This is a genomic window from Pseudomonas sp. IT-P395, assembly GCF_949767675.1.
Taxonomy (GTDB): domain Bacteria; phylum Pseudomonadota; class Gammaproteobacteria; order Pseudomonadales; family Pseudomonadaceae; genus Aquipseudomonas.
In genome coordinates this window covers 57,672-107,076 of the sequence record NZ_CATKPW010000014.1, presented here as the reverse complement: position 1 = coordinate 107,076, position 49,405 = coordinate 57,672, and the positions used below count along the sequence as shown (strand labels likewise).

Here is a 49,405-nt window from a genome sequence, read left to right as displayed (position 1 = left end):
AGCGTCGGGTCAGTCGACATCGTCGTAACCTGATCCACCGCATTCGCGAGCAGGCTCGCTCCCACAGGGATTTGTGTGAAATCAGAAGCTGTAGGTGCCGGTCATCACGACGCTACGCGGCGCACCCGGTTGAATCTGATACTGGCTGGTTGCCGATGCGTAGTACTCACGATCGGTGATGTTGTTCAGCGCCGTGCGCAAATCCCAATCCTTGAAGCGGTAACCGACCAGTGCATCCCAGCGACCATAACCCGGCAGCACGGTGGTGTTGGCGTTATCGGCATAGCGTTGGCCAACCAGGGTCAGACCGGTTTCACCGTACCAGCCCATCTCCGGTTTCCAGGTCAGGAACAGGCTGCCGTTGTGCTTGGCGACGTTGTTGATGCGTTTGCCTTCCAGGCCGTTGTTGTCCTTCTCGATCTTCGCATCCTGCATACCGACACCACCGCGCATGTACCAGTTGCCGACGATGTTACCGGTGGCGGTCAACTCGATCCCGCGCGATCGTTGCAGACCGGACATGACGGTCAGGGTCGGGTCGTTTGGATCGGTGGTGCGGCGGTTGTAGAGTTCCAGGTCATAGATCGCCAGCGTGGTGCTGAGGCGATCGTCGAACCAGTCGCTCTTCACGCCGATTTCTTTCTGCTTGGTCAGCTCAGGACTGAGGTCGTTGGTGTTGCCGGCCGCACCCGGGGTGATGCCGATCAAGCCACCACCCACGGGCGAAAACGTCTTCGACCACGAAGCGTAGAACGAGTGGTTCTGCAACGGCGTCCAGACCAGGCCGACGCGCGGGCTGGTGCTGTGGCTGTCGCGGTCTTCGGAGATGTTACGCAGCTTGTTGGTCGACTCGATATCGAAGGTGTCGTAACGCAAACCGCCAAGCAGTTGCCACTGATCGTTCAGGCGCAGTTGATCCTGCACGTAGACCGCACGGCTTTCGACTTCGGTGTGGCTGCTGCTGGAAACCTGCATGGCTCCTGTGTGGCGCAGATCGCGGTTCGGGTTGTAGAGGTCGAGCGATGGCACGGGCTGCGCGCCCGGGGTTCTGCCAGTGGCGGCGTTGTACAGCGTCGGATCGCGGCGCTGACTGCCGATCTCGACGCCAGTGAGCAGACGATGTTCTAGGCCGAAGGTATCGAATCCGCCCTCGAGTTCAACGTTGTTATAGACGTTGCGGGTGGTCAGATCCTGCTGCCAGTGCTGGCGCGTGACCTTGTTGGTCGCCGGGGTGTAACCGGTGAGGTAGGTGTTGTCGAAATCACTGTCGAGCTTGAACACGCCGAGGGTCTGGCGCAGTTGCCAGTTGTCGTTGATCTCGTAGCTGAGTTTGGAGCGCAGCGATTGCGACTTGTCGTCAATGAAATCGTGATCGTTGCCGTAGGTGGTGTCACGACCGACATCGGCCGGGCGCCCGTTGACGCCGGGAATGCCGCGATCTGGCGTGCGGTTGTAGCGGCTGTATTCGTATTGCACCAACCAGTTCAGGTCCGGCGTCAGTTGCCAGCTCATCGACGGTGCGAACAACTGACGATTGCCGCTGACGCCATCACGGAAGCTGTTTTCATCCATGTTGCCCATGTTCAGGCGCAGGCTGATGTTTTCGCTCGGGTCGGTGCTGAGGTCGGCGTAAAGACTGCGCAAATCTTCGCTGCCACCCTGGGCTTCGATGGTCGAGCGACGGCCGAACTCGGGCATTTTGCTCACGCGGTTGACGATCCCGCCCTGACTGCCCCGACCGTACAGCACGGCGGCCGGGCCTTTGAGCACTTCGACGCGTTCGATGTTGTGCAGGTCGCGCTTGTATTGGCTGTCGTCGCGAATGCCGTCGAGATAGAAATCGTTGCTGGCATCGAAACCGCGAATGCGCAGGCTGTCGAAACGGGTGTCGGCGCTGCTGCTGACGTTGGGCATGCCGCTCAACGCGTCGCCGATATCATTGGTGCCGTAGTTGGCGACGTTCGCGGTCTTGATCGAATCGATCGCCTGCGGCACGTAGCGCACCGGGGTTGAGGTGCGGGTTGCGGTGTTGCTGAGCTTCACGCGCGGGTCATCGGCTTGCGCTTCGGCGCTGATCGCGGTGGCGGGTAACTCGGTCGCGGAGTAGGCAAAACCACTGGACAGAAAAACAGAAAGCCCAAGGGTGACGGGCGTAAGACGGAACGGGGCAGGCATTTAACAGCGCATCCGAAAGGGTGGAAGAATTCGATCGCGCGAATGGTAATGCTTTGCATTTACTTCCGTTAATTATTCCTTATAAGTTCCCTGATCTGATTGTTTCAATTTGTGTCGCATTCGACACAATCTGCTTGAACCGCAATTCGACCGATTCATGAAACAGACTGAAAGCCATTCTGGCGTTTTTCCGCAAGAGTGCGGGCACTAATCTGCCGCCATCGATTTCCCTCACTTTTTGCCGGAGTTTTCCCATGATCCTTCATTACGTCTACGACCCGTTATGCGGCTGGTGTTACGGCGCCAAGCCGCTGGTGGAAGCGGCGCAGGCAGTGCTGCCAGTGATCGCGCATGCCGGGGGAATGATGAGTGGCGCCAATCGCCAGCGCGTTTCGCCACAACTGCGCAATTACGTCATGCCCCACGACCGACGCATTGCCGAGTACACAGGCCAGCCTTTCGGCGAGGCCTATTTCGACGGTTTGCTGCGAGATCAATCGGCCGTGTTCGATTCGACGCCACCGATTGCTGCGGTGATGGCGGCCGAAGCCATCGACCGAGGCGGTCTGCGCATGTTGGGGCGGTTGCAGAGCGCGCACTATGTGGAAGGGCGACGCATTGCCGATTCAGCCGTGCTGTTGGAATTGGCGATGCAGATGGGCTATGCGCAGGACGATTTCCACATTGCGTTTGAGTCCGTTGATAGCGAGAGGCACGTAAAAGCCAGTCGCCAGTTTTTGGCGCAATTGGGCGGCCAGGGTTTTCCGACCATGGCTCTGGAGCAGGATGGCACATTCCAATTGATCGACATTAGTCCGTGGCTGGGCAAGCCGCAGGCATTTGCCGATTGGTTACAACAGGCAATCGTCCTCGATGAAAGCGGTAAATCTTCTGCATTCTGTTCTATTGATGGTTGCGCCTGATACGCACTGGATTCACTGGCTGTGTGCATTTCCCAGCAAGGAGTCAGCGCAAAATTTACGTTTCTTAGACGATTTTTACCTATTTAAAGACGATTCTTGAAATTGACACATTGTTCAGGGCGCGGCTACGATTCGGCCCAACGCCTGTGGCCAACCGCCATGACTCAAAATAAGGAGCAGGCCCGCCATCACGTTATCGTGGGCGGGCCTTTTTGTTTCGGGGTGAATAAAAGAGTGCAAAAGCGCCGTTTCCGCCGTTCGACACAGCGCGTTTCAACCCGTAATAAGGAAAACAAAATGTTGAACAAGCGAATCAGTCTGATCGCACTGGGGATGTTGAGCGCCACTCAGGCCATGGCTAACGACCAGGCCGAGTCCAAGGGTTTTGTTGAAGACAGCAGCCTCAAAGTGCTGCTGCGCAATGCCTACATCAATCGTGATTACAAAGACGGCAACAAAGACAAAGCCGAGTGGGGCCAAGCGGCCATCGGTACGTTCTCGTCCGGCTTCACCCAAGGCACCGTGGGTGTCGGTGTCGACGCTTTCGGTCTGTACGCACTGCGTCTGGACGGCGGCAAGGGCCGTAGCGGCGCCGGTGGTATCGATTTCTTCAAGCAGGAAAATGACGGTCGCGCGAACCATGACATAGCCAAGGGCGGTGCCGCGGTGAAGTTCCGCTTCTCCAACACCGTGTTGACCTACGGCGACCAGATGCCGGCCCTGCCAGTGCTGAGCTACGACAATGTGCGCCTGCTGCCGGAAAGCTACACCGGTACCCTGATCACTTCTAAAGAGATCAAAGGCCTGGAACTGAACGCCGGTCGTTTCACCGCCGAATCGCGCAAGAGCGACGAAGGCCGTGACAGCGGTGGTCTGAAGTCGATCAACGTGTTGGGCGGTAGCTACCAGTTCACTGAAAACTTCAAAGGCGCGCTCTACGCGTCCGACGTCGAAGACGTATTGAAGAAACAATACGTGAACGCCAACTACGTGTTGCCGTTCAACAAGGATCAGTCGCTAACCCTGGACTTCAACGGTTACCGCACCAAGCTGGACAACTCTTATGTCCGCGAAAACGGGGTAACTGGCGACGACAACAAGATCTGGAGCCTGGCCGCAACCTTCGCTACCGGTCCGCACTCGTTCACCGTGGCGCACCAGCGTTCCACCGGCGACAGCAACCTCGGTTACGCCTACGGCGGTTACCAGAAAGATCAAGGTCGTGTCGGTGACGGCGGTAACTCCATCTATCTGGCCAACTCCTACTGGTCCGACTTCAACGCTGAAGACGAACGCAGCTGGCAGCTGGGCTATGGCCTGGATTTCGGCGCATTCGGCGTACCGGGTCTGAGCTACAACTTCGCTTACGTGCGTGGCGACAACATCACCACCTCCACCAGCGAAGGTGGCACCGAGCGCGAGATCTTCAACCAGTTCAAATACGTCGTGCAGTCTGGCCCGGCCAAAGACCTGAGCGTGAAATTGCGCAGCTCGATCCTGCGTGTTTCGCAGAAATCCAGCGAGTACAACGTCAGCGGTAACGAACTGCGTGTATTCGTGGACTACCCGATCAACATCTTCTGATGCCTGATCAAGTGTAAGAAACATGAGAAAAACCCCGACTGGTTCGGGGTTTTTTTTCGACGGTTTTTCGATGAAAACCGGAAAAAACCTGTGTTTTTGTCATGTAAAAGTTGTTTTTAAGTGGCTGTAAACGCCGTTTCAAACAGGGCTTTAAATGCCTGAAATTCTTTCTCATGGACGCAATTTCTCCACCTAATAGATTAGGCCGCTCAACGCAGCGGAGAATTTGGTAATGATCGTTTTGAACAGAGAAGTGGGCGAATCGCTACGGCGCGACAAATATGTCAACGTCCAGGGTGGTGACTTCAATCTCTACGGTCATTTTGCCGACTTCGTCAGACTGACCAAAAGTTGGGAAAACATGGAGCCTGACAGTTACTACGGTCAGGCCGAAGCCGGCATGCGTTACCGTCGTTACAGCGACTTTGAGTACAACCCGAAAACCCGCGAGCTCAAGCAACTCGAACATCGCGCCTACGTGCAGTCGAAAGAGAACAACGCCTATGTCGGCGGCCTCGTGCGACACTTTCAGGACTTCTCCGACGAAGTGATTACTTCACCGGTGATGCGCAGCCTGATCGACACCGATTTCGAAGTGTACAAAAGCGTACTGCCGGAAGAGCTGCACGATGAAATCTGGCAGTGCCAGATCCATCAGATCCGCATCGAGATCAAACCCGGCAAACAACTGGAAATCACCCCTGAAGGCATTCACTGCGACGGCTATCCGTTCAGCGGTGTGCACTTCTGGGGCCGCAATAACGTCGAGGGTGCGGAGAGTCGTCTGTACGACATCCACGAGCATCAACTGGCGTCGACCACTTACCAGGAAATTCTCGACACCACCTACTTCCTCGATCGCGATATGCGCCACTACGTGACCCCGGCCCGCAACCCGCACACTCATGCGATGGCGTACCGGCAGATTCTGGCGATTTCCTTCTCGCGGCCCGGGACCGCTTTCGACATTGTTCGCTAATCAGATCACCCCAATCGATGGCGTCGAATGCTCGACGCCGGTGGTGCTGCGACGCGCCACGGCCAAGGATGCGCAGCGCATGGAGCGCTTCTTCCGCCAGTTCGACGAAGTGTCCTTCTGCGAATGGCAGGACGCCAAGTGCCTGCGCGGCGTGCTGATCCAGAAAACCACCACGGCCTATCTCGCCTTCGACATCGCCGGCGAAATCGTCGGCGCGGTGCTCGGCGGCATGCTCGGCAGTCGCGGCACCATCAATCATCTGGCCGTCAGCCCGCGCTATCGCAGCCAGGGCGTCGGTCAACGTCTGGTTGAAGCGGCGTCTTCCGACATGAAGCGTGTCGGTGTGTTGCGGATGTTTCTGTTCGTTGACGATGCTAACCTCGCGGGCAAGCGATTCTGGACTGCCCAGGGTTTTTGCGAGCCTCATGGCGAACGGACATTTGAGAGGGATCTATGAATGAAACGTCCGGCAGTGCGCCGCTGATGGCTGCCCATCAGCCATCGCGCACGTTTGCCGAAGCCAGCCCGGTCGTCGCCGGCTACTTCACGGTGTCATTCGTGTTCGGGCTGATGGCCGTCAACGCAGGCTTGCCGATGTGGCTGCCGGTGGCGATGTGTTTGTTCGTGTATGCCGGCGCTTCGCAATTCGCCGCATTGGCGCTGATCTCAAGTGGAGCGTCGCTGACCACCATCGTACTGACCACGTTCCTGATCAACGCGCGGCACATGCTGATGTCGGTGTACATGGCCAAGGCCCTGCGCGCACTCGGCTTGAGTCGCATGGAGCGTTGGGCTTACGCCGGTGGCCTGACGGACGAATCCTTCGCTTTCCACAGCGTTAAACTCGGCACGGGTGCGCCGGTCAATGTGCGTTATCTGATCGGCTTCAATCTGTTCTGCCACACCTCGTGGGTGCTCGGCGGTTTGCTTGGCGCGGTTTGCGCGCAGTACGCGGCGCACCTGATCAAATATCAGCTCGACTACGCACTGACGGCAATGATGCTCTACGTGCTGGTGTCGCTGTGCAACACGCGCAACAAACTCATCGCCGCCGCTGCTGCCGTGCTGTGCATGGGCGCGCTGAGCCTGGTCGGCAGTTCGCCGTTCAATGTGTTTATCGCCACGTTTGTGGGCTGCGGAGTGGGTGTATGCCTGACCAAACGTTCCTGATTCTGGTGGTCGCGCTGATGATGGCCGTGACTTTCCTGCCACGCGCCTTGCCCCTGCAAGTCAACACCGAGCACTGGCCGCCGTTTATTGCGCGGGCGCTGGAATACCTGCCGGTGGCGATCGTCGCTGCGATCAGCCTGACACCCTTATTGATCAAGGATCAGCACATACAGCTCGATCGCCCGGAATTCTATGCCGCGATTCCGACGTTGCTATGTGCGTATTTCAGCAAAAACCTCTTTCTCAGTGTGGCGGTTGGGACGGCTGCGTACATTGCGCTCGGCTCGTTCATGTAACGGCAGATCGACGACGTCGCTCAACGCCTGATTGGACAATTCAGGATTGTTCACTGCCAGGCGCACTTCGAGGAAATCCTCGAACCCGGGGAAAATCGTCAGGCCGTTCTTTTGCGCGGCCTCACGCGAAACCATGCCGACCGCGTCCATCTGCGTGATCAGCGACAGCGTCAGGGTCTCGCTGCACGAATAGACCATGCGCTGACCGTTCTCGTGATTGCCCAGCCCGGCGTCGAGAAAACGCAAAAAGCTGTGGGAATACGGACAATCTTCTGCAGGACGTACCTGGAACTTGTTGCCCAGCAAGGTCAGCGGATCATTCTCCTGACCGCAATGCGCACCGACCACCTGCACCTGCACATCCGGCAAGACAATGCTCGGCAAACCCGGCCGCTGCGGACCGATCAGCACCGCCAGGTCGAAGTCTTCATTCTTCAGCTTGCTGAGGTTTTCCATCGACTCGGCGTAGCTGAACTCCATCTGATAATCGGGAAACACCTCGATCAGGCGCCCGATCATTCGCCGGTTGAAGTCAGTTGATAAGGTGTTGTTCAACGCAACCTTCAACGTCCGCTGCCCCGGCACTTTCAGCGCCTCGACCTTTTCTTCCATCTGTCGTGTGGCAATCAGCACTTTGTCCATATAAGGCGTCAGCTCAGTGCCCTGCGGCGTCAGCGTCAGCCCTTTGTTGGAACGTCGAAACAAGCGGAAACCGAACTGCTCTTCGACCTTGTTCAACTGCGCGGCCAGCGCCTGCACGGTCAGGCACGAATGCTCGGCTGCGGCCGACAAAGAGCCGGTCTGCACGATGCGCATGAGGTTGCGTAAGGTTCTGCTATCCATGGGTAATGCCCTCTGAAGTGGGCTGGGTATTGTTGTTTACGAGACTGCCGGTCAGGCGCCATATGCTGGCTATATTCCTGTACCTGAGCATAGTTGTCGCGGGTTTAGTAGCGAATTGATGCCCCCGCCGATGGCTGGAGGCTGACACAGGATCGGGGTTTTTAGTGACGTGGGGGTGATGGGGGTCAAAAAAAGTGCTTGGTTTTGGTGCGTAGCGGCGATTTTTCACGGGGAAACGGCTGACAACGTTAGTGGTTTTGGCCTGCGAAATACGTGGATGCGTCTTAGGCGAACTTGCGACCGAGCTGATAGCGGCGACCCGTCAAAGCAGATGAAGTAGCAGTGGGGAGGCATCATGCCTATGTGGCTACAGATCTGTGTGAGGTAAGCGAAGTGATTGCATCAAAAGAAGCGGCCGATATGGAGTGCCAAGTTGGCAACAGGCTTCATCACGTTATTGAAATTCAAGAGCAACCGTCCATTGCACGAATTCCTACGGACAAGACTGCCCAAGCCATGTTGGAAGCACGAACTATTCGGCAGCGGTTCGATTCGGTCGACGAAATGCTCAAATCCGGTCATATCCGAATCCCAATCAATGGGGAATGTGGTAACCAGTAATACGCTTACGGAGCTTTTTTATCGATTTATTCGTATATGTACTAGTATCAAAGCAAGACAAATCTGGAGAGGCTCAATGACTACCTCATCCCCAGCCCTCACTCCACGCGAACAACTCGACGCCCCCGAAGCCGGCCGCGTTGCGCTGAAGTTCTTCTTCAACCTTATGGAGCGTTGGGGCTGCAGCGCAGAGCAGCAACGCACATTACTCGGCGGCGTTGGTAACACCACGTTCTACAAATACAAACACCTGCCGAACATACGTCTGCCTAACGACACCCTTGAGCGCATCTCCTACCTGATGGGCATTCACAAGGCGTTGAGCATCATCTTCAGCAATAACCGTGAGCGCGCCTATACGTGGGTTAGCAGTCCAAACACAGCGGCGCCGTTCAACGGGCAAACTGCATTGGATTACATGCTGGCGGGGAGAGTGATCGACATCGCCGATGTGCGTCGCTATCTCGATGGGGTACGCGGTTGAAGGCGCCCGATTTGGTTGATGTGGCGTGGACGCGAGCCTATCGGATCGTCAACAGCAGCTTCCCGCCGATTGCGTTGTTCGAAGACGTGCTCGATCCCGAAGATCTGGAAGTTGCTTACGCAATTGAAGCGCTGACCAATGATCGTCTGATCGAGCAGGCCGGGGTACTTGCCCGAGTGCGACCCGAAGACCGACTCTCTGGCCCCGGCTCGACTCCGGTGATGGCTGCGTTTACTCATATTGGCAAACGCAGTCGTTTCTGTGACGGCACCTTCGGCGTTTACTACGCTGCGAGCAGTCAGGCTGCGGCCATCGCCGAGACCTGTTATCACCAGGAGCGATTTCTTGCGGCGACTCGGGAAGCGGATCTCGAGTTGACCATGCGGACTTACGTCAATCGGGTGGTTAAACCGCTACACGATATTCGCCACGTTCACCCCGAGCTGCACAATCCGGATCCGGAGGCTTACGGGCCGTCTCAGCTATTCGCCCGTCAACTGCGCGAAACCGAGTCGTGGGGGCTTCTCTACAACAGCGTTCGCTTGCCGGGCCACGAATGTGTCGCCGCGTTTAGACCTCCAGCGGTATCCATTCCGAAGCAGGGCAAGCATTTGCGCTATGTGTGGAGTGCGAGTCAGCAGAAGATTTCGTTTGTGCTTGAGATCAGTCAGGTCTGAAACGCAAAAAGCCCTCGCATCGGCGAGGGCCTGAAACCGGCGTTTACATCAACGGCTTGTCCGGCGGCGCATCCATCACTTTCACCACATCATCGATCAGCGCTTTGCTCAATTCCTGCAAATACTGCGAGGCATAAGAGTGAAGATCAGGGTCGCGCGAGACTGTGGAATCTGCGGTCAGTAGCTTGGAAATGTGAAGTAAATGTGAGGCGTGCGAGAGAGCGGCGATCACTGGAACGCCACGATTGGTGCGGAACAGCGCTTGATTGGCCTGGAAGGAAAAGTGCGTGAGGCCTGGGGTTTTCAAATGGAGGTAGTCGGTCATTTCGCTTCACCTGCCGTAAGGAAGTGTCGTGAGGTGACCGTTTCTGCAGCTCTGTGAATTGCTGATGGATCAATGGCATTCATTTGTGAACTCCCTGTATCAAATGAGAGCCGCCATTTTCGTTCTCAGGCGAAAGGGTGGCAGCTATGCGCAGGCTGAGAAACCGGAGATACAGGAACCCGGCAGACCCGAAGGTCTCCCACGCACAGCCGCCATTACACGTGGATGCGGGCACAAAAAAGCGCCGGCAATCGTGATTTGGGGCGCTGGTGCGCCTGTATCTTACGCGGGTTCTCAGGCCCGGTCGCTGAATAGGCAGCGACGAACTGAACGGTAGCTTTGCGAGGGGCGAATGAGCAACGGTGGCTAGTAGTGGCTTGTCGTTACAACAGATTTCACAAGGCTTCGCGCCATGCATTTCGTCGATCTGTCCCTATAAACGTTTATGGTTTGTTTGTACGGCGTAGCCGTATAGTCAGGTTCATGTATACAATCATCGAAACGGAAATGTTCAAGCGCTATGCAGACGCCATATGGGTCGATGGTGAGCGCCATGAATTCATAAATTGGCTTGCTGCAAATCCTCTGGCTGGTGATGTCGTGCCTGGCAGTGGAGGTTTGCGCAAGGTGCGGTGGACTCGCACCGGCATAGGTAAGCGAGGCGGTACACGTGTCATTTATTACAACACGCTTTCTGAAGGCTCGATTTGGTTGCTCATTGCCTACACCAAGGCAAAGCTCGACAACTTGCCCGTAGCCTTCCTTAAGCAACTGAAGGAGGAAATCAGCGATGGTCGATGAACTGGAGCAATTCCAGCAGGACTTGCTGGAATCTGTACGTCAGATGAAGGCTGGAAAGGCTGCGCGCGTGACTCAAGTGCCGCTCTCTGCGGCAGCAGAAGCGCGTGCCAAAGTGGGCGTTTCTCAAAGTGCGTTTGCCAAACTGATCGGTGTGAGTCTGCGGACTTTGCAGGATTGGGAGCAGGGTCGCCGGCAGCCGACGGGGGCGGCGCAAACTCTCCTGAGGGTTGCCCGCCAGCATCCGGAAGTTTTGCGGGATCTGCATCCTGCTTGATACCACTTAAAACCTTTGGGCAGACTTCTGCTACAGAAAACAACAAAGCCCCTGCATTTCTGCAGAGGCTTCGTTTTGTATGGTGCCGGCACCAGGAGTCGAACCCGGGACCTACTGATTACAAGTCAGTTGCTCTACCAACTGAGCTATACCGGCGTGTGGGCGACGATTATAGCGACTGGATAATTTCTGTAAACCCCTGAATTCTGACTATTTTTGCATCTTTGCAAATCAAGCCCTGCGCAGCACATTTCGCAGCGTTTGCAGCGCCTTCAATGTGCGGCTGTTTTGCAGGGCCGCCAGTTGCGCTTCGGCCTGTTCGGCGCGTTGCAGAGCGTTGGCCAGTTGTTGGGCGGTGTCGACTTCGCTGGCGCTGATCGGGTGAGCGAAGGCGTGGCCTTTGCACAGTTGGAAGTTGTCGAGGTTGCACGGCGGGATGTCGAACGCGGGTTTGAGGTTGTGGTGTTCGTCGGCGAGGAACCAGGTGTTGAGGCCGTCGAACAGGATCGATTGATAGCCTGCGTCGGTGATCAGGTGTTCCCACTTGTGATCGCGCAGCCATGGGGTTTCGACGACGATGACCCAAGGGCGGAAGCGACTGAAGTCCATGCCACGCAGAACGGTTTCTTCGTGGCCTTCCACGTCGATTTTGAGGAAATGGATCGGGCGGTCGGCGGCGTATTGTTCGCAGATCGAGGTCAGCGTGCGAGCCTTGACCGTGAGGCTCTGCACGTTCATGCCGAGGTCTTTGCGTTGCTGGGCGACGGCGGGGTCGGCGGTGGAGAGGCCTGTGCCGGGAATGCCGTAGAAGGTCGTTTCGCCGGGTTGGTCGCTGGCGATGCATTGGACGGTGGCGTCGCGCGGGCGTTGTTGGCAGAGCGCGTCGTAGTAGTTTTGCATCGGCTCGACATTAACGCCGTGCCAGCCGTGGTCGTAGAAGGCTCTGGTGACAGAGTCGTGGCTGGGGTCGTTGGCGCCGACGTCGATGTAGAAACCGTGCTCGAACTGTTTAAGCGCGCGCCACAAGCGGACGTCTTCAAAATTTTGCGCATAAGAAATGAACGTCACGGGCGCTTCCTGTCGGTCTGATTGTTCTTGTTTGGAGACGCGCTGGCGGCACGCTGTGGACTTGTATAGCAAGGCTGGCGACACGCCGCAATTATTCGCTTCGGACCGGTGAATTTCGGCGGTTATGTCGTTTTGATTGACGGCTTATGCACAACGGGCTGGCACGAGACCATGCTTAGGCAGTTATTTGTGGACGCGTTCTCATTTTGTTCGCAAATCCCTGTTTTATTGGTTTTTTATCAATGTGAACAAAAAATGACCAGTGCTGTTAAGGGCTCGAAACAGGCATGGATATTGGATCCACGAAGAATTCATCAACAGAGTTATCCACAGGAAGTCGATGAATTATTCGCGTTCGGCCAACAGCAGCAGGTTACGTGGTGTGAGGGGGGCCTCGCAGAAAGTGCCGAGGCGTACGACGTATCCCTGTTCTGCGAGGAAAAGTGCCCGATCCAGATTCAGCCAAAGCTCAAGTGGCCGTCGGAACAATCCGCGAAGCAATTCCAGGTTGCGAACTTCGGCCAACCGCAGCCAACCGGCTGCTTCGAGTGCGGGCCAATCTGGCGAGCCGATTGTGGATAACTCTTTTAGCGCTGCGAGATCGCGACAGTATTCAGCGAACGGTCTGTCCAGCCAGGTGCTGGGCAGGGAGGGCGTTGGCAGGTATTCGTCGACGCCGCGCACTTGCCGTTGCAGCAGGTCGAAGGCCAGGCGACGGGCCATTGAGGTGTCACGCTGACGTCGGACGCGGGCTCCGGCGGTGACGGTTTCGCTCATTGGCAGCGCCAGATCTTCGACTGAGAGCTGTAGGAGCGATGCCAGTCCGGCGTGGGACAACGGCTGATATTCGCTGCAACTGATGCGGTTGTAGCAGCAGGGCGCGATCGCCATTTGCTGGCAACCTGCAGCACTGGCCAGTTGCATCAGCCGAACATGTAGATCGCCACACGCGTGGAGGGCGACGGGCGTGTGAGTCGCGCTCAACACGGCAGAGGCATTCGCCGCCAGTACATCCTGTTCCACGTGCAAGGCATGGAGGTGATGACGCTGACTCAACGCCTGTCCGCTGGCGACCAACAGAGGATCGTATTCAACGCAAGTCAGTTGCTGCCCCGATCCCAACAAGCGCCGCCCCAAATGCCCCTTGCCCGAGCACCAATCCAGCCAGTGCGTCGGCTGCGAAGCAAAGGACAATCGACTGGCAAACGCCTCGATCTGCTGCCACTTGCGCCCCGGCACATCGACATTCAGTCGATGGCCCGCAGCTTTCAGCGCATGTCCCGGCAACTCACCGACCGCGCTCAGCTCAGCCGACAACGCCGCCAATGAAGCAAACGGCTCCGGCGCATCGACAAGATCAGCGGGTTGGTTGTGAGCGTTTTCCGCGTCTTCCAGAGTGCGCCCGCGTAGCCACAAGGCTAACTCCGGGCAGGACGCTTCCCAGGCAAGAGAACGGTGAGTGAACGGCCGAGGTTTCCATAACGCCTGATGCGTTGTCAGAAAAGCATCCAGCGCCGTGAAGCGGGCGAGTAAGTCCTCGCCCGTCAGCACGTAGGAAGAATCAACGCCCTTGGCAGGCATCGACGCGCAGCCAGCGCTCCAGCAGCTTGAAGCCGCGTACCAGCACGTAAGCCATCAGCAGATAGAACACGCCCGCCGCGAAGAAGATCTCCACCGGCAGATAGGTGCGGGCAATGATCGTGCGCGCCATGCCGGTCAGTTCCAGTAAGGTCACGGTGCTGGCCAGCGCACTGGCCTTGAGCATCAGGATCACTTCGTTGCTGTAGGCCGGCAGGCCGATGCGCGCGGCACGCGGGAGGATGATGTAGAACATCGCTTTCGGCTTCGACATGCCCAGGGCTCGCGCCGCTTCGATCTCGCCCGGCGGAATTGCCTGAATCGCCCCGCGCAGGATCTCGGCGATGTACGCCGCCGTGTGCAGCGTCATGGTCACGGTCGCACACCAGAACGGATCGCGCAGGTACGGCCACAACGCGCTTTCACGCACCGCGTCGAACTGCGCCAGGCCGTAATAGACCAGAAACAGTTGAACCAGCAGCGGCGTGCCACGGAAAAAGAAGATGTAAGCGTAGGGCAGCGAACGCACGTACCACAGCTTAGAAGAGCGGGCGATGCCCAGCGGAATCGCCAGTAGCAGACCGGCAATCACGGCGATGGCCACCAGTTCCAGGGTCAAGGTTGCGCCCTGCGCCAGTTTCGGCAGCCACTTGATGATCACTTCCCAGTTCATTAAGCGCTCCTCGCAAAGCCGCGAGCGGCGCGTTTTTCCAGGAAGTGCATGCCGGTCATCGCCAGCACGGTCAGGCCCAAATACATGATCGCGGCGACCATATAGAAGGTGAACGGTTGTTTCGACACGGTCACGCCGATTTGTGCGTGGCGCATGATTTCTTCCAGGCCAATGACCGAGACCAGCGCGGTGTCTTTCATCAGGATCATGAACAAATTGCCCAGGCCGGGCAGGGCGATGCGCCACATCTGCGGCATGATCAACCGGGTGAAGATCCGCCATTTCGACAGGCCCAGGGCCTGGCCGGCCTCACGGTGGCCTTTGGGAATGGCGAGGATCGCGCCGCGAAACACTTCCGTGGCGTAGGCGCCGAAGCACAGGCCCAGGGCGATCACGCCAGCGGCGAAAGCGTTGAGTTGCAGGTCGGGGTTGCCGAAGAACTCACCGAGGGCGCGCATAAGGTTGACCGTACCGAAGTAGATCAACAGCACCCAGAGCAATTCCGGGACGCCACGCACGAGGGTCGAATAAGTGCCGCCAAGCCATTGCAGCGGCTTGTACGGGGAAGTCTTGGCCAAGGCGCCGAGCAGACCGAGCACCAGTCCCAGGCACAGGGCCGTGAGAGCCAGTTGGACGGTCATCAGCGCGCCGGCAGCGAGGGCCGGGCCGAATCCGTAGAGGTCGATAATCATGGAGTTCTGTTCAAATTGCGGCAGGCAAAGTCGGGAGCCGGCGCCGTGCAATCACGGCGCCGGTCCCACAGGTCAGGATCAGTAGATGCTGAACGGGAAGTACTTGTCGTTGATCTTTTTGTAGGTACCGTCGGCGACGATTTCCTTCAGCGCGGCGTTGAGCTTCTCACGCAGTGGATCGCCCTTACGCACAGCGATGCCGATCTTGTCGCTTTCTACGACCGGGTCGCCTTTGAACTCGTAGTTCTTGCCGGCGTCGCTTTTCAGCCAGTCATAGTTGGCGTACTTGTCAGCGAGGATCGCGTCGACACGACCGGAAGTCAGGTCGAGGTAGGCGTTTTCCTGGGTGTCGTAGAGGCTGACTTTGATGTCGTCGGCGTAGGTGTCTTCCAGCCAGGTACCGGCCAGGGTCGCACGCTGGGTACCGATGGTCTTGCCTTTCAGCGAGTCCTTGTCGGTTTTGAAGTCGACGTTTTTCGGTGCGATGAACTGCAGCTTGTTCGAGTAGTACGGGTTGGTGAAGTCGACCGCGCCTTTGCGCTCGTCGGTGATCGACAGCGAGGAGATCAGGAAGTCGAACTTCTTCGCGTTCAGGGCCGGGATGATGCCGTCCCAGTCGGAAGTGACTACGGTGCATTCGACTTTCATCTTCGCGCACAGTGCGTCGCCGATGTCTTTGTCGAAGCCGACCACGTTACCGCTGGCATCTTTATTGTTGAACGGCGGGTAAGCCGCTTCGATGCCCATCTTCAGGGTTTCAGCCATGGCACCGGCGCTGAACGCGAGGGTGACGGCGGCGGCCAGGAAGACCTTCTTGAAATTCTGCATGCATGTTGCTCCGTTAGCGGTTGCTGGACATGAATTGTTTGCAGCGCGCCGAAAGCGGGTTTTCGAACACCTGCTGAGGCGATCCTTGCTCTTCTATAAGGCCTTGGTGAAGGAACACCACTTCGCTGGAGACCTGACGGGCGAAGCCCATTTCGTGGGTCACGAGCAGCATGGTGCGGCCTTCTTCGGCCAATGCGCGGATGACACTAAGTACTTCCTGAACCATTTCCGGGTCAAGCGCCGAGGTGGGTTCGTCGAACAGGATCACCTTCGGTTGCATTGCCAGCGTGCGGGCAATCGCCGCGCGCTGTTGCTGACCGCCGGACAATTGCGCCGGGTAGGCGTGGCGCTTGTCGGCGATGCCGACCTTGGCCAGCAGCGCTTCGGCGACTTCGATCGCCTCGGCTTTGCTCTGGCCGAGCACGCGACGCGGTGCCTCGATGATGTTGTCGAGGATGCTCATGTGCGGCCACAGATTAAAGTTTTGAAACACAAAACCAATCTCGGAGCGCAGACGGTTGATCTGTTTGCCATCGGCGGCAACCAGTTCGCCATTCTTGGCGGCCTTGAGCTTGAGTTCTTCACCGGCCACCAGAATCTGGCCCTGGTGCGGGTTCTCCAACAGGTTGATGCAACGCAGGAACGTGGACTTGCCGGAACCGGAGGAACCGAGGATCGAGATCACATCGCCGTCGCGGGCGGTCAGCGAGATGCCTTTGAGCACCTCAAGCTGTCCGTAGCGTTTGTGCAAGTTGCGGATTTCAAGCGCGGGCGTGGCCTCAGCCATGTGCGTTCCTCATATATGTTGCGCTCCAGCTGTTGGATGGCCTTCCTGGCGAGGCGGCCAAGCTAGCATAGCGTTTCAATGGCAGCCAACAGCGCTACGAGCGGTTAACGGGTGGCATGTGGCAGGTTGTCGCATCGGCACAGCAGACTGTCGCCCCATCAACAACCGAACGGGTGTTTGATCGTGCAAACCCGTGGGTGTCGCGTAAAAAAAGGCGCGATGTTGCCAGCTTTGGCGGGGTGTTGGAAGCGCTATCCGGCCGAACGTTCCTGATTCGCCCTTTTATTGTGCATCACACACTTTTTCAGTGTGTTTCTGGTGCGCCAATTCGTCTTGAAAGTGAGTCGCAGGGTAACGCTCTGGCGAATAGCCATTAATCTCAAGGACTTGCGATGACCGTCCGGTCGTGCGCAAAGCCCCGAGCCAGAAGACTTTGAAACATTTTGGCGCATTTATTGCGTGCAGAATCCGGAACGCCCTGTTGGTTTCTTTTTACGAGAAAGAACACACCAGGCAGGACGGACTGAATCGCTTTCCTCGCAAAGGTAGTTTCGATGAGCAGTACCCCAAGCTCCAATGGCCTCGAACAGGGGCTCAAACCGCGTCATGTGACCATGTTGTCGATCGCCGGTGTAATCGGCGCCGGTCTGTTCGTTGGCTCCGGCCACGCCATCGCTGCCGCCGGCCCTGCCGTGCTGCTGGCTTATGCCGCCGCCGGTACCCTGGTGGTGTTGGTGATGCGCATGCTCGGCGAAATGGCTGTTGCCTCGCCGGACACCGGTTCGTTCTCGACGTACGCCGACCGTGCCATCGGGCACTGGGCCGGTTTCACCATCGGCTGGTTGTACTGGTGGTTCTGGGTCTTGGTGATTCCACTGGAAGCCAACGCCGCCGCAACCATCCTGCACGCATGGTTCCCTGATGTCGGCATCTGGGCGTTCGCGCTGGTCATCACCCTGTTGTTGACTGTCACCAACCTGTTCAGCGTAAAGAATTACGGCGAGTTCGAATTCTGGTTCGCGCTGATCAAAGTGCTGGCGATCATCGGCTTCATCATCCTCGGTCTGGCGGCGATCTTCGGCTTCCTGCCGAACAGTCAGGTCAGCGGCGTTTCGCACCTGTTCGACAGCGGCGGCTTCCTGCCAAACGGCATGGGCGCGGTACTGGGCGCGATTCTGACCACGATGTTCTCCTTTATGGGTACCGAAATCGTGACCATCGCGGCCGCGGAATCGAAGAACCCGGGCAAACAAATCTCCAAGGCCACCAATTCGGTGATCTGGCGGATCGGTTTGTTCTACCTCGTATCGATTTTCATCGTTGTGGCCCTGGTGCCATGGAACGATCCTACGCTGGCCAACCTCGGCTCCTACCAGACCGTGCTTGAGCGCATGGGCATCCCGAACGCCAAGATGATCGTCGACATCGTGGTACTGGTCGCGGTGACCAGCTGCCTGAACTCGGCGCTGTACACCTCGTCGCGCATGCTCTTCTCCCTCGGCAAGCGTGGCGATGCACCGGCCATGGCGACACGGGTGAACAAAAGTGGTACGCCTTACTGGGCCGTAATGCTGTCCACCGGCGCGGCATTCCTGTGCACCTTCGCCAACTACGTGGCCCCGGCGGCGGTATTCGAATTCCTGTTGGCCAGCTCCGGTGCGATCGCACTGTTGGTGTACCTGGTGATCGCGTTCTCGCAACTGCGTATGCGTAAACAACGCATGGCGCGCGGCGAGAAAATCGTTTTCAGCATGTGGCTGTTCCCAGGCCTGACCTACGCGGTGATCATCTTCATCGTCGCGGCCCTGACCATCATGCTGTTCCAGGAAGCGCATCGCGTAGAGATCCTCGCGACTGGTTTGCTGAGTCTGATGGTGGTGGCAGCCGGTTTGTTGGTAGCACGCCGTCGCAAGCTGGAAAAACGTGGCGCGGTGGTGTTGAACTGATCCGTTACGCGTAATGCAAAACGGCCGCTGTCAGTGATGACAAGCGGCCGTTTTTGTTTGTGAGCGATGTTTATTCGCTCTTGTCTTCCTGTGCTTCCACCGACTTGCCATAAGCATCCAGCGCAACCCCGAAATCGGTGATGAACTGCGGTTCGCTCAGCCAGGCCTGGGCCTCTTCGATGGTTACGCCTTCGGACCACATGCGGTAGTCGATCAGCATGTCGGCGGCCAGGTGAGTGGCGGCCATGCCTTCGTTGTCGGCGTTTTCCATGTCCAGCAACTCTGGATGGTCAACGATGACGAACGCCAGTTCGCGCAGCAGGGTCAGCAGCATCTCGTTGCGGCTGATGGCTTCGGCGTCGCGCATTTTGCTGAACATCGCCAGGGTGTATTCCGGGATCGGCTCGGCGAGGTGGTCGAGGTCTTCGTCTTGCTCCAGCGGCTTGCGGCCGACCATACGGATTTGCTTGGCTTTGGCCTTGGCGCGTTTGGCGCGTTTCTGTTGCTTGTTCAGGGATGCCATGGGAACTCAGTTCTTCTGTTGGGTTTGCGCGGCGATCGCGTCGGACGCCGCTACATAGTCGGCCTGGAAGGCCGGGGATTCGATCCACGCCAGCGCGCCGGCCTCGTCGGTTTCCTGCGACCACTGGCGATACTCGATCAGTGCGGCGAGGATGAAATCCATCGCGCCTTCTTCGCCTTCCTGTTCGTAGACCAGCTCCAGCAGCGGGTCTTCGAGGAATGCGCTGCACAGCGCTTGCTGGCTGATCTTCTCGGCGTCGATCATTTTCTTGAACAGCTCGGTCAGGTCCACCGATTCGAAGTCGATGCGGTCGTCGTTCGGGTCCAGTTCGACCGGCGTTTCAGCGCGTTTGGTGCGGTTTTGCTTGGCCTTGGCTTTGGCCCGGGTGGCGCGTTTCTGCTGCTTGTTGGCGGAGGCCATGATGTGTTCCGTCGTGCGTTAAGAGGGGCTCAACTGCGCGGGACTTGCCGCCCGGGTGTGTCGGGGGCCAGTGCGCCGGTTTGCAGCCAGGTCAGAGCGATGGGCCATAGTGTGGCTTGGTATGCGCTGCGAAAAAAGGCGAAATGTCCGACTTGTTGTTCGCCGATGTCCTGCGGTTCGATGCGCAGGTGGGTTTTTGTCGCGTTGCTGAAGTAGCCGAGCAGGCGTTCGATGGCTGGAATGGTGCCGTAGGGATCGTCGCTGATGCTGATGGCCAGAATCTGCGCGCGGACATTGGCGAAGGGCAGGGCGCCGGTCTTTTTCATCAGCGCGCGACCACTTGGGCGCTGTTCGTAACGCGCGGCAGGCGTGCTCCAGTCGCGTACAACGCCGGTCGGCGTATCTTCCAGCCAGCCGAGTCGCTTGCCAGGGAAGAAGCCGCAGAACAGCGTCAGCAACGGCATCACCACATGCCATTTACCGAACATGCGCCAGCGATGTTCGGGCGCGTAATCGCGCCAGTAGGCGAACTGCGCACCGACGGTGACCAGCCGTCGGATAACCCGCCCGGATTCGCCCAGACCTGCCGCGCAACCGCCGAAGCTGTGGCCGACCACATCAATCGGCTGACCGGGAAACTCTCGTTGCGCGCGTTTGAGCATCGCTTCGAAATCCAGTGCGCCCCAATCTGTCCACGAGGCGTTCAAGCCTTTGATCGACGCGGATCGTGATTCGCCGATGCCGCGGTAGTCGTAGGTCATCACGTCGAAATCGTTGGCGAACAGATAAGCCGCGAAACGCGAGTAGTGGCGGCAACGTACCGACGTGGCGGCGCTGATGATCACTACCGGGCGTTGGCTATCAGGCAAGAACTGACGCCAGGTGAAACCGCCAAGTGCAAAACCGTCGGCGGCAGCTTCTTTGAAAGGCTCACCTTGCTCAGCAGGCAAGGTTGGCGACCTTGACTGCATGCCTTGCCTTGCGGGCGTGTCCTGACAGCTCATGACGCTCGACCTTGAAGAGTAAGCTGACAACGATAGTCTCAGCGCCGCCCGGCAACAATGCGCAAGTTTTACTCGGTGGATTGAGTGAGCCTGCGCTCTTCGATCAACGCCTGCTCGCGATTGAGCTCCGCGCGTAACTCGTCTTCACTCGGCAGGATCGTCTTGTAACTGCTGGCAAACAGTTGCTCATTGCCCTTGAGCATTGAGTAGCGCGCCACCGAGTCGTTGCTCTCGGCAGACAGAATAATCCCGACTGTCGGCTTGTCGCCCTCGCTGCGCATGAGTTCGTCGTACATGCGCACATACATGTCCATCTGCCCGACATCGCGGGCGCTGAGCTTGCCGCGTTTGAGATCAATGATCACAAAGCATTTGAGCAGGTAGTTGTAGAACACCAGATCGATATACAGATCGACGCCGTCGGTACTGATGCGTTGTTGGCGGGCGACAAAGGAAAAGCCTTTGCCCAGCTCAAGCAGAAAGCCCTGCAGATGGTCGATCAGAGCTTGTTCGAGACCGCTTTCCCTGACCTTGCCTGCCGAGGGCAGACCGAGAAATTCGAGCATGACGGGGTCGCGAATGAATTCACGCGGGTTGCATTTCAGCGCTTCGATGTTGGTGGTGGCTTCTTCGATCACATCGGCTTTGTCGCGACTCATGAGAAGCCGCTCGTAGTAGAGCGTGAGGATCTGGCGGTCGAGGGCGCGGCTTGACCAGTTCAGATTGGCGCATTCGTCCATGTACCAATGGCGGGCTTTCTCGCTTTCAACCCGCAGTAGACGGCGGTAGTGGGTCCAGCTCAATTCGGGACGCAGTGCGTCTCGAATTGGAAATTTTTGATAAAACAGGCGCATCTTCCACAAATTGGTTTCATCAAAGCCTTTTCCGAACTGCCCAGTCAGATCCTTCGCCAGTAGGCCAATCAGCTGTTTTCCATAGCCCGCACGCTGGGCTCCCTCTTGTTCAAACTCGACAATATGCCTGCCGATCTGCCAGCAGGTCTGCACTTGAATCGTGTCCACCGCACGCAGCACTTTTTGCCGCGCCTGGCGAATCAGTTCGCCCAGCTCCCCCAGCAACGAATCGATTTTCGGGTCTTGCGTGTCAGCAGGTTTTAGCGGGCTCATCGGCTCTTCCACATCGTTGGAAACAGGCCTCAAAGCATGCCAAGAGTCGCCGCGTGGGTATGTCGGGCGAGCCGGTTAAATGGGACGGAAGAAGGGATTGATGTTGCAGGACGTTGCCGCTGAAAGAGGCGTCAGAGAGTCATGGTCTGTAGTCCATTTCGTACACGCGCCAAGTTCCAAACAATCTAAAACCCGCCCCGATACGCAAAATCTAAAAGGAGTAATGGTTGGGTTCTACAAGAACCCGGGAGTCGTGATCATGAAACGCGTTCTTTCATTCATGCTGCCCATCGCCGCCGTCGCCGCATTGCTGTTCCCGGTGATGTTGCAGGCAGCCAGTCTTGAACCCATCGACAGTGCCGGGGTGCAAGTTCAGCAGCAACAACAGAACGGCATCGCTTATCTAGCCGGCGGGATTGGTGAGGATGAGGCGAAGGCCATTCAACAAACCGGCGGTTACAACCTGCACATGACGTTCGCTGTGGGCGCACAAGACGAGTACACCGCTGATGTTGATGTGATGATTCAAAAGTCGCCAGGGCAAACCATATTGACGCTCAACCAGACGGGCCCGTTGGTATACGTGCAACTACCACCCGGCAAGTACACGGTGGTAGCCACGCGCAAAGGCGAAACGCGGCATGATGTGACCGACGTTGGCAGCGGCACGGCGCGCAATCTGGTGTTCCACTGGAATGACGCTGGATAGCGATGGATGTGATTGCAAAGTCGAGGCGCAGGTACAATCCCGCGCCTCCTGTTTTGTGATGTAAGGAAGCGCTGGTTTGAAAGGGATTTTGCGTGCTGTTTGTGTCATCGGCCTGGTATCGCAGTTGACCGGCTGTGGAACGTTTATCGGGCGTTTGAATGACGGTTTGTCCGATGCCCAGTACTACCGAGGGGTTGATGGCAACCTTCACCTGCTGGGTGTGCGTGGTGGTGGTAGCGATGGCATGCCGGCGGCGATCGTCTGTTACATGATGATTGTCTGCCCGGTCATCACCGTCGTATCTCTGCCAGTGGATGCCGCGCTGGATACGGTTCTGCTGCCGATCGATTACATCAATACGCTTTAGGTTTTCTTTGCGCGGCGCTTGCTCTTTGGCGTGTGCACGGGCTCTTGAGCCTTGCGATAGATCCACACGCCGAACACACCCACTGCCAGCAGAAACACTGTGCCAACGCTCTGCCAGACAAACTCGAACCAGAACTGCTGCGGTTGCTGGGCCAGGGTGTAAGTGCTGCGCGGGCCGCGGTTATTGGTGGTGATAGAGCCGCTGATCCAGCTGTCGACCAGCATCCAGATCGACAACCCGATGGCTAAAGTGATCAGCAGAGCAACGAGAACAGTCAGCCAGTAAGTCACACGACTTGGGCGATAGGGCGGCGGGTGGGGCAGGGGGATGCGGGTTTTCCTTTGATTCATGACGCTTGGGACCTGTTTCCGGTATTGATGAACTGCGCTATCTCGCTCGCCAATTCCGCTGCGCGCGGCGGGTTTTCCCTGAGCCACGTTGATACAGCGTGGTCGCACCCCGGCAGTACGATTTTTCTGAACTGATGGGGATCCAGACTCTTTTCAATGGCCTCGATGACCTCATAGGGAATGGCGCTATTGATCACGCGCGCGCCCATTTGCTGCGTCCCGGCAGACGTACCGGGAATCCCGCCAAACGCGTTTGATCGAAGGCCATCGTATTCGCCGATCACCAGCAAGACCTTCCCGTCGAACGTACGCAGGAAATCCAGCGATGGCGAATCGAGAAAACCGTGAGGCACCGAAATGGCGTTTTTAAAGGGTGATCCAAACGGTTGCTGCCAGGCTGCCTCCGCATACAGGGCGGGACAGAACAGCACGATGCGCCTGACTGAAGCGCGATGCGCTTGCGCCACCTTGAGCGCCAGTGCACCGCCCAGACTGTGACCGATCACCGTGCTGAGTTCGCCGCCAAGATGACCGGCAAACTGCAAAGCCTCCTGAAGGTTGTGCGTCAGTGAAGTGTCTTCAAGGGCAACGTCGGTGTCGGGACCGTGGCCGGAAAGATTGAAGCTCAGGCTGGCTATTCCCTGCGCCTGCAAGGGATACAGGATGGCGTTGAGTCGCGAATAGTCAGAGCGGGCGCCGTGAATGGCCAGCACCTTTGGCGTTGACGCTTCTGCGGCGGAGCCGGCCAATACGCGACCCTCCAGTTGGTAGCCGGCGAAGGTTTGCGCAAAGAAAAACTCAGGGCCGGTTGGCGCCTCGTCGAACTGCAATCGAGACTGAGGTCGAGACGCGCCGGTCAGCGCCAACCGATTGATCACAGGGCCGCCAGGGTGTGCAGGACTGCAACACGCAATGGATTGGTCTCCACGCTCAACAGTTTGATCGCCAAGGCGCAGCAGACCACGATCAACATGGGTTTGATCAAGCGTGGGCCGACCCGGACCGCCGCTCTTGCGCCCAGTTGTGCGCCGAGGAAAGCTGCCAGCGCCATGGCAATCGCGATCGGCCAGATGATCACGCCTTTGGTGATGAAGACTGACAGCGAACCCAGGTTGCACGACGCGTTGGCCAGTTTGGTGAAGCTCATGGCCCGCATCATGCCAAGCCCGCAAAGCAGCACGAAACCAACGATGAAGAATGAACCTACACCCGGACCGAAGATACCGTCGTAGAAGCCCAGGATCGGTGCCACGGTGAACGAGAACAGCAGAATGCCGATTCGTTTGCGTCGATCCTCATTGGCCAGTTTCGGCGAGAGCGCAAAGTAGATCGCCACCAGAATAAGCATGACGGGCACGCACACTTCCAGATAGCGCTTATCAATTGAACTGACCAACAGTGCCCCGCTGGCGCCCCCCAGGAATGCGCAGATAACCAGAAAGCGCCCCTCCCGCCATTCAATCATGCCCTTGCGGGCAAAAGTGACCGTGGCCGAAATAGTCGCCGACGCGGCCTGAAACTTGTTTGTGGCAATCGCACTGATCGGGTCGACACCGGCCAGAAACAAGGCAGGCAAAGTAATCAAACCGCCACCCCCGGCAATCGCATCAAAAAAACCGGCGCAAAAAGCCACGAGCGCCAACATGCCAATTACATCCCAAGCCATTACATTTTCCCTTTTATAGTTATTGGCCAGCCATTTACATGACTGGCCATTCAACAGCTTTGCGTACAGCGAGTTTCAGCCCTGTATCAGCAGCGGATCGTCTGAAATGACAATCGGGGACGAGAACTTCGACAGGCCGAAGATGCGCACCAATACACGTCGATTGTCTTTGATGACATCGCGACAATGCAGGGCCCGGACGTTATTGATCACCATGGCCGACTCTTGCGTCAGTGTGTATTGAACCGGTGTTGCTTTACCCACGCTTTGGCAAAGTGCGGAATAAGCCTCTTTGACAAAGTCCGAGGCGTTGTCGTTGACGGAAAAACGGTACGAGTTGAATCGCGCGGCGAATCCGACGTTGTCATCGAACTCCAGAATCGAAACATTACGACCGTCTTCGCCCTTGCCGTTGACGAAAGAGTCGCTGCGGGTGAACTGGAAGCTGCCCGTTGTGAGTGCGAGGCATCCGGTGACGCCGATTTCGTCCAGCAGGGGCGGCAACGGAATCACCGAGGTGGGCTCCAGGCCTGGATTCCACAGCGCCGACAGGATCAACGACGATGGCGAGGGCGAATGCCCGTCTTGCGCGTTCACAGCGCACCAGTACGGCGCTTCGGTGTGCGGGCCGAGGGCGAGACCGGAATGGGAGCTGAGTTCTTTGATTTCCGGTTCGTCATTGATTTTGGTCAGTCCACCGCCCTTGAAGTTGGCGACGAGACGGACCAGTTTGCCTTCGTTGTCCATGTCGTAGGCAAAGGAGCTGTTATCCACCAGTTTCAACAGAATCTGATTACGTGCCGCCAGACACAGTACGTCGTGACGATTCTCCAGAGCGGCCAGGTCGGGCAGTTCATCCGGAGGGCTGGTGTCGGTGACTTTTTGCATCCCCTCAAAAATCAGCAGGGAGACCAGGCCGTCGGAATAAGCGCCAAGCAGTTCGCATTGATCCTTGGAAAACGAAAACTTCAACTCAGTCGCTGCCAGCGAGGCTTTGGACTTTGCGCCTGCGGCTTGTGGCCCGCCCATGGCCGCCAGTTCTTCAGAGAAAGTGTGCAGCAGCGTTGCTTGTTGCGTATCAAAACTGAAAGTTCTGACTTCCTGTTCAACTAACGACTCAACGGTTTTATTAGTGTGTTGTAGGACTTCGGTCATTGTTTACATCCCTGTCGTATCGGCTCCCTTTGTATTTTTTTGTGGGAGCTGTTGGCTGTTTCGATGATGCAATGCGTGCCGAGCGCACGCACAGATCCGGACGTGGGCGAGTTGATACAGGTTTGATTTTTTCGCGAGGGCACAGGGCGCTGTGACGCGACAGTTCAAACAAGTGTTGAATGCCGGGTCAGTGTTTGCTGTCGCTTGCCTGACAGTTGAAACAACAGCAGATGACCTGCGCTGAGGTCTTGTCCTCCATGACAACTTTCTGAGGGGGCTTGGTTCTGCGAGCGATCCTGCTCGCAGACGCAACTCTCCTGCTGCCAGCAATAACCTCAGTAGGTTCCGAGGGTTCCGGGGCGCGGAGTGCGTTATTTGAGTAATGCGTTAAATGCCGGTCATCAGGACTGAAGTACGCGGCGATTATTTTCGACAGTCAGTAATGACCTGCCGTAAAAAGCTGACGGAGCCTAACATCAAAATAATGGCCAGCAAAAGCACTGGGAGAGGGGTGAGGTGTGGCTTAGCAAATCGCAGGCATAAAAAAACCCTGAATCTTGCGATTCAGGGTTTTCGGTATTTGGTGCCCAGAGACGGAATCGAACCGCCGACACGGGGATTTTCAATCCCCTGCTCTACCGACTGAGCTATCTGGGCAACGGGGCGCATTAAAAGGGTTTTTCGGATTTACGTCAACGACTTTTTTAAAATTTCTTAAATTAATTCCGTCGCTTACGATCCGACCCCCGATTTTGCGGGGTTTACTCTGCCGGCGGAACGTAGCCCTCGGCCTTGGCGTATTCCTCGCCGGAGAAGTACTTGTCCATTTCGCCCTGAAGATATTTGCGGTCTTCGGCGTTCATCATGTTCAGACGCTTTTCGTTGATCAGCAGGGTCTGGTGTTTCTGCCAGTCAGCCCAGGCCTTGGCCGAGACGTGGTCGAAAATATCCTGACCTTTGGCGCCCGGGAAAGGAGCGCGGTCCAGTGCGGGCAGTTCTTCTTTGTACTTACGGCAAATTACGGTGCGGGTCATGGCGACTCTCCTGCATTCAAGACGGCGGCCGCGCGTTCGAGCAAGGTTTTGACCGGGGCGGCGAGGCCCAGGCGCGGCGGGGTGGCGAGGTTATACCAGAGCCAGTCGGCCTCGGCCACGTGATGGGCGGCCTCCTGTACCTGAACCAGCCAGGGTTCGATGGACAGCTGGAAATGGCTGAAGGTGTGGACAAGGCTTGGCAGCGCCTGCTGCTCGCCCATGGTCAGCGAGTGCTGAGCGGCGAGATGTTGCAGATCGTCGAGGTCATCGAGTTCCGGCAGGCTCCACAGGCCGCCCCACAAACCGCTCGAAGGGCGACGGTAAAGCAGAATTGCACCTTCGCCGTTGGCGAGCATCGGCATCAGCGTGCGCTTCTGCGGGATGGTTTTGCGCGGCTTGGGAATCGGGTAGCGGGTCTCGAGGCCGAGCATGTGCGCTTCGCAACCACGCTCCAGCGGGCACAGCAGGCAACTCGGCTTGCTGCGCGTGCAGAGTGTGGCGCCGAGATCCATCATCGCCTGGGTGTAGGCGTTGACCCGATCGTGCGGCGTAAAGCGCTCAGCGTTGGCCCACAGCTGTTTGGCGACCTTCGGCTCGCCGGGATAACCCTCTTGCGCAGTAAAGCGCGCCAGCACGCGTTTGACGTTGCCGTCGAGAATCGGCGCGCGCAGGCCCATGCTGATGCTCGCAATGGCGCCAGCGGTGGACAGGCCAATGCCTGGCAGATCGGTGAGCTTTTCGACGTCACGCGGAAACTCGCCGCCGTACTGGCTGACGATGATCTTCGCGGTCTTCTGCAAATTGCGCGCTCGGGTGTAATAACCGAGGCCGGTCCACAGGTGCAGCACTTCGTCTTCCGGCGCTTCGGCCAGCGCTTCAACCGTCGGCAGCGCGGCCATGAAGCGGTCGAAGTAATTGAGCACGGTGCTGACCTGGGTTTGCTGCAACATGATCTCTGACACCCACACCCGATACGGGTTGATGTCTTGCTGCCAAGGCAAATCGTGGCGGCCGTGGCGGTCGAACCAATCCAGCACCGCCGTGGAAAACTGCTCCGCTCTCATCGCTTGAACAGCCCCTTCAATGCGTTTTTCAGTTCCGGGCTGACTTTGTCACCCAGTTTTTCGTCGATCTTTTCACTGAGCTTGTCGCCGGCCAGTTTGGTCGCGACCTGACCGAGGCGATCATTGTCGACGCGGCAAGCCTTGGCGCCCAGCTCCAGCGGGCCACGGCAGCGCAGCGGCCATTCGACACCGACGAATTTTTCGCCGACCTGACACGCTGGATCCGGCATGGCGCTGGTGTCGCCTTCGACGATGATGCCGACGCGATAGTCCATGCCGAGCACGCGCAGGTCGATGTCGCCATCACCGTTGACGGTCATGCCGGGGATGCGCACTTTCAGATCCGGGTTGCTGGCGATGCCGTTGCGGAAGGTCAGGTTGCCCTTGAGTTCCTGGAACGGCGTGTCTTTACCGCGTGGCTCGCCGCTGAGGGTTTTGCGGTTAAGCGTGGCGATGCCTTTGCACAATTGCTGCTCAAGGTTGGCGTTGAGCAGCACGCCATTGTTGATCACAAAACTGGCGTTGCCGTTAAGCGTGTCGATCAGTGCCTGCTGGCTGTTTCCGCTGCCGGTCACGTTGCTGGTGAGGGTCACCAGACCTTTGACCGGAGGATTCTTGCCTTGGCTTTCGAGGATTTTTTCTACAGGCACGCGGTTGAGTTTGGTCTGCAGGTTCAGTACCGGTGCGGTTGGGCGCACATCGAGGGTGCCATTGGCTGCAAAGCCACCGTTGTACAACTCGCCGCTCAGGTTGGTCAGGGTCAGCAAGCCGCCCTGGCCGGTAGCCTTGAGCGCTGCGTTCTGGATTGGCAGTTTGTCGAGGGTCAACTGGCCGAAGGTCAGGTCGGCGTCTACGTCGAGTTTGGCCAGGCGTTCAACCGGCAACAGACGCTCAGTGCTCCAGGCGGTTTTGCTCGGTTTGTCCGGCAACGGTGTGGAACCGGCACCGGCCATGGCATCGGCCTCGGTGCTGGCGACTTCGGCCTGACGCACTTGTGTGGCGCTGTTGGCTTGCGCCGATTTCGGCGGCAGGTAGCGGTCGACGTTGAACGTGTCAGCCTTGAGCACGGCGCGCAGCGATTGCTTGGCGAAGTCTTCGACAGCGATGCGGCCGCTGAAGCTGCTGTCGTCGAGTTTCAGGTTGATGTTGTCGAAGGCGACGCTGCTTGGCGTGGCCGCCACGCGGCTGACCAGTTCGACCTTGCTCAGACTGCCTTCGGCCATGGCCGGGAGTTTCTGACCGATGCTGTCGACGAACTTCGCCAGATCGAACTGGGCGATGGAGATACCGCCGGTGATCTGCGGAGTCTTGTCGAGGTCGTTGGCTTTCAGTTCGCCCAGCGCGCGCAACTGGTTGGCGGAAATCTTGATGCCGGTCCATTCGGCGACGTTCGCGGCTTTATCCAGTAACAATTGACCTTGGGCAGCGAAGGTCATGGTCTTGCCTTGCAGCGGATCGCCAGCCAGTTCGCCAGAGAGCTTCATATCCTCGAACTTGTAGCGTTGCAGGGCGCGCTCGATGCGCAACTCGCCGGTGAGTTCGGTGCGCACGCGCAGAACCGGCTGGTTGGTGCCGAGGAAGGCAGTGGCTTTCACCGGAATATTGGTCGAGTCGTGAACCGGACCGGTGCTCAGTTGGATACTCTCGGCACTGAACTGCTTGCCGGTCTTCTCGTCGTTGTACTCAACGCGGGCGTTATTGACGGTCAGGCTATCGATGTCGAGGCGGATCGGCTGCGGTGGCTTTTCCACCGCAACAGGGGTTTCGCTGGCCGGTTGGCCTGCAGTAGCGGCTGGCGGCGTTGCTCCGGCCGGGGCCGGCACCTTGCCGATGTCTTCCCAGTTGCCGTGGCCGTCCTTGTCGCGGTTGAGGCGCAGGTTCAGGCCTTCGACGCGCACATCGCTCATCTGCACTTCGCGGCGCAGCAGCGGCAGCACCCGCACTGACAGGCCGAGCATCTGCAAATCGGCAAACGGTTCGGCAGGTTTGACCAGGGTGGCGACGCTGGCCTCGTGCAATTCCAGGCCAAGCCACGGGAACAGGCTCCAGCCGATATCGCCATTGAGCGTCAGCTCGATGTGGGCCTTGTCGCGGGCTATCTGGCGGATCTCGTCTTTGTAATCGTTGGGATCGAAGAGGTGGGTCAGGGCAAAACCTGCCGCCACAATGATCAGCAACAGCCCGAGAAGTACCAGACCCAGGATTTTGCCGAACGCTTTCATGGGCGAGTCCTTGTAGTTAGTCGAATTCGTAATTTAGCCGGGGAGTATAGCGCTGCAATTGCCCGGTTCGTTGTGACGTCATGTTGCCAGGACGTCCAGCGGTATCTGCAACCTGGCGGCGAGTGCTTGCGCCTCGGGATGTTCCAAAGGGGCCAGCAAGCGCAGTTCAGCCCCCGCTTGCGACGCCATTTTCTGCGCTTGGTTCACCAGTCTCTCGGCGACCCCACGGCGACGGGTAACTTTTCGCACGCATAAATGGGACAAGTACCAGACGTCTTGATGCCTTTGCAGAATGCCGGCGCCCAGCAAGCGGTCGTTGAAGCGGCCAGCGATAAAAGAACCGTCCGCGAGGGCACCTTCAATCAGGTCAGCCTCCTCGGAAAATGGCGCGAACAGCCATTCTGGCGCATCGCGATAAATCTTCTGCAAATCCTGCTGATCCTGATAACTGGCGTCTTTCAGGGCTTGGACAATGATCGGCATGGTGCTTTCCTGAGTGGTACGAGAACAGATGACATAAAAAAGGTGATATCAGTTTGGTTTTTCTGTCACGTGCAAATGGTAACCTTCGCCCGTTCGTCCGTCCTTCTGCGACTTAACGTCGCGCCTTCAAGGAGCTTCACCCAAAAAAACGGTCATGCCTGCGTGCATAAAGGCCGGGGGTGAACAGTGGCTGGCGAACCATACTAATAATTGGGGGATACACAATGAGCACGAGCATCACGGCGGACGGCTTCAAAGCCGATCAGCCCGCGTTCCTGTCCAAGGAACGCATCATCGCCAAGCCCGGTTTCAACCGTTGGCTGGTTCCACCGGCCGCTCTGGCCATCCACCTGTGCATCGGCATGGCCTACGGCTTCTCGGTGTTCTGGTTGCCGCTGTCCAAGGCGCTGGGCGTTACCGCTCCGGTGGCTTGCGCACCGGACATGAGCTTCATCGCACAAGTGTTCTCGTCGCAATGCGACTGGCCGATCTCCATGCTCGGCTGGATCTACACGCTGTTCTTCATCTTCCTCGGCTGCTCGGCAGCGATCTGGGGTGGCTGGCTGGAACACGCAGGGCCACGCAAGGCTGGCGTGGTATCGGCACTGTGCTGGTGTGGCGGTCTGCTGATCTCGGCGCTGGGTATTTATACCCACCAGATCTGGCTGATGTGGATCGGTTCCGGCGTGATCGGTGGTATCGGTCTCGGCCTGGGCTATATCTCACCGGTCTCGACCCTGATCAAGTGGTTCCCGGACAAGCGCGGCATGGCCACCGGTATGGCAATCATGGGCTTCGGTGGCGGCGCGATGGTCGGTGCACCGCTGGCGACTGCGCTGATGAGCCACTTCGCTTCGCCGACCGGTGTCGGTGTCTGGCAAAGCTTTGTGGCCATGGCCGCGATCTACTTCGTGTTCATGATTGGTGGCGCTCTGGCTTACCGCGTGCCGCCAACCGGCTGGAAGCCTGAAGGCTGGACCGCTCCGGCGAAGAAAGCCTCGAACTCGATGATCACCCACCGTCACGTGCACGTGAATGTGGCGTGGAAAACCCCGCAATTCCGTCTGGTGTGGCTGGTGCTGTGCCTGAACGTATCGGCCGGTATCGGCATCCTCGGCATGGCTTCGCCACTGTTGCAGGAAGTGTTCGGCGGCAAACTGCTGGGTGTTGATGTGCCGTTTGGCCAGCTCGATGCCGGCCAGTTGGCTTCGATCGCGGCGATTGCTGCCGGCTTCACCGGTCTGCTGAGCCTGTTCAACATCGGTGGTCGCTTCTTCTGGGCTTCGTTCTCGGACTACCTGGGTCGTAAAAACACCTACTTCGTATTCTTTGCGCTGGGTTTTGCCCTGTATGCGCTGATTCCGAACATGGGCCATCTGGGCAACGTTGCGCTGTTCGTGGCGGCGTTCTGCATCATTCTGTCGATGTACGGCGGTGGTTTTGCCACCGTTCCGGCGTATCTGGCCGACTTGTTCGGTACGCAGATGGTTGGTGCGATCCACGGTCGTCTGTTGACCGCCTGGGCGGCGGCTGGCGTGCTGGGTCCGGTATTGGTGAACTACCTGCGTGAATATCAGCTGAGCATCGGCGTTGAACGCGCTGCCGCTTACGACATCACCTTGTACATCCTCGCTGGCCTGCTGGTGCTGGGCTTCCTGTGCAACCTGATGGTGCGTCCGGTGGCCGACAAGTACTTCATGACCGACGCTGAGCTGGCGGCCGAACAGGCGCTGGGCCATGACAAGGGTGCTGATGCCAGCACGGTTCTGGAGTGGAAAGCCGCGCCGGGCAGCAAGCCTCTGGCAATCGCTGCGTGGTTGGTGGTGGGTATTCCGTTGGCGTGGGGTGTGTGGGTGACCCTGCAGAAGACGGCGGTACTGTTTCACTAAGTAAAAACGCAGTACCCCTGTAGGAGTGAGCCTGCTCGCGATAGCCGTCTGACAGTCACAGAAATGTTGATAGTCAGGCCCTCATCGCGAGCAGGCTCACTCCTACAGTCGTTTTTGGGGTACCTGTAATGGCTTGTATGGACATGTCTACCCGCGACAGCCGGGCGTTCTATCCGTCAGCCATCTCACCTCTCGTGTTTCTGTTTCGGCCCCGCGTGCCTATAATGGCTGCCTTTTTCGCCCAATGATTTTGCGGAGCTGGTGATGGCCGAACGTAAGGCGTCTGTCGAGCGCGACACTCTGGAAACCCAGATCAAAGCCTCGATCAACCTTGATGGCACCGGAAAGGCCCGATTTGATATCGGTGTTCCTTTTCTTGAGCACATGCTGGATCAGATTGCCCGTCACGGGTTGATCGACCTGGATATCGAATGCAAGGGCGATCTGCATATCGACGACCACCATACGGTGGAAGACGTCGGTATCACCCTCGGCCAGGCATTTGCCAAAGCCATTGGCGATAAAAAAGGCATCCGTCGCTACGGTCATGCCTACGTGCCGCTCGATGAAGCGCTGTCGCGCGTGGTCATCGACTTCTCCGGTCGTCCAGGCCTGCAGATGCACGTGCCGTACACCCGCGCCACCGTCGGCGGTTTCGACGTTGACCTGTTCCAGGAATTCTTCCAGGGCTTCGTCAACCACGCGCTGGTCAGCCTGCACATCGACAACCTGCGTGGCACCAACACTCACCACCAGATCGAAACCGTGTTCAAGGCTTTCGGCCGCGCGCTGCGCATGGCCGTCGAGCTGGATGAGCGCATGGCCGGGCAAATGCCATCGACCAAAGGCGTTCTGTAATGCAGACGGTTGCAGTTATCGATTACGGCATGGGCAACCTGCACTCGGTGGCCAAAGCCCTTGAGCACGTCGGCGCCGGTAAAGTGCTGATCACCAGCGATGCGGCGGTGATTCGTGAAGCTGACCGTGTGGTGTTCCCCGGTGTTGGCGCAATTCGCGATTGCATGGCAGAGATCCGTCGCCTCGGCTTCGACTCGCTGGTGCGCGAAGTCAGTCAGGATCGTCCGTTTCTCGGCATCTGTGTCGGCATGCAAGCCTTGCTCGACACCAGCGAAGAGAACGACGGCGTCGACTGCATCGGCCTGTTCCCGGGCGCGGTGAAGTTCTTCGGCAAAGACCTGCATGAAGACGGCGAGCACCTGAAAGTCCCGCACATGGGCTGGAACGAAGTTAAGCAGAAGGTCAGCCACCCGCTGTGGCATGACATCCCCGATATGGCGCGTTTCTACTTTGTGCACAGCTACTACATCGCTGCCGCTAACGCGCGGCAGGTGGTCGGCGGCGGTCATTACGGTGTCGATTTCGCTGCGGCGCTGGCCGATGGCTCGCGTTTCGCCGTGCAGTTCCACCCGGAGAAGAGCCATACCCATGGCCTGCAATTGCTGCAGAACTTCGCCGCGTGGGACGGTCGCTGGTAAATGGCTGCCAAGAAGTCCAAACCGCCGATCCTGACCCTCACTCCCGAACAGGAGAACGAGGCCAATCGCAAGATTCAGCGGTTCATGGAAGACCGTTTCGAACTGGACCTGGGTTCGTTCGAAGCGGCGGAAATTCTTGAGCTGTTTACCCGCGAAATTGCTCCGCACTATTACAACAGGGCGATTTTCGATGTGCAGACCCACCTCAAAGAGCGGTTTGAAAGCATCGAAAGCGACCTGTGGGCGCTCGAGAAAAACTGATTTCCGAGCCAAGCTGAACATTCAAATTTGAAGGTTTGCCAGATGCTGATTATTCCCGCTATCGATCTTAAAGACGGTGCCTGCGTACGTCTGCGCCAGGGCCGCATGGAAGATTCCACAGTGTTCTCCGATGACCCGGTGAGCATGGCTGCCAAGTGGGTGGAGGGCGGTTGCCGCCGTCTGCATCTGGTCGATCTGAATGGCGCGTTCGAAGGCCAGCCAGTCAACGGCGAAGTGGTCACCGCGATCGCCAAGCGCTATCCGACTTTGCCGATCCAGATCGGCGGCGGCATCCGTTCGCTGGAAACCATCGAGCACTACGTCAAGGCTGGCGTGAGCTACGTGATCATCGGTACCAAAGCCGTTAAAGATCCGGCGTTCGTCGCTGAAGCGTGCCGTGCGTTCCCGGGCAAGATCATCGTCGGTCTGGATGCCAAAGACGGTTTCGTCGCCACCGATGGCTGGGCTGAAATCAGCACCGTGCAGGTCATTGATCTGGCCAAGCAGTTTGAAGCCGACGGCGTCTCCTCGATCGTTTATACCGACATCGCCAAAGACGGCATGATGCAGGGTTGCAACGTGCCGTTTACCGCTGCGCTGGCCGCTGCCACCAAGATCCCGGTGATCGCTTCCGGCGGTATCCACAATCTGGGTGACATCAAGTCGCTGCTCGACGCCAAGGCGCCAGGCATCATCGGCGCCATCACTGGCCGGGCGATCTACGAAGGCACCCTCGACGTCGCCGAAGCGCAAGCTTTCTGCGATTCGTACAAAGGCTGAGGACTGACCATGGCGCTGGCCAAACGCATCATCCCTTGCCTGGACGTGGACAACGGCCGAGTCGTCAAAGGTGTGAAGTTCGAAAACATCCGCGACGCCGGTGACCCGGTGGAAATTGCCCGTCGTTATGACGAGCAGGGTGCCGACGAGATTACTTTTCTCGACATCACCGCCAGCGTCGATGGCCGCGACACCACGCTGCATACCGTCGAGCGCATGGCCAGCCAGGTGTTTATCCCGCTGACTGTCGGCGGTGGCGTGCGTACCGTGCAAGACATTCGCAATCTGCTCAATGCCGGCGCGGACAAGGTGTCGATCAACACCGCGGCGGTGTTCAACCCTGAGTTCGTCGGCGAAGCCGCGCAGCATTTCGGCTCGCAATGCATCGTTGTCGCCATCGATGCGAAGAAGGTCTCCGGCCCGGGCGAAACACCGCGCTGGGAAATCTTCACCCACGGCGGGCGCAAGCCAACCGGCCTCGACGCGGTTGAGTGGGCGAAGAAAATGGAAGGCCTCGGCGCTGGCGAGATCCTGCTGACCAGCATGGATCAGGACGGCATGAAAAACGGCTTCGACCTCGGTGTCACCCGCGCGATCAGCGATGCGCTGGGCATTCCGGTGATCGCTTCCGGCGGTGTCGGTAACTTGCAGCATCTGGCCGACGGCATCCTCGAAGGCCACGCCAGCGCAGTCTTGGCGGCGAGTATTTTCCACTTCGGCGAATACACCGTTCAGGAAGCCAAGGCCTACATGGCCAAACGCGGCATCGTGATGCGCTAAGCTCAAAATCGATACAGGCCAGTGGACACCATGGCGCACCCAAGGCACTCTTGGGCACGCCATGGATTCCGGTAGCCCGACATGATCAAACGCCTGCTTCTTGTTCTCGCCAGCGCCTCGATGTTGTTCATCAACACGGCCCGCGCCGAAACCAGTCCCGACACCGATCTGGTGCTCCTCACCGAAAATTTCCCGCCGTACAACATGGCGAAAGATGGCAAGAACTTCGCCAAAGGCGAGAACATCAATGGCATCGCCGCCGATATCGTGCGCGAGATGTTCAAGCGTGCCGACGTCACCTATAGCCTGACCCTGCGTTTTCCATGGGAGCGTGTCTATAAGCTCGCGCTGGAAAACCCCGGTTATGGCGCCTTTGTGATGGCGCGCTTGCCGGACCGCGAAAAACTCTTCAAATGGGTTGGCCCCATCGGTCCTGATGATTGGATCATGCTGGCCAAGGCTGACAGCAAGATCACCCTGGAAACCCTCAATGACGCGCGCAAGTACAAGGTCGGTGCCTACAAGGGCGACGCAATTGCCGAGACACTGACCAAACAAGGCCTGAAGCCGATTGTGGTGCTGCGCGATCAGGACAACGCGAAGAAACTGGTCAATGGACAGATTGATCTGTGGGCTACCGGTGATCCTGCCGGGCGCTATCTGGCTCGGCAGGATGGGGTCACCGGCCTGAAGACCGTGCTGCGCTTCAACAGTGCCGAGTTGTACCTGGCGCTGAACAAAGATGTCTCCGACGAAGTCGTCGCCAGGCTTCAGGCTGCGCTGGATCAGTTGCGCAAGGAAGGTGTGGTCGACGAAATCATGGCGCGCTATCTATAGCGACAGCCAGGTCCGGTGATTGCTGCGCGCTAGCGTTGGCGTCATCGATGTGCGGTGCTGCCGGGGTGTCTGTCGTCAGTGGCGGGCACCCACTGACGACCTCGACGGATTCCGGCGGATATTGCGTCAACAGAACGCTGGAATCATCGGTGTAACCAAAGTCGACCGCCACTTGAGTGCCGTCTTCCCGTACCAACTCGTAATGGCTTTGCAGCTGATAAACCGCGACGGCGGTTTGCTCCGGCGCCATGACAATCACCACTTGAGGTCGTAGCTCGTTCCAGCCGCTGGAAGACGTTTCGGTGTGGGTCAAAGTCTTCGGCAGGCAGGCTGAGAATTTTGGAATGCGGATATCACTGAGAGGCACGGTCGGCCAGGCTTTGACGATTTCAATGGCGGTAAAACGATGGAACATACGCATCGTCACCGCGTTTTGCGAACGTGGCGCTGTCCATTTGACGGCCCGATACTTGTCCGATTCATTGTGCTCGTGACCAATGAGCACGTATTCGTCAGTTCTTTTCAGTTCGTAGTAGGGCGAATTGCGAAATTGTTCGCCGGAATGAACATGATCTCGCACTGCAAACCATGGCAGCCGGGCAATCTGGGTGACTGTGGCGGGTTCGCGTGCGGCGGGCTTCGCGTAGCCGGTGAGGGTTGGAATTTGCGGCGATGCGCTGACTTGCAGCGGGATTTGCATGCGCAAGCCGTAAGCCGTTGAAGGCGCAGCAGGCTTGCTGTAGCCCTGGACGCCCACGAAGGTGCCGGGTGCAAAATGGATGTCGCCTGCGGCGGCAGTCGACGGTTCGATGCCAAAGGCGCTGAAACTGAGCTTGGCACCGCTGCCCTTGTCATTCCAGATCAGCTCGCCGACGTTCGCTGCGATAACCAGGTCGAGCCTGACGCAGCGTACCGAGTTCAACGAAGGTTTGTAGTGATCGTTGGAGCACACCAGCCCCAATGCGACGTAACCGACAGGGGCCAAAGGTCGCCAGATCGACATGCGCGTGACACTGGGCGCTCCGGTTTCCTTCCAGACCAGTTCAAAATCGACAGGGCGGGCCAGTGCCTTTCCGTTAGGGCTTACGGCCCCTTTCATATCTTTCTCGCAGACCACGGCGGCGACCATTTCGCCATTGATACTGGTGTCGCCGGGAATGAGCACATCGCCCAGCGGAAAGTAGCCTGGCAATGCATCCGGAGCAGGGGTGGGGCGCCAGAACGTGGCGGGTTTTGCTTTTGAACCGTTGGTGCTCCAGATCCGGTGAAACTCCGTGGTGAAGTTGATCAGCAGATTGTCCTGCATGATCGGTTCCATCTGCTTGGGATGCGCTGCGGTGTTGTCTTCGATAGTCATGATGATTCCTGATAGTTGAAAGCGACGCGAGGGCGCCACGACCTGTTGCAGGTCGCACTATCGGGAAAGGGGATGGTTGTCGGGTGGTAACTATGTATGTGTCAGCGTCACAAAGTGCTACCGATACACCCCGTCCTTGCCATGGCCAGCCATGGCGCGATTGCTGCGTACGCTGATCATCTGTTTGATATCGATCCATTCGATGCCCTGAGCCTTCAACTTCGGCAATTCGCGCTCCAGCACCGCCAGCGTCTGCGGATACGGATGGCCGATCATCACCGCCGAACCCTGTTTGCGCGCCAGGTTGATCGCAGTTTGCAGTTGCGTGTAGATCGCCGCTTCAGTGCGTTCGTCATCGAGAAACACGTCCCGTGACACACTCGCCAGATCGATCTTCTGCGCCTGCTGCGCGGCGACGGTCTGTGCGCTGGTGCGGCTGTCGACGAAAAACTTGTGACGGCGCTGCAATTCGCCCATCAACCATGCCATAGCCACTGGCTGCGCGGTCATGCGGCTGCCCATGTGATTGTTGATGCCAGCGGTATAGGGGACCATTTTGAACGCGGCGTTCAGGCGTTTTTCCAGTTCTTCGAGCGGGAGTTCGGGGTGCCAGGCATATGGCCCAGTGGCCGGGTCCATCGGCATGTGCAGGATGACGATTTTGCCAGCGCGATGGGCTTCGCGGGCAAACTCGGTGGCGTGTGGGGTGTCGGGCATGATCGCCGTGGTCACCGGGCCGGGCAGGGCCAGCACGCGGCGATCCCGGGGCAGGTTTTGCCCCAGGTCGTCAATGATCAGTGTCAGGAAGGCTTTGTGTGGCTTTGGGCTGGCGGGCTCTGCGTGAGCAGCACCCGCCAGACAGCACAACAGAACGAAGACGAAACGCAGTGACATCCTCAACGGCCGGACGTAATGCTCAGGCCTTTGAGCAGGCTCAGGGCCTGGGCCAGTTGGTAATCGTCATCCTGCGGCATCGCTTTGGCCTTGCCGCCGGAACCGCTCGGTTTGTCCGCACCGCCGTTGCCGTTGCCCAAGTGACCTTGCAGGTCGGCTTCCTTGAAGTAGTCGCCATCGGCCTCGCTGGTGATCTTGGCCTTGCGCACTTCGATGTCCGGAACGATGCCCTGCGCCTGGATCGAGCGACCATTTGGCGTGAAGTACAGCGCCGTGGTGATCTTCAGTGCGCGGTCGTTGTTCAGCGGCAGCACGGTTTGCACCGAGCCTTTGCCGAAACTGGTGGTGCCCATGACCACGGCACGTTTCTGATCCTGCAGGGCGCCGGCGACGATTTCCGAGGCCGAGGCGCTGCCACCGTTAATCAACACGACCATCGGCACCGCTTCGCTTTCGTCTTTACCGGTGGCCGAGAAGCGCAGTTCGGAGTTGGCGATGCGGCCTTTGGTGTAGACGATCAGGCCTTTGGTGATGAAGTGGTCGACCACTTCGACCGCCGCCTGCAACACGCCGCCCGGGTTGTTGCGCAAGTCGAGAATGATGCCGTTGAGCTTCTTGCCGTTGTCCTTGCGCAGCTTGGCCAGAGCCTTGGAGACCTCTTCGCCGGTCTTGACCTGAAACTGGGTGATGCGGATATACGCATAGCCGGTTTCCAGCAATTGCGCCTTGACGCTCTTCACCTGAATCACTGCGCGGGCGAGGGTCACGTCGAACGGCGTGCCGCCATCGCGTACCAGCGTCAGAGTGATTTTCTGGCCGATCTTGCCGCGCATCTTGTCGACGGCTTCGGTCATGGTCTGGCCGCGCGTTGGCTGGCCGTTGATCTTGACGATGAAGTCGCCGGCCTGAATGCCGGCCTTCGACGCCGGGGTGTCGTCGATTGGCGAGACGACTTTGATGAAACCGTCTTCGGCGCCGACTTCAATGCCCAAACCGCCGAATTCACCGCTGGTGCTTTCCTGCAGCTCGGTGAAATCTTCCGGGCCCAGATAGGCCGAATGCGGATCAAGGTTGCTGAGCATGCCCTTGATCGCGTTTTCCAGCAGGGTCTTGTCGTCCACCGGCTCGACGTAAGCGGCTTTGATCCGGTCCATGACCTCGGCAAAGGTGCGCAACTCTTCCAGCGGCAGCGGTGCCTTGGAGGTCGCGGCAGTGCCTGCCGGAGCGACGGCCGGGGCCGGTTGCGCGGCAAACGCCAGAGGCGCGCCGATCACCAGAGCGATCGTCAGGGCCAGCGAGGTAAGGCGGGACAAATGCAGCATGTCGAACGAACTCCTGAATTAGGCGGCACGCTTATCCTTGCGCGCGGCACCATTGTGCTGGATCACTCGGGTGACCCTGCTGACGAATTGCGAAATACAGCGCTGGTGTGTCCTGACCGCCACTGTTACCGACAGTGGAGATCGACTCACCGGCTTTAACCACGTCCCCAGCCGACTTGAGCAGCGTCTGGTTGTGACCGTAAAGACTCAGAAAACCATTGCCGTGATCAAGGATCACCAGCAGCCCGGCACCGCGCAACCAGTCGGCGAAGACCACGCGACCGCCATGCACGGCATGCACCTGGCTGCCGGCGGAGGCGCTGATCATCACGCCGTCCCACTTGGTCCGGGCGTCGTCGCCACGGCTTTCGCCGAAGCGTGCCAGCAGTCGACCATCAACCGGCCAAGGAAGTTTTCCCCGGGTTGCAGCAAAAGGGCCACCGAAGGTCTCGCCGCTGCTGGAAACCAGTGCGCCGGGAGTGGATCTGACTGGTTTTCGTGGGGCGTCGCTGTTTTCAGCCTGCGCCTCACGCAAACGCTTTTTTTCCGCTTCCTGCTGGGCGATCAGCGCTTTCTGTCGCGCTTCTTCTGCCTCACGAGCCTGGCGGGCCAGGGTTTCTTCAATGGTTTTAAGGACTTTAGACAGGTCTGCCTGATCTTGCTCGCGGGCGGCGAGTTTCTGATCGCGGGCCTTCACGTCGTCGTTGAGCTTGGCGAGGACTTGCTGACGTTCCTTGCGAACATTTTCCAGTTCGTCGCGCTGGGTATCGAGGCTGCTTTTCTGCACCAGCAATTGCGCCTGCTGGGCGGCAATGTCTTTTTCGACATTGGCCAGTTGGCGCAGGGTCTCGTTGAAGTTCTTCAACTGCTCCAGGCGGGCCTGGCTCAGATAATCGTAATAGGTGAGGGTGCGGGCGAACTTCTCGGGATTCTGCTGGTTGAGCAGCAGCTTGAGGTATTCCTGCCGACCGTTCTGATAGGCCGCTCGGGCCTGAATGGCGATCAGTCGCTGCTGTTCAGTGCGCGCGCTCTGGAGTTTTTTTTTCTCTGCATCGAGCCGCTGCAGCTCGGATTCGCTTTTCTGCAGTTCTTTCTGCAGCGCATCGACCTGTTTCTGCAGCTTGCCCAACTCGGTTTCAGTGCCCTTGAGCTCTTTCTGTACGCCGGACTTTTCTTCCTGGACTTTGCTCAGCAGCTTTTTCAGCTCGGCAATGTCCTGACGCGTGGCGTCCAACTGCTGTTGGGTTTGCGCGCGCTCGTCAGCGAAGGCCGGTTGGAGCAGGCAGGTCAGAGCGAGGGCGATCAGGACGCGAAGCATAGGGGCGGGCGGCACCAGGGTAAGGGACGGCCTAGTATGCCCGCCCGAGGCTGCAAAAAAAACGCCCAATTGGGGCTGTGTGATAACTGGACCAAGCAATACACCGAATTCCATTTCGAAAACTCCATAAACCACTGTGGGAGCTGGCTTGCCAGCGATGGCGTCTGCACATTCAACATAGATGTTGGCTGTCAGATTGCTATCGCTGGCAAGCCAGCTCCCACAGGGTTTTGCGGTGTTTTGGCGATCGAGGTCAGACCAGGATAGAAGTGCCGGTCATTTCCGCAGGTTTTTCCAGGCCCAGCAGTTTCAGCATGGTCGGCGCCACATCCGCCAGCACGCCGCCTTCACGGACTTTCAGGTCGCGCTTGCCGACATAAATGAACGGCACCGGCTCGGTGGTGTGCGCGGTGTGAGCCTGGTGGGTTTCTTCATCGGCCATTTTTTCGACGTTGCCGTGGTCAGCCGTGATCAGTGCTTCACCGCCAACCTTTTCCAGCGCATCGACAATGCGACCGACGCAGGTGTCGAGGCATTCAACAGCCTTCACCGCCGCGTCAAACACGCCGCTGTGGCCGACCATGTCGCCGTTCGCGTAGTTGACCACGATTACATCGAAACGCTGGTTTTCGATGGCCTCAACGATACGGTCGGTGACTTCCGGCGCGCTCATTTCCGGCTGCAAGTCGTAGGTGGCGACTTTCGGCGACGGGATCAGGATGCGCTCTTCGCCCGGGAAAGGTTCTTCGCGACCGCCGGAGAAGAAGAAGGTCACGTGGGCGTATTTTTCGGTTTCAGCGATGCGCAGCTGGGTTTTGCCGTTCTTCGCCAAGTAGTCGCCCAGCACGTTTTCCAGGCTGCCCGCAGCGAATGCCGACGGAGCCGGAATGCTGGCGGCGTATTGGGTCAGCATGACGAAACCGGCCAGTTTCGGCTGGCGTGCGCGTTCGAAATCCTTGAAGTCGTCTTCGACGAATACGCGGGTCAGCTCACGGGCACGGTCGGCGCGGAAGTTCATGAACACCACGGCGTCGCCGTCTTCGACTTTCACTGGCTCACCGATGGACGTGGCTTTGACGAATTCGTCGCTCTCGCCACGGGCATAAGCGGCTTCAAGGCCTTCCTGCGCCGTGGCAGCGTTGAATTCGCTGTTGCCATCGACGATCAGGTTGTACGCCTGAGCGACGCGATCCCAACGGTTGTCACGGTCCATGGCGAAGTAACGGCCGATGATGCTGGCGATGCGTCCCTTGCCGAGCGCCTGGAAGGTCGCATCGAGTAGCTCGATCGACGATGCCGCGCTTTTCGGCGGCGTGTCGCGGCCATCAAGGAAAGCGTGCAGGTAGATTTTTTCGGCGCCGCGCTTGAACGCCAGTTCGGCCATGGCGATCAGGTGATCCTGATGGCTGTGTACGCCGCCATCGGACAGCAGACCCATGAAGTGCACGGCTTTGCCAGCGGCCACGGCTTTATCCACAGCGGCGCAGATGGTCGGGTTCTCGAAGAACTCGCCGTCGCGGATCGATTTGGTCACACGCGTGAAGTCCTGATACACCACGCGACCGGCGCCAAGATTCATGTGGCCGACTTCGGAGTTGCCCATCTGGCCGTCCGGCAGGCCGACGTCCATGCCGCTGCCCGAGATCAAGCCGTTCGGCACGCTGGCCCAGAGGCGATCGAGAACAGGCTTCTTCGCCGCAAAAACGGCATTGGATTCGGGGCTGTCGCTGTGACCGAAGCCGTCGAGAATCATCAGGACCAAAGGTTTAGGCGTAGTCGTCATGGAATCCACTCGTGGCTAATAAAGAAGAGGGCGATGGAAAAGGGAGTTGGAGTTTAAAGCTAAGTTCCGACCGCGTCACCGCCGGACGGGGTTTGGCCGACCATAGTGGCTGTGTATACTGGCCGACATTTTAACGCCCTGGAACCTCCTTCGATGGTTGCTCACCTGATTGAATTTGCCACTAACCACTACATTCTTGTCGGTATCTTCGTCGTACTGCTGGCTCTGCTGCTGGCGCACACGATGCAGGGCGGCGGTAAAAGCCTGAGCACCGGCGAGCTGACCGCGCTGGTCAATAAAGATGCAGGCGTGGTGGTGGACATCCGTCCGGCCAAGGATTTCGCAGCCGGCCACATTGTTGGCGCGATCAATATTCCCCAGGACAAACTGGCTGCGCGCATTGGCGAGCTGGAAAAACACAAGGCCAAGACCATCATCCTGGTCGACGCCCTGGGCCAGACCGCCGGCACCCACGCCCGCGAACTGATGAAATCCGGCTTCACCGCCGCCAAGCTGTCCGGCGGGATTTCCAGCTGGAAAGGCGACAACCTGCCGCTGGTGAAGTGATATGAGCGAAGTCATCGTCTACTCCAGCGATTACTGCCCTTACTGCTCGCGCGCCAAGTACCTGCTCGAGAACAAAGGCGTGGCCTTCAAAGAGATCAAGGTCGATGGCAAGCCGCAGGTGCGCGCCGAAATGACCCAGAAAGCCGGACGCACGTCCGTGCCGCAGATCTGGATCGGCAGCAAGCACATCGGCGGTTGTGACGATTTGTATGCCCTGGAGCGCGCCGGCAAGCTCGACGCGCTGCTCAAGGCCTGAACGGCTGCACCCACGTACAGCAATCCCTTAAAGACCCGAGATCAGAAAGGATCTGAGATGACTGACCAACAGAACACTGCAGCCAGCGAAGAAGAAACCGCACCGCAATTCTCCTTGCAGCGCATCTACGTACGCGACCTGTCCTTCGAAGCCCCGAAAAGCCCGGCGATCTTCCGCCAGCAGTGGGATCCGGCGGTCGCGCTGGATCTGAACACTCGCCAGAAAGCACTGGAAGGTGATTTCTACGAAGTTGTGCTGACCCTGTCCGTCACCGTGAAAAACGGTGAAGAAGTCGCCTTCATCGCTGAAGTGCAACAGGCCGGTATCTTCCTGATCAAGAACCTCGATGCGGCCTCGATGAGCCACACCCTGGGTGCGTTCTGCCCGAACATTCTGTTCCCGTACGCGCGCGAAACTCTGGACAGCCTGGTGACCCGTGGTTCGTTCCCGGCGCTGATGCTGGCCCCGGTGAACTTCGACGCCCTGTACGCGCAAGAGCTGCAGCGCATGCAGGAAAGCGGCGAGACGCCAACCGTTCAGTAAGACGGTCTGGGCTACAAAGAAAAAAGCGCCGTAACAGGCGCTTTTTTCTTGGCTGATCGTTCCTACGCTCCGCGTGGGAATGCCTCTGGGGACGCTCCGCGTCCAGTGACGCGGAGCGTCACGGGCTGCATTCCCACGCAGAGCGTGGGAACGATCAGGTGTGGTGTTACTTGAAGTCGTTCTGGCGCCAGGCTTCGTACACTGCGACCGCAACGGTGTTGGACAGGTTCAGGCTGCGGCAGCCTTCGCGCATCGGCAGGCGCAGGCGCTGTTCCGGCGGCAGCGCGTCGAGCACTTCCGGCGGCAGGCCACGGCTTTCCGGGCCGAAGATGAACGCATCGCCAGGAACAAACGCGGCATCATGAAACGGCCGCGAGCCTTTGGTGGTGAACGCGAACAGCCGCGGGTTGCCAAGGCTTTCCAGGCAACTGGCCAAGTCTGCGTGACGCTGCAGCGTGGCATATTCGTGATAGTCGAGACCGGCGCGGCGCAAGCGCTTGTCGTCCATCTCGAAGCCCAGCGGTTCGATCAAATGCAGGTGGCAGCCGCTATTGGCGCACAGCCTGATAACGTTGCCGGTATTCGGCGGAATTTCTGGTTGAAAAAGGATGACGTGAAACATGCACGGCTCCGAAGGTAAAGATGAGCGGCATTCTACGCCGCCTGTGGACAACCGTTCGAAACTATTGCCGCGAGTCATCGGTTCGCTGGCGATTGTCGGCGTGATGATCGGTTTGATGATCGGCCGCCTGACCACGCCGGATCCGACTGTGCTGCAACAAGTCGAGGTGTCAGAGCAGGGGTTGGTGGTGTGGTTCAACAACGAACCCAAGCTGCACGGTGAAATCATCGATGGCACGGTGGCGCTATTGTTTCAGGCGGATGGCCAGGCGCAGAAGGGGCAACTCAAGCTCAACGGCAGGGACGTGAACTGGCGCACGCGCATGAGCGATGGCGGGTTGTTGTTGACCGTATTGGCAGCGCGGCCGCTGCAGGGTAATTGGGTCGGCAGTGAGGTCGATGACCGCTGGCGGCTGGAGATACGCTTGCAAACGAACTGATCGGAGTACTGCTGTCCTTCTCGACGTACTCCTACGCTTATTGACGTCGTTTCCCACTACGCTTGTCTGCCTTTCCACTCTCCTTGAATGCTTGCGCACGCTATCGTGCGTTCCTCTTTTAAACCGGCAGGATGCCGAAAGTCTTCGCCCCTTGCACGACTGCCAGGGGCGATTTTTTCAAGGATGAAAAAAATGCCAATAAAACCACCTGCCGGGGGCAGCACCCACGTGAAAGTGGATGCTTCGACCAGTCCAACCCGACCGGCCGACGTGGACATTCCGCTCCCCGGCCCATCGGGCCGCAGAGGTTCCGGTTCAGGACTCTCCGCCGATGATTGGCAGCCGCGTGCCGGGTCGTCCAGGGCTGTTGACGCAGATGCCACTGGTGCGACTCCGGCGGTTATTACTCACGCGACCCCCGTTGACGCACGTTTGCTCGCGCCTCAACCGACGCTGGACCATTACGTAATCAATGCCCGGGCGTTACTTCCAGAAGCCAACGGCGAAGGCTTGAGGGTTTTTAACAAGCGCACCTACGCTGAAGTGGCCGATGGCGATTTTGTCCATGTCGCCGTGGACCCCGAGACGGGACTGCATCGGGCCCGACGGCCAAGTGAGTTGCTTTTGGGGCCGGTGATGCTGCGTGACGCCGATAGCGGTTTTTGGTACCCGCGTACGGTCGTTGAGCCAACTACCCGAGCGCAGGTTCGAAGCTACCTTCCGAAAGCGACCGATCAACACGCGGATGACTTTATCGCCCGGTTTGGTGACAAGGATGTGGCAGATGTGGAACTCAAGCGGATTCAGCTTGGGCTACTGCAACTGGACTACGAACACGTCAGCATCCCGGACCACCAAAATCGCATTCTAGGGAAACATGGCGTAGATGAGGCGTTTGCCATGTGGAGTACGCTGCGCAAATTGTACAAGTGGAAAAGTAAGCCTGATCAGCGGGTCTACAGCGATGGGCGGCTATCGGGTTTCAAGCTGGATATCAATCTCACGCTATGGCCAGTCGATAAGCTGCTTTCATTGAAATTCAACTCAGTCGTTTCTCTCACGTTAAGAGGTCATGCGCCGCTGAACCCTGAGGTGTTTTTTGCGCAATTTCCCAACATTGAAAGTCTGACGGTCACAAGCCAGATGATCACCAGAAGTACCTCCGATGCCTCTATGTATGAGCATGCTTACTCAAGATTCGATCTGGGTTCGCGCTTTGCCGAGCAATTAGCGAGGCTCCCCCGTTTACGAGAGTTGAACCTGCAGGATTGTGATTTTCAGGATGACTTTTCGCTGAGGGGCATGACCAGGCTGCAGGTGTTGAGGCTAGGTAAAATACAGGCGGCGAGGCTGAATCATTATCCCGACGACTTGCGCGCTCGGTTGTCTCTTCAACACCCGAGCGTTGTTTTGCTAACGGATCCTGACATCTCCGGGATGACCGAGTTGCGCGTGTTGGACCTGACAGGCTCCGGAATACACCGAATCCCTATCGGGCTTGATACCGACGACGGGCCGTCAAGGCTGGAGGTATTGCGACTGGGCGACAACGCGTTTTCTGTTGCACCTTCACTTAAAGCAATGACTGCGTTGCAGGAGCTGGATCTTTCCAACATGAGGTTGGACAGGTTTCCGGACGGCATCACCGATAAGATTCCCGGGAAAGTGTTGAATCTGGCGAACAATCGAATTGCCGCGATCCCGGAATCCATCGAACTCAGAGCGGGCTTCAGTCTCAGCGGCAATCCCATCACGGATCCGGCTTCCCTGCGGCGTCTGATACATGCGCGTATAAAAACAGGCGCCGACATCTGGCTGGGAGAGGAAAGTGCTGATCGGTCGGCAAACCTGTGGCTGCGAAATGTGCCGCCATTGGAATTACCTGAAAAACTGAAGCTCTGGGACAGCTTCGGCGGTGCAGCAAGTGACGTGATCAATGGGATTCGGAAGCTGAGTCGTACGCCTGAATTTCACGTCGAGCATCCGCTTTTGCAGCGGCGGGTGTGGTGGTTTCTGGATGCCTATACGAAGGCTGAGCCAAGCGAACAGGCAAGGATGAGGGACATTCTGCTCAATGAACCCAGCCCCGGAAAAATGCTCGACAGGCTTGAAGCACAAATACGGGAATATGACTCGGGGCGGCAAAATCAGCCCCTGCATCATTTACCCAAACGTCCGAAGCTTAATTAACGCCGGGCTGAACACCTCGGCGATTGGTGTAAAAGCGGGAATCCCTGACCTGCCTGTATCAGGGTTCCCAAAACGGGTGGACTTCGCTGTGAGCGTCGGTCCGGTGTAAAGAGGGAACCCCCGGCCTGCCTGTACCAAGGATCCCAAAAGGGTGGGCTCGTCGCGTTGCGGTATGAGCCCGGTGTAAAGAGGGGAATCCCCGGCCTGCCTGTACCAAGGTCCCCGAAACGGGTGGTGAATCGAATCACCTGTAAGGGTTACTGCAGGGGGCGTGCCAGGTTTTAATGTGTTGAAACAAAAAATCTGATCAGAAACACGAAAGCCCCGGGATTCGGGGCTTTCGTGCATTTGGGTAGTTGATTTTTCAGTGGTTTCAGAAGCGAATGTGGCGATGCGGCTGTGCGCGATCGCGGGTCATTGTGCATTGATGCGGTGCACGGCGTTCCGATGAGGGGCTGGATTTTGAATTCACAACAGCCCTCAAGCGAACAAACCGTTAACCCTCATCCCCCTCATCATCATCGCCACCATCGACCTTCATCCCCAATTCCTTGATCTTGCGCGTCAGGGTATTGCGCCCCCAACCGAGCAAAACCGCGGCATCACGCCGGCGCCCGGCGGTGTGCTTCAGGGCCGTCTCGATCATGATTCGCTCAAACGCCGGCACCGCACTGTCGAGCAGGCTCGACTGACCGCGCGCCAGCGCCTGATCGGCCCACTGACGCAACGCCTGCTCCCAATTGGTCACTGGCGCCGAGTCCTGCGGCAGGTTCAATAGCTCCGGTGGCAGGTCGCTGATGTGTACTTCGCGTCCGGAGGCCATCACGGTGATCCAGCGACAGGTGTTTTCCAACTGCCGCACGTTGCCGCCCCACGGCAGGTTTTTCAGGTATTCCTCGGTCTCGCTCTTCAGCAGTTTCGGCTCGACCGCCAATTCCTGCGCGGCACGGCTGAGGAAGTGCTTGGCCAGGGTCGGGATGTCTTCACGACGGTCCGACAGGCGCGGGATGTGGATACGGATTACGTTGAGGCGGTGGAACAAGTCCTCACGGAATTTGCCGGCATGCACCAGGGTTTCCAGATTCTGGTGCGTCGCGGCGATGATGCGTACGTCGACCTTGACCGGCACATGCCCGCCAACGCGATAGAACTCGCCATCGGCCAGAACTCGCAGCAAGCGGGTCTGGGTATCCGCCGGCATGTCGCCGATTTCATCAAGAAAC

General features: G+C 58.2%; 53 protein-coding genes and 2 tRNA genes (1 of these 55 running past the window's edge). 25 read left to right on the top strand and 30 right to left on the bottom strand.

Features of this window, described 5'->3' with window-relative positions:
• Positions 1–81 precede the first annotated feature (81 nt).
• Positions 82–2,175 (bottom strand): TonB-dependent receptor, encoded by a 2,094-nt coding sequence (locus ACM6IN_RS13515; protein ID WP_414916188.1) that lies wholly within the window; start codon positions 2,173–2,175, stop codon positions 82–84.
• Between the two features lie 254 nt (positions 2,176–2,429).
• Between ACM6IN_RS13515 and ACM6IN_RS13510 the strand changes: the two genes are divergently transcribed.
• The 6 genes from ACM6IN_RS13510 (at position 2,430) to ACM6IN_RS13485 (ending at position 7,127) form a co-directional block, all read left to right on the top strand.
• Positions 2,430–3,098: a DsbA family protein gene (locus ACM6IN_RS13510; protein ID WP_095113950.1), complete on the top strand. Its 669-nt coding sequence runs from the start codon at positions 2,430–2,432 to the stop codon at positions 3,096–3,098.
• A gap of 297 nt (positions 3,099–3,395) precedes the next feature.
• Positions 3,396–4,682, top strand: a complete 1,287-nt coding sequence (locus ACM6IN_RS13505) for an OprD family porin (RefSeq protein WP_007909120.1) — start codon at positions 3,396–3,398, stop codon at positions 4,680–4,682.
• A 232-nt stretch (positions 4,683–4,914) separates the two neighbouring features.
• Positions 4,915–5,661 carry a 2OG-Fe dioxygenase family protein gene (locus ACM6IN_RS13500; protein WP_007909122.1) on the top strand — a complete coding sequence of 249 codons (747 nt, stop codon included), beginning with the start codon at positions 4,915–4,917 and terminating at the stop codon, positions 5,659–5,661.
• Positions 5,662–5,740: 79 nt separating this feature from the next.
• On the top strand, positions 5,741–6,118 hold the full coding sequence (locus ACM6IN_RS13495; RefSeq protein WP_007909123.1) for a GNAT family N-acetyltransferase: 378 nt from the start codon (positions 5,741–5,743) through the stop codon (positions 6,116–6,118).
• Positions 6,115–6,831, top strand: a complete 717-nt coding sequence (locus ACM6IN_RS13490) for an AzlC family ABC transporter permease (RefSeq protein WP_007909125.1) — start codon at positions 6,115–6,117, stop codon at positions 6,829–6,831. Before ACM6IN_RS13495 ends, ACM6IN_RS13490 begins: the two co-directional genes overlap by 4 nt.
• Positions 6,810–7,127, top strand: a complete 318-nt coding sequence (locus ACM6IN_RS13485; protein WP_007909127.1) for an AzlD domain-containing protein — start codon at positions 6,810–6,812, stop codon at positions 7,125–7,127. The genes ACM6IN_RS13490 and ACM6IN_RS13485 overlap by 22 nt, the downstream gene beginning before the upstream one ends.
• On the opposite strand, the gene ACM6IN_RS13480 is transcribed toward ACM6IN_RS13485, so the two are convergent.
• Positions 7,044–7,970, bottom strand: a complete 927-nt coding sequence (locus tag ACM6IN_RS13480) for a LysR family transcriptional regulator (RefSeq protein WP_007909129.1) — start codon at positions 7,968–7,970, stop codon at positions 7,044–7,046. The two genes, ACM6IN_RS13485 and ACM6IN_RS13480, sit on opposite strands and share 84 nt — an antisense overlap.
• Positions 7,971–8,667: 697 nt before the next feature.
• On the opposite strand from ACM6IN_RS13480, the gene ACM6IN_RS13475 reads away from it, so the two are divergent.
• Positions 8,668–9,075 carry an MbcA/ParS/Xre antitoxin family protein gene (locus tag ACM6IN_RS13475; protein WP_095113951.1) on the top strand — a complete coding sequence of 136 codons (408 nt, stop codon included), beginning with the start codon at positions 8,668–8,670 and terminating at the stop codon, positions 9,073–9,075.
• A gap of 11 nt (positions 9,076–9,086) precedes the next feature.
• Entirely contained in the window at positions 9,087–9,752 is a 666-nt protein-coding gene (locus ACM6IN_RS13470; protein WP_007909135.1) for an RES family NAD+ phosphorylase, read from the top strand.
• Positions 9,753–9,795: 43 nt separating this feature from the next.
• Here the strand turns inward: ACM6IN_RS13470 and ACM6IN_RS13465 are convergent, their stop codons facing one another.
• Complete coding sequence (locus ACM6IN_RS13465; RefSeq protein ID WP_414916187.1) at positions 9,796–10,077, bottom strand: DUF3077 domain-containing protein; 282 nt, start codon at positions 10,075–10,077, stop codon at positions 9,796–9,798.
• Between the two features lie 483 nt (positions 10,078–10,560).
• On the opposite strand from ACM6IN_RS13465, the gene ACM6IN_RS13460 reads away from it, so the two are divergent.
• Positions 10,561–10,878 (top strand): transcriptional regulator, encoded by a 318-nt coding sequence (locus tag ACM6IN_RS13460; protein WP_414916186.1) that lies wholly within the window; start codon positions 10,561–10,563, stop codon positions 10,876–10,878.
• Complete coding sequence (locus ACM6IN_RS13455; protein WP_007909144.1) at positions 10,868–11,152, top strand: helix-turn-helix domain-containing protein; 285 nt, start codon at positions 10,868–10,870, stop codon at positions 11,150–11,152. The genes ACM6IN_RS13460 and ACM6IN_RS13455 overlap by 11 nt, the downstream gene beginning before the upstream one ends.
• 80 nt (positions 11,153–11,232) lie before the next feature.
• Here ACM6IN_RS13455 and ACM6IN_RS13450 read toward each other — a convergent pair.
• From ACM6IN_RS13450 to ACM6IN_RS13420, 7 genes are all read right to left on the bottom strand, one after another.
• Positions 11,233–11,308: transfer RNA gene (locus ACM6IN_RS13450), tRNA-Thr, on the bottom strand.
• Positions 11,309–11,383: 75 nt separating this feature from the next.
• Complete coding sequence (locus ACM6IN_RS13445) at positions 11,384–12,220, bottom strand: FkbM family methyltransferase (protein ID WP_414916185.1); 837 nt, start codon at positions 12,218–12,220, stop codon at positions 11,384–11,386.
• Between the two features lie 345 nt (positions 12,221–12,565).
• Positions 12,566–13,801 (bottom strand): methyltransferase, encoded by a 1,236-nt coding sequence (locus ACM6IN_RS13440; RefSeq protein WP_414916184.1) that lies wholly within the window; start codon positions 13,799–13,801, stop codon positions 12,566–12,568.
• Positions 13,782–14,471 carry an ABC transporter permease gene (locus tag ACM6IN_RS13435; protein WP_007909164.1) on the bottom strand — a complete coding sequence of 230 codons (690 nt, stop codon included), beginning with the start codon at positions 14,469–14,471 and terminating at the stop codon, positions 13,782–13,784. The genes ACM6IN_RS13440 and ACM6IN_RS13435 overlap by 20 nt, the downstream gene beginning before the upstream one ends.
• On the bottom strand, positions 14,471–15,163 hold the full coding sequence (locus ACM6IN_RS13430; protein WP_007909165.1) for an ABC transporter permease: 693 nt from the start codon (positions 15,161–15,163) through the stop codon (positions 14,471–14,473). Before ACM6IN_RS13430 ends, ACM6IN_RS13435 begins: the two co-directional genes overlap by 1 nt.
• A gap of 78 nt (positions 15,164–15,241) precedes the next feature.
• The gene (locus ACM6IN_RS13425; protein ID WP_414916183.1) at positions 15,242–15,991 is read right to left on the bottom strand and encodes an ABC transporter substrate-binding protein; all 750 of its coding nucleotides are present in this window, start codon (positions 15,989–15,991) and stop codon (positions 15,242–15,244) included.
• A gap of 13 nt (positions 15,992–16,004) precedes the next feature.
• Entirely contained in the window at positions 16,005–16,778 is a 774-nt protein-coding gene (locus ACM6IN_RS13420) for an ABC transporter ATP-binding protein (protein ID WP_007909167.1), read from the bottom strand.
• A gap of 554 nt (positions 16,779–17,332) precedes the next feature.
• Between ACM6IN_RS13420 and gabP the strand changes: the two genes are divergently transcribed.
• Complete coding sequence (gene gabP / locus ACM6IN_RS13415; RefSeq protein ID WP_007909168.1) at positions 17,333–18,724, top strand: GABA permease; 1,392 nt, start codon at positions 17,333–17,335, stop codon at positions 18,722–18,724.
• Positions 18,725–18,794: 70 nt separating this feature from the next.
• On the opposite strand, the gene ACM6IN_RS13410 is transcribed toward gabP, so the two are convergent.
• The 4 genes from ACM6IN_RS13410 to ACM6IN_RS13395 all read right to left on the bottom strand — a co-directional run bounded on the left by ACM6IN_RS13410 (position 18,795) and on the right by ACM6IN_RS13395 (position 21,798).
• The gene (locus ACM6IN_RS13410; protein ID WP_007909169.1) at positions 18,795–19,247 is read right to left on the bottom strand and encodes a hypothetical protein; all 453 of its coding nucleotides are present in this window, start codon (positions 19,245–19,247) and stop codon (positions 18,795–18,797) included.
• 6 nt (positions 19,248–19,253) lie between these two features.
• Entirely contained in the window at positions 19,254–19,667 is a 414-nt protein-coding gene (locus ACM6IN_RS13405; RefSeq protein WP_007909170.1) for a hypothetical protein, read from the bottom strand.
• A 29-nt stretch (positions 19,668–19,696) separates the two neighbouring features.
• A complete protein-coding gene (locus ACM6IN_RS13400; RefSeq protein WP_123375610.1) occupies positions 19,697–20,671 on the bottom strand; it encodes an alpha/beta fold hydrolase in 975 nt (324 codons plus the stop codon).
• Between the two features lie 68 nt (positions 20,672–20,739).
• Positions 20,740–21,798 carry a PDDEXK nuclease domain-containing protein gene (locus tag ACM6IN_RS13395; RefSeq protein ID WP_095120776.1) on the bottom strand — a complete coding sequence of 353 codons (1,059 nt, stop codon included), beginning with the start codon at positions 21,796–21,798 and terminating at the stop codon, positions 20,740–20,742.
• A 259-nt stretch (positions 21,799–22,057) separates the two neighbouring features.
• Here ACM6IN_RS13395 and ACM6IN_RS13390 point away from each other — a divergent pair, with 259 nt between their 5' ends.
• Together ACM6IN_RS13390 and ACM6IN_RS13385 are read left to right on the top strand one after the other, a co-directional pair.
• Positions 22,058–22,507: a hypothetical protein gene (locus ACM6IN_RS13390; RefSeq protein WP_007909173.1), complete on the top strand. Its 450-nt coding sequence runs from the start codon at positions 22,058–22,060 to the stop codon at positions 22,505–22,507.
• A 76-nt stretch (positions 22,508–22,583) separates the two neighbouring features.
• Positions 22,584–22,874 carry a YceK/YidQ family lipoprotein gene (locus ACM6IN_RS13385; protein ID WP_007909175.1) on the top strand — a complete coding sequence of 97 codons (291 nt, stop codon included), beginning with the start codon at positions 22,584–22,586 and terminating at the stop codon, positions 22,872–22,874.
• Here ACM6IN_RS13385 and ACM6IN_RS13380 read toward each other — a convergent pair.
• From ACM6IN_RS13380 to ACM6IN_RS13340, 9 genes are all read right to left on the bottom strand, one after another.
• The gene (locus ACM6IN_RS13380; protein ID WP_007909177.1) at positions 22,871–23,224 is read right to left on the bottom strand and encodes a hypothetical protein; all 354 of its coding nucleotides are present in this window, start codon (positions 23,222–23,224) and stop codon (positions 22,871–22,873) included. The genes ACM6IN_RS13385 and ACM6IN_RS13380 overlap by 4 nt on opposite strands.
• The gene (locus tag ACM6IN_RS13375) at positions 23,221–24,102 is read right to left on the bottom strand and encodes an alpha/beta hydrolase (protein WP_095113959.1); all 882 of its coding nucleotides are present in this window, start codon (positions 24,100–24,102) and stop codon (positions 23,221–23,223) included. Before ACM6IN_RS13375 ends, ACM6IN_RS13380 begins: the two co-directional genes overlap by 4 nt.
• On the bottom strand, positions 24,099–24,890 hold the full coding sequence (locus ACM6IN_RS13370) for a TSUP family transporter (RefSeq protein WP_007909181.1): 792 nt from the start codon (positions 24,888–24,890) through the stop codon (positions 24,099–24,101). Before ACM6IN_RS13370 ends, ACM6IN_RS13375 begins: the two co-directional genes overlap by 4 nt.
• Positions 24,891–24,965: 75 nt before the next feature.
• Entirely contained in the window at positions 24,966–26,045 is a 1,080-nt protein-coding gene (locus ACM6IN_RS13365) for a hypothetical protein (RefSeq protein WP_007909183.1), read from the bottom strand.
• A gap of 581 nt (positions 26,046–26,626) precedes the next feature.
• A tRNA-Phe gene (locus tag ACM6IN_RS13360) sits at positions 26,627–26,702 on the bottom strand.
• 104 nt (positions 26,703–26,806) lie between these two features.
• Positions 26,807–27,079 (bottom strand): oxidative damage protection protein, encoded by a 273-nt coding sequence (locus tag ACM6IN_RS13355; protein WP_007909185.1) that lies wholly within the window; start codon positions 27,077–27,079, stop codon positions 26,807–26,809.
• Positions 27,076–28,143, bottom strand: a complete 1,068-nt coding sequence (gene mutY / locus ACM6IN_RS13350; protein ID WP_095113961.1) for an A/G-specific adenine glycosylase — start codon at positions 28,141–28,143, stop codon at positions 27,076–27,078. The genes ACM6IN_RS13355 and mutY overlap by 4 nt, the downstream gene beginning before the upstream one ends.
• On the bottom strand, positions 28,140–30,365 hold the full coding sequence (locus ACM6IN_RS13345) for an AsmA family protein (RefSeq protein ID WP_414916182.1): 2,226 nt from the start codon (positions 30,363–30,365) through the stop codon (positions 28,140–28,142). The genes mutY and ACM6IN_RS13345 overlap by 4 nt, the downstream gene beginning before the upstream one ends.
• A 78-nt stretch (positions 30,366–30,443) precedes the next feature.
• Positions 30,444–30,848, bottom strand: a complete 405-nt coding sequence (locus ACM6IN_RS13340; protein ID WP_414916181.1) for an acetyl-CoA sensor PanZ family protein — start codon at positions 30,846–30,848, stop codon at positions 30,444–30,446.
• A gap of 224 nt (positions 30,849–31,072) precedes the next feature.
• Between ACM6IN_RS13340 and ACM6IN_RS13335 the strand changes: the two genes are divergently transcribed.
• The 7 genes from ACM6IN_RS13335 (at position 31,073) to ACM6IN_RS13305 (ending at position 36,891) form a co-directional block, all read left to right on the top strand.
• Positions 31,073–32,737, top strand: a complete 1,665-nt coding sequence (locus tag ACM6IN_RS13335) for an OFA family MFS transporter (protein ID WP_007909202.1) — start codon at positions 31,073–31,075, stop codon at positions 32,735–32,737.
• A 264-nt stretch (positions 32,738–33,001) separates the two neighbouring features.
• On the top strand, positions 33,002–33,595 hold the full coding sequence (hisB, locus tag ACM6IN_RS13330; RefSeq protein WP_007909204.1) for an imidazoleglycerol-phosphate dehydratase HisB: 594 nt from the start codon (positions 33,002–33,004) through the stop codon (positions 33,593–33,595).
• Positions 33,595–34,233, top strand: coding sequence for an imidazole glycerol phosphate synthase subunit HisH (hisH, locus tag ACM6IN_RS13325; RefSeq protein ID WP_007909206.1), 639 nt, complete (start codon positions 33,595–33,597; stop codon positions 34,231–34,233). Before hisB ends, hisH begins: the two co-directional genes overlap by 1 nt.
• The gene (locus ACM6IN_RS13320; protein ID WP_003220751.1) at positions 34,234–34,494 is read left to right on the top strand and encodes a DUF2164 domain-containing protein; all 261 of its coding nucleotides are present in this window, start codon (positions 34,234–34,236) and stop codon (positions 34,492–34,494) included.
• A 42-nt stretch (positions 34,495–34,536) separates the two neighbouring features.
• The gene (gene hisA / locus ACM6IN_RS13315; RefSeq protein WP_007909210.1) at positions 34,537–35,274 is read left to right on the top strand and encodes a 1-(5-phosphoribosyl)-5-[(5-phosphoribosylamino)methylideneamino]imidazole-4-carboxamide isomerase; all 738 of its coding nucleotides are present in this window, start codon (positions 34,537–34,539) and stop codon (positions 35,272–35,274) included.
• A gap of 9 nt (positions 35,275–35,283) precedes the next feature.
• Positions 35,284–36,054 (top strand): imidazole glycerol phosphate synthase subunit HisF, encoded by a 771-nt coding sequence (gene hisF / locus ACM6IN_RS13310; RefSeq protein WP_007909211.1) that lies wholly within the window; start codon positions 35,284–35,286, stop codon positions 36,052–36,054.
• Between the two features lie 81 nt (positions 36,055–36,135).
• Positions 36,136–36,891, top strand: coding sequence for a substrate-binding periplasmic protein (locus ACM6IN_RS13305; RefSeq protein WP_007909212.1), 756 nt, complete (start codon positions 36,136–36,138; stop codon positions 36,889–36,891).
• On the opposite strand, the gene ACM6IN_RS13300 is transcribed toward ACM6IN_RS13305, so the two are convergent.
• The 5 genes from ACM6IN_RS13300 to gpmI form a co-directional block, all read right to left on the bottom strand.
• Positions 36,872–38,248 (bottom strand): Vps62-related protein, encoded by a 1,377-nt coding sequence (locus tag ACM6IN_RS13300; RefSeq protein ID WP_414916180.1) that lies wholly within the window; start codon positions 38,246–38,248, stop codon positions 36,872–36,874. The two genes, ACM6IN_RS13305 and ACM6IN_RS13300, sit on opposite strands and share 20 nt — an antisense overlap.
• Positions 38,249–38,365: 117 nt before the next feature.
• Positions 38,366–39,142, bottom strand: coding sequence for a divergent polysaccharide deacetylase family protein (locus ACM6IN_RS13295; protein WP_007909220.1), 777 nt, complete (start codon positions 39,140–39,142; stop codon positions 38,366–38,368).
• Positions 39,143–39,144: 2 nt separating this feature from the next.
• A complete protein-coding gene (locus ACM6IN_RS13290) occupies positions 39,145–40,464 on the bottom strand; it encodes a S41 family peptidase (protein WP_007909222.1) in 1,320 nt (439 codons plus the stop codon).
• Positions 40,465–40,495: 31 nt separating this feature from the next.
• Positions 40,496–41,782, bottom strand: coding sequence for a murein hydrolase activator EnvC family protein (locus ACM6IN_RS13285; RefSeq protein WP_042705011.1), 1,287 nt, complete (start codon positions 41,780–41,782; stop codon positions 40,496–40,498).
• Between the two features lie 253 nt (positions 41,783–42,035).
• A complete protein-coding gene (gpmI, locus tag ACM6IN_RS13280; protein WP_414916179.1) occupies positions 42,036–43,565 on the bottom strand; it encodes a 2,3-bisphosphoglycerate-independent phosphoglycerate mutase in 1,530 nt (509 codons plus the stop codon).
• Positions 43,566–43,718: 153 nt separating this feature from the next.
• On the opposite strand from gpmI, the gene ACM6IN_RS13275 reads away from it, so the two are divergent.
• From ACM6IN_RS13275 to secB, 3 genes are read left to right on the top strand one after another with little or no spacing between them, the layout of a single operon-like run.
• Positions 43,719–44,132, top strand: a complete 414-nt coding sequence (locus ACM6IN_RS13275; protein WP_007909228.1) for a rhodanese-like domain-containing protein — start codon at positions 43,719–43,721, stop codon at positions 44,130–44,132.
• Position 44,133: 1 nt separating this feature from the next.
• Positions 44,134–44,388 carry a glutaredoxin 3 gene (gene grxC, locus ACM6IN_RS13270; RefSeq protein ID WP_038359971.1) on the top strand — a complete coding sequence of 85 codons (255 nt, stop codon included), beginning with the start codon at positions 44,134–44,136 and terminating at the stop codon, positions 44,386–44,388.
• Between the two features lie 57 nt (positions 44,389–44,445).
• Positions 44,446–44,931 carry a protein-export chaperone SecB gene (secB, locus tag ACM6IN_RS13265; protein ID WP_007909233.1) on the top strand — a complete coding sequence of 162 codons (486 nt, stop codon included), beginning with the start codon at positions 44,446–44,448 and terminating at the stop codon, positions 44,929–44,931.
• A gap of 166 nt (positions 44,932–45,097) precedes the next feature.
• Here the strand turns inward: secB and ACM6IN_RS13260 are convergent, their stop codons facing one another.
• On the bottom strand, positions 45,098–45,553 hold the full coding sequence (locus tag ACM6IN_RS13260; RefSeq protein ID WP_007909235.1) for a tRNA (cytidine(34)-2'-O)-methyltransferase: 456 nt from the start codon (positions 45,551–45,553) through the stop codon (positions 45,098–45,100).
• Here ACM6IN_RS13260 and ACM6IN_RS13255 point away from each other — a divergent pair.
• Both ACM6IN_RS13255 and ACM6IN_RS13250 read left to right on the top strand, forming a co-directional pair.
• Positions 45,552–45,992: a hypothetical protein gene (locus ACM6IN_RS13255; protein ID WP_095113967.1), complete on the top strand. Its 441-nt coding sequence runs from the start codon at positions 45,552–45,554 to the stop codon at positions 45,990–45,992. The genes ACM6IN_RS13260 and ACM6IN_RS13255 overlap by 2 nt on opposite strands.
• Positions 45,993–46,184: 192 nt before the next feature.
• The gene (locus tag ACM6IN_RS13250; protein ID WP_414916178.1) at positions 46,185–48,182 is read left to right on the top strand and encodes a leucine-rich repeat domain-containing protein; all 1,998 of its coding nucleotides are present in this window, start codon (positions 46,185–46,187) and stop codon (positions 48,180–48,182) included.
• Between the two features lie 496 nt (positions 48,183–48,678).
• Here the strand turns inward: ACM6IN_RS13250 and ntrC are convergent, their stop codons facing one another.
• Positions 48,679–49,405 carry the 3' portion of a nitrogen regulation protein NR(I) gene (gene ntrC, locus ACM6IN_RS13245; protein ID WP_007909238.1) on the bottom strand. The gene runs 710 nt beyond the window's last position, so only the last 727 of its 1,437 coding nucleotides appear in the window; its start codon lies off the right edge, out of view; the stop codon is at positions 48,679–48,681.

Excerpts from the sequence above, each read along its gene's own strand:
- ACM6IN_RS13515 (WP_414916188.1), bottom strand. The coding sequence starts at position 2,175 with ATGCCTGCCCCGTTCCGTCTTACGCCCGTCACCCTTGGGCTTTCTGTT.
- ACM6IN_RS13510 (WP_095113950.1), top strand. The coding sequence starts at position 2,430 with ATGATCCTTCATTACGTCTACGACCCGTTATGCGGCTGGTGTTACGGC.
- ACM6IN_RS13505 (WP_007909120.1), top strand. The coding sequence starts at position 3,396 with ATGTTGAACAAGCGAATCAGTCTGATCGCACTGGGGATGTTGAGCGCC.
- ACM6IN_RS13500 (WP_007909122.1), top strand. The coding sequence starts at position 4,915 with ATGATCGTTTTGAACAGAGAAGTGGGCGAATCGCTACGGCGCGACAAA.
- ACM6IN_RS13495 (WP_007909123.1), top strand. The coding sequence starts at position 5,741 with ATGGAGCGCTTCTTCCGCCAGTTCGACGAAGTGTCCTTCTGCGAATGG.
- ACM6IN_RS13490 (WP_007909125.1), top strand. The coding sequence starts at position 6,115 with ATGAATGAAACGTCCGGCAGTGCGCCGCTGATGGCTGCCCATCAGCCA.
- ACM6IN_RS13485 (WP_007909127.1), top strand. The coding sequence starts at position 6,810 with ATGCCTGACCAAACGTTCCTGATTCTGGTGGTCGCGCTGATGATGGCC.
- ACM6IN_RS13480 (WP_007909129.1), bottom strand. The coding sequence starts at position 7,970 with ATGGATAGCAGAACCTTACGCAACCTCATGCGCATCGTGCAGACCGGC.
- ACM6IN_RS13475 (WP_095113951.1), top strand. The coding sequence starts at position 8,668 with ATGACTACCTCATCCCCAGCCCTCACTCCACGCGAACAACTCGACGCC.
- ACM6IN_RS13465 (WP_414916187.1), bottom strand. The coding sequence starts at position 10,077 with ATGACCGACTACCTCCATTTGAAAACCCCAGGCCTCACGCACTTTTCC.
- ACM6IN_RS13460 (WP_414916186.1), top strand. The coding sequence starts at position 10,561 with ATGTATACAATCATCGAAACGGAAATGTTCAAGCGCTATGCAGACGCC.
- ACM6IN_RS13455 (WP_007909144.1), top strand. The coding sequence starts at position 10,868 with ATGGTCGATGAACTGGAGCAATTCCAGCAGGACTTGCTGGAATCTGTA.
- ACM6IN_RS13440 (WP_414916184.1), bottom strand. The coding sequence starts at position 13,801 with ATGCCTGCCAAGGGCGTTGATTCTTCCTACGTGCTGACGGGCGAGGAC.
- ACM6IN_RS13435 (WP_007909164.1), bottom strand. The coding sequence starts at position 14,471 with ATGAACTGGGAAGTGATCATCAAGTGGCTGCCGAAACTGGCGCAGGGC.
- ACM6IN_RS13430 (WP_007909165.1), bottom strand. The coding sequence starts at position 15,163 with ATGATTATCGACCTCTACGGATTCGGCCCGGCCCTCGCTGCCGGCGCG.
- ACM6IN_RS13425 (WP_414916183.1), bottom strand. The coding sequence starts at position 15,991 with ATGCAGAATTTCAAGAAGGTCTTCCTGGCCGCCGCCGTCACCCTCGCG.
- ACM6IN_RS13420 (WP_007909167.1), bottom strand. The coding sequence starts at position 16,778 with ATGGCTGAGGCCACGCCCGCGCTTGAAATCCGCAACTTGCACAAACGC.
- gabP (WP_007909168.1), top strand. The coding sequence starts at position 17,333 with ATGAGCAGTACCCCAAGCTCCAATGGCCTCGAACAGGGGCTCAAACCG.
- ACM6IN_RS13410 (WP_007909169.1), bottom strand. The coding sequence starts at position 19,247 with ATGGCATCCCTGAACAAGCAACAGAAACGCGCCAAACGCGCCAAGGCC.
- ACM6IN_RS13405 (WP_007909170.1), bottom strand. The coding sequence starts at position 19,667 with ATGGCCTCCGCCAACAAGCAGCAGAAACGCGCCACCCGGGCCAAAGCC.
- ACM6IN_RS13400 (WP_123375610.1), bottom strand. The coding sequence starts at position 20,671 with ATGAGCTGTCAGGACACGCCCGCAAGGCAAGGCATGCAGTCAAGGTCG.
- ACM6IN_RS13395 (WP_095120776.1), bottom strand. The coding sequence starts at position 21,798 with ATGAGCCCGCTAAAACCTGCTGACACGCAAGACCCGAAAATCGATTCG.
- ACM6IN_RS13390 (WP_007909173.1), top strand. The coding sequence starts at position 22,058 with ATGAAACGCGTTCTTTCATTCATGCTGCCCATCGCCGCCGTCGCCGCA.
- ACM6IN_RS13380 (WP_007909177.1), bottom strand. The coding sequence starts at position 23,224 with ATGAATCAAAGGAAAACCCGCATCCCCCTGCCCCACCCGCCGCCCTAT.
- ACM6IN_RS13370 (WP_007909181.1), bottom strand. The coding sequence starts at position 24,890 with ATGGCTTGGGATGTAATTGGCATGTTGGCGCTCGTGGCTTTTTGCGCC.
- ACM6IN_RS13365 (WP_007909183.1), bottom strand. The coding sequence starts at position 26,045 with ATGACCGAAGTCCTACAACACACTAATAAAACCGTTGAGTCGTTAGTT.
- ACM6IN_RS13355 (WP_007909185.1), bottom strand. The coding sequence starts at position 27,079 with ATGACCCGCACCGTAATTTGCCGTAAGTACAAAGAAGAACTGCCCGCA.
- mutY (WP_095113961.1), bottom strand. The coding sequence starts at position 28,143 with ATGAGAGCGGAGCAGTTTTCCACGGCGGTGCTGGATTGGTTCGACCGC.
- ACM6IN_RS13345 (WP_414916182.1), bottom strand. The coding sequence starts at position 30,365 with ATGAAAGCGTTCGGCAAAATCCTGGGTCTGGTACTTCTCGGGCTGTTG.
- ACM6IN_RS13340 (WP_414916181.1), bottom strand. The coding sequence starts at position 30,848 with ATGCCGATCATTGTCCAAGCCCTGAAAGACGCCAGTTATCAGGATCAG.
- ACM6IN_RS13335 (WP_007909202.1), top strand. The coding sequence starts at position 31,073 with ATGAGCACGAGCATCACGGCGGACGGCTTCAAAGCCGATCAGCCCGCG.
- hisB (WP_007909204.1), top strand. The coding sequence starts at position 33,002 with ATGGCCGAACGTAAGGCGTCTGTCGAGCGCGACACTCTGGAAACCCAG.
- hisH (WP_007909206.1), top strand. The coding sequence starts at position 33,595 with ATGCAGACGGTTGCAGTTATCGATTACGGCATGGGCAACCTGCACTCG.
- ACM6IN_RS13320 (WP_003220751.1), top strand. The coding sequence starts at position 34,234 with ATGGCTGCCAAGAAGTCCAAACCGCCGATCCTGACCCTCACTCCCGAA.
- hisA (WP_007909210.1), top strand. The coding sequence starts at position 34,537 with ATGCTGATTATTCCCGCTATCGATCTTAAAGACGGTGCCTGCGTACGT.
- hisF (WP_007909211.1), top strand. The coding sequence starts at position 35,284 with ATGGCGCTGGCCAAACGCATCATCCCTTGCCTGGACGTGGACAACGGC.
- ACM6IN_RS13305 (WP_007909212.1), top strand. The coding sequence starts at position 36,136 with ATGATCAAACGCCTGCTTCTTGTTCTCGCCAGCGCCTCGATGTTGTTC.
- ACM6IN_RS13300 (WP_414916180.1), bottom strand. The coding sequence starts at position 38,248 with ATGACTATCGAAGACAACACCGCAGCGCATCCCAAGCAGATGGAACCG.
- ACM6IN_RS13295 (WP_007909220.1), bottom strand. The coding sequence starts at position 39,142 with ATGTCACTGCGTTTCGTCTTCGTTCTGTTGTGCTGTCTGGCGGGTGCT.
- ACM6IN_RS13290 (WP_007909222.1), bottom strand. The coding sequence starts at position 40,464 with ATGCTGCATTTGTCCCGCCTTACCTCGCTGGCCCTGACGATCGCTCTG.
- ACM6IN_RS13285 (WP_042705011.1), bottom strand. The coding sequence starts at position 41,782 with ATGCTTCGCGTCCTGATCGCCCTCGCTCTGACCTGCCTGCTCCAACCG.
- gpmI (WP_414916179.1), bottom strand. The coding sequence starts at position 43,565 with ATGACGACTACGCCTAAACCTTTGGTCCTGATGATTCTCGACGGCTTC.
- ACM6IN_RS13275 (WP_007909228.1), top strand. The coding sequence starts at position 43,719 with ATGGTTGCTCACCTGATTGAATTTGCCACTAACCACTACATTCTTGTC.
- grxC (WP_038359971.1), top strand. The coding sequence starts at position 44,134 with ATGAGCGAAGTCATCGTCTACTCCAGCGATTACTGCCCTTACTGCTCG.
- secB (WP_007909233.1), top strand. The coding sequence starts at position 44,446 with ATGACTGACCAACAGAACACTGCAGCCAGCGAAGAAGAAACCGCACCG.
- ACM6IN_RS13255 (WP_095113967.1), top strand. The coding sequence starts at position 45,552 with ATGCACGGCTCCGAAGGTAAAGATGAGCGGCATTCTACGCCGCCTGTG.
- ACM6IN_RS13260 (WP_007909235.1), bottom strand. The coding sequence starts at position 45,553 with ATGTTTCACGTCATCCTTTTTCAACCAGAAATTCCGCCGAATACCGGC.
- ACM6IN_RS13250 (WP_414916178.1), top strand. The coding sequence starts at position 46,185 with ATGCCAATAAAACCACCTGCCGGGGGCAGCACCCACGTGAAAGTGGAT.